Source organism: Pseudomonas sp. o96-267, assembly GCF_003935465.1.
Taxonomy (GTDB): Bacteria; Pseudomonadota; Gammaproteobacteria; order Pseudomonadales; family Pseudomonadaceae; genus Aquipseudomonas; species Aquipseudomonas sediminis.
Genome location: NZ_RHQP01000002.1, coordinates 100,554 through 157,750, shown reverse-complemented (window position 1 = coordinate 157,750; position 57,197 = coordinate 100,554). Strand labels below are relative to the sequence as shown.

The window sequence follows — 57,197 nt, the reverse complement described above, 5'->3', positions numbered from 1 at the left end:
GGCCGCTTCGACGAGCCGCGTATGGCCGCTGCAGGTGTGGCGACAGCCAGTCGTTCGGCCAGCGAATGGACTGCCTACGGCGGCTCGTCGCGTGGCGAGCGCTATGCCAGTGCCGAGCAGATCACCACGGCCAACGTCGGGCGGCTGAAGAAAGCCTGGGAGTTCCACACGGGGGATCTGCCCGGTGAGGGTGACCCCGGCGAGATTACCAATCAGGTGACGCCGCTCAAGGTCGGTGACAACCTGTTCATCTGCACGCCGCACAGCATCGCCATCGCGGTGGATGCCGACACCGGCGAGGAGCGCTGGCGCTTCGACCCGGCGATCAACCGCCAGGCCGAGTATTACCAGCACATGACCTGCCGTGGTCTGGCTTACCACGATGCGGCAGCCTATCGCGGCCCACTGATTGCCGCCCGAGATGGCGCGGCGCCGGAGCCTTCGCCAGCGGCAACGGCGCGCTGCACCCAGCGACTGTTCCTGCCGACCAACGATGCCACGCTGTACGCGCTAGATGTGCATGACGGCAAGCCGTGCGAGGACTTTGGCGAGGCCGGCATGGTCGACCTCAAGGTGGGCCTGGGCGACGATGCGCTGGGCATCTACCTGCCCACCTCGCCGCCGGTAGTCACCGAGAAACTGGTGATAGTCGGTGGTTCGGTGACCGACAACGGCTCAGTGGATTCGCCGGGTGGGGTGATCCGTGCCTACGACGTACGCACCGGTGCGCTGGTGTGGAACTTCGATCCTGGCCGCCCCGATGCCACCGAGCCGCTACCAGCCAGCGAGACCTACGTGCGCAGCACGCCAAACTCCTGGACCATCGGCACGGCGGACGAGGCACTGGGCCTGGTGTACATACCCATGGGCAACCAGACGCCGGATCAGTGGGGTGTGCAGCGCAGTGCGGAGGCCGAACGTTTCACCGCAGCGCTGGTGGCGCTGGACCTGGAAACCGGCAAGGTGCGTTGGGAATTCCGCACCGTGCATCATGACCTCTGGGATCGTGACCTGCCGTCTCAGCCCACGCTGATAGATATCGAAGGCGCTGATGGGCCGGTGCCGGCGATCATCCAGCCGACCAAGCGCGGCGATCTCTATGTGCTTGACCGGCGCAGCGGTGAGCCCATCGTGCCGGTCAGCGAGCATCCAGTGCCGCAGGGTACGGTGGAGGGCGACTTCACCGCGCCGACTCAGCCGGCATCAAAACTCAGCTATGCCCCTGACGAGCCGTTGCGCGAACGCGACATGTGGGGCGGTACGCCCTTCGATCAGTTGATGTGCCGCATCCAGTTCCATCGCCTGCGTTACGAGGGCGACTTCACGCCGCCATCGGAGCAGGGATCGTTGATCTACCCGGGCAACGTCGGCGTGTTCAACTGGCCATCGGTGGCGGTCGACCCGCAGCGGCAGATTCTGTTTGGCGCGCCCAACTATCTGGCGTTCGTGTCGCGTCTGGTCAAGCGCGAGGAGGCGCAGGATGTTCGTTATGGCAGTGGCGAAACCGGTCTGCAACCCAATCGTGGCGCGCCTTACATGGTCAGCCTGAAGCCGTTTCTTTCGGTCCTCGGCCTGCCTTGCCAGGCGCCGCCATGGGGCACTGTCACGGCGGTGGACCTGCGCAGCATGGACAAGGTCTGGCAGCGCAAGAATGGCACCAGCCGCGACAGTGCCCCGCTGGGCATTCCCCTGACCGTCGGCGTGCCGAACCTCGGCGGCCCGTTGGTCACTGCTGGTGGTCTGGGCTTTCTCAGCGGCACGCTGGATTACTACCTGCGCGCCTACGACATGCGCACCGGCGAGGAGTTATGGAAGGACAGGCTGCCGGCCGGCGGCCAGGCCACTCCTATCAGCTACGTGTCGGAGAAGACCGGCAAGCAATATGTGGTGGTAATGGCCGGCGGGCACGGCTCGTTCGGTACGCGCCTGGGCGACTCGCTGGTGGCCTGGACGCTGGAAGAGGATGAGTAGATAGCACAAGGCCCGCAGAGCGGGCCTTGTTCGATGGATCAGTGATGCTCGCGCGTCGCGCGGAATTTCACCTCCGGCCAACGCTCTTCCATCAGGCTGAGGTTGACGCGGGTCGGGGCCAGGTAGGTGAGGTGACCGCCGCCGTCGACGGCGAGGTTCTCAAAGGCCTTGTCCTTGAATTCCTTGAGCTTCTTCTCGTCGCTGCATTCGATCCAGCGCGCCGACCAGACGTTGATCGCCTCGTAGGCGCACTCCACCTTGTATTCCTCCTTCAGGCGGCTGGCGACCACGTCGAACTGCAGCACACCGACCGCGCCGAGGATGATGTCGTTGTTGCGCTCGGGGAAGAACACCTGGGTGGCGCCTTCCTCGGCCAGTTCCTGCAGGCCCTGACGCAACTGCTTGGATTTCAGCGGGTCTTTCAGGCGCACGCGGCGGAACAGTTCCGGGGCGAAGTGCGGGATACCGGTGAAGCCCAGGTTCTCGCCTTCGGTGAAGGTGTCGCCGATCTGGATGGTGCCGTGGTTGTGCAGACCGATGATGTCGCCGGCATAGGCTTCTTCCAGGTGCTCACGCTCGCTGGAGAAGAAGGTCAGCGCGTCGCCGACGCGCACGTCCTTGCCCAGGCGCGCGTGGCGCATCTTCATGCCTTGGGTGTACTTGCCCGAGCAGATGCGCATGAAGGCGATGCGGTCCCTATGCTTCGGGTCCATGTTCGCCTGGATCTTGAACACGAAGCCGGAGAACTTCTCCTCGGTCGGCTCCACGTTGCGCTCGTTGGCGGCGCGCGGCAGCGGGCGCGGCGCCCAGTCGACCACGGCATCGAGTACGTGATCGACGCCAAAGTTGCCCAGTGCGGTGCCGAAGAATACCGGGGTCATCGCGCCCTTGAGGAAGGCGTCGGGCTCGAACGCGTGGCAGGCACCCTGCACCAGCTCCAGCTCTTCGACGAAACGCTCGTACATGTCGCCGAGGTGGTTGCGGGCTTCGTCGGAATCCAGCTTCTGGATGATCTTGGCTTCGGTGCGCTCGTGGCCGTGACCGGGGGTGTAGACGATGATGTAGTCGCCGGTCAGGTGGTAGACGCCCTTGAAGTCCTTGTAGCAGCCGATCGGCCAGGTGATCGGCGCGGCCTTGATGTTGAGCACCGCCTCGATCTCGTCGAGCAGCTCGATGGGGTCGCGGATGTCGCGGTCGAGCTTGTTGATGAAGCTGACGATGGGCGTGTCGCGCAGGCGGCAGACGTCCATCAGGGCGATGGTGCGTGGCTCGACGCCCTTACCGCCGTCGAGCACCATCAGCGCACTGTCCACCGCGGTCAGGGTGCGGTAGGTGTCTTCGGAGAAGTCTTCGTGGCCGGGGGTGTCGAGCAGGTTGATCATGTGCTCGCGGTAGGGGAACTGCATCACCGAGGTGGTGATGGAGATGCCGCGCTGCTTCTCCATCTCCATCCAGTCGGAAGTAGCGTGACGGTCGGACTTACGCGACTTCACGGTGCCGGCCACTTCGATGGCCTTGCCCATCAGCAGCAGCTTTTCGGTGATGGTGGTCTTACCGGCGTCCGGGTGGGAAATGATGGCGAAAGTGCGGCGCTTGGCGACTTCGGCGGCCTGGGTGGTCATGAATATGTGCCTGGATGGAGTCGTTGAGGGTGCCTAGGCACCCGTAAAACGCGGGATTATACCGATAACTGTGCGCTCTGGCGGAGAGCGGCCATCGGTTTTCAGGTGGGCCGGTAGGTGATGCTGACGGGCCGTGGAGTAGATGCGTAAATATCGCGTAAATGAATGGTTATGAAAATTATTCCCATATAGAGTAGCCGCCCGTCGCAGTGGGTCAGGGTAAGGGTGGCTCCGTCGTGTTCAAGAAAATCATCTTCCAGCTGCACTGGTTCTTCGGTATCAGTGCCGGCTTGGTGCTGGCCATCATGGGTATCACCGGCGCCCTTTATAGCTTCGAGGGCGAGATAACCCGGGCGCTGAATGCCGAGCGCTGGCAGATCCAGCCCAGCGCACAGGGGCATCTCACGCCAGGCGAGTTGGCTGCGAAGATCGAGGCCGCTACCGCTGATCGTGTTACTGCGTTGTGGGTCGACGGTCGCCATGACGGGCCTGGCACCGCTTTTCTTATGCCACCGCCGGGCGAGCGCCGTGGGCCGCGCATCCCTTTCGACCCCTACACCGGGGAGGTGCTGGCCGAGCCCATTGGTCAGGATTTCTTCCACCTGATGTTGATGCTGCACCGTTTTCTATCGATGGGCGAGGTAGGCAAGCAGATCACCGCTGCCAGCACTCTGGCGCTGCTGTTCTTCTGTTTCTCTGGACTGTACCTGCGTTGGCCGCGCAAGGCTTTGAGCTGGCGTACCTGGCTGGCCCTGGACTGGAAGAAAAAGGGCCGCAGCTTCAACTGGGACCTGCACGCAATCGCCGGCACCTGGGCGCTGTTGTTCTATCTTTGTGCCGGCCTCACCGGTCTGTACTGGTCCTATGACTGGTATCGCGACGGACTGACACGCATGCTTTCCGATACTCCGCCCGAGCAGCGCGGTGAGCGTGGTCGTGGCGGCCGTCAGGTGCCCAGCGGTCCTGCGCCGGAAGTTGACTACGACGCTGTGTGGCAGAGCATCCAACAAACTGCCGGCTCCGGGCTGGTTGCCTGGAACCTGCGCCTGCCGCCGGTGGCCGGTCAGCCGGCGACGGTCTTCTATGTACTCGATGGCGCCGAGCATGTGCGCGCCTTGAACCAGTTCCAGATCGATCCGAAAAGTGGCGAAGTCAGCCGCCATGAACGCTACGCCGACAAGAGCTTCAAGGCGCAGCTGCTGGCCAGCATTTATGCGCTGCACGTCGGCGAGTACTTCGGTATGCCTGGACGCATCCTGATGATGCTGGCCACCGGGGCCATGCCGCTGTTCTTCGTTACCGGCTGGCTGCTGTATCTGGACCGTCGGCGCAAAAAGCGCGCGGCGCTGGCTGCGCGTGGTGCCTTGAAAGGTGGCGATTCTGGCGAGGGTTGGCTGGTTGGTTTCGCCAGCCAGAGTGGCTTCGCCGAGCAACTGGCCTGGCAGAGTGCCGGGCAGTTGCAGGCTGCGGGTATCCCGGTGCGGGTCGAGCCGCTCTCGCGCCTCGACGCTGACAGCCTGAGCCGCACGCAGAAGGCGCTGTTTGTGGTCAGCACCTTCGGTGATGGCGAGGCGCCGGACGCCGCGCAGGGTTTCGAGCGCAAGGTGCTCGGCGGCTCTCTGCCGCTCGAGCAACTGAGCTATGCCGTGCTGGCCCTGGGCGACCGGCAGTACCAGCACTTCTGCGGCTTCGCCCGGCGCATCAATGACTGGCTGGGTTTGCAGGGGGCGCAGCGCCTGTTCGACAGCGTTGAGGTCGATGGCGCCGATCAGGCTGCGCTGCAGCGCTGGCAACAGCAGTTGAGCGAGCTGACCGGCGCGGCGCCGATACGCTTCGAAGACGCGCCCTGGCAGAGCTGGACGCTGGCCGAACGGCGTCTGCTCAACCCCGGCAGCCAGGGTGCGCCGGTGTACTTCATCGGCCTGACGCCGCCGGCGCAGAGCACCTGGCAGGCCGGTGACATTCTGGAAATACGTCCACGCCATGCCTCTGCGCGCGTGTTGGCCTGGCTACAGCACTCCGGTTTCGACGGCTCTGAACCGGTGATGCTCGAGGGCCAGGCGCTGAGCCTGAGTGAAGCCCTGGTCGAGCGCCAGTTGCCGGCAAGCCTCGCGCATCTGGTCGGCCTGCATGCCCAGGCGCTGGTCGATGCCCTGGCGCCGCTGGGTTCGCGTGAATACTCCATCGCCTCGGTGGCGGCCGATGGTGTGCTGCAGCTGATCGTGCGCCAGGCCGTGCAGGCCGACGGCAGCCTCGGCATCGGTTCCGGCTGGCTGACCGAACATCTGCCCGTAGGCGGGCAACTGCTGGCGCGGGTGCGGCGCAACAGCGGCTTCCACCTGCCGGACGATGATCGCCCGCTGATCCTGATCGGCAACGGCACCGGCTTGGCCGGACTGCGCTCGCTACTGCGCGCACGGGCACTGGCCGGGCAGGGGCGCAACTGGCTGCTGTTCGGCGAGCGCAACCGCGTCCAGGATTTCTTCTGTGGCGAGGAGATGGAAGCGGCACTGAGCAGGGGCGAGCTGCAGCACCTGGATCTGGCGTTCTCCCGCGATCAGGCCGAGAAACGCTATGTGCAGGACCTGCTGCGCGAGCAGCACGAGCGCCTGCGTGCCTGGCTGGCCGAGGGCGCAGCGATCTATGTCTGCGGTAGCCTGCAGGGCATGGCCGGTGGCGTCGATGCGGCATTGCGCGAGCTGCTCGGCGACGAGGTGGTGGACGATCTGATCGAGGAAGGGCGTTACCGCCGCGACGTGTATTGAGGGTGATAGGCCGGGCTGCGCGGGCAGAAGTTGCCGAAGTGATTTTTATACATGAGAATCATTCGCCTTAATTGTCTGGGTAACCCACATGACCGCCAGCCTGGCTCGCATCCTGATCGTCGAGGACGATCGCACCCTGGCCGCCCAGCTCGGCGAGCTGCTGCGTGGTCAAGGTTATGCCACCAGCGCCTGTCATCTGGGCGAAGCCGGGCTGGAGACGGCGCTGCGCGAGTCGCCGGATCTGCTGTTGCTTGATGTGATGCTGCCGGACGTCAACGGCTTTTCCGTGCTGCGCCGCCTGCGCGAGCAACAGCAGACGCCGGTGATCATGCTCACTGCCTGTGGCGCCGAGGAGGAACGCATTCGCGGCCTGCGCCATGGTGCTGACGATTACCTGCCCAAGCCCTTCAACATCACCGAGCTGCAGCTTCGCATAGATGCCGTGCTGCGCCGCACGCGCGCGCAGGAGAGTGCGCGCGGCGGCCAGACGCAGCAGTTGCAGGTCGACGAACTGCATCTGGATCGCCACGCCCAGCAGGCGCGGGTCGGCGACTGCGACCTGGCGCTGACGCCGCTGCAGTTCCGTTTGCTCTGGTTGCTGGTCAGCCACCGCGGCGAGGCGCTGAGCAAACCCTACCTCTACCGCATGGCGCTGGAGCGCGAGTACAGCCAATACGACCGCAGCCTGGACATGCACGTCAGCCGCATCCGTCGCCGTCTGGGCGAAGCCGGCCTCGGCGCCGACCGCCTGCAGACCCTGCACGGTCGCGGTTACGCCTTCACATGAACCGGCGCCTGTTCTGGAAGCTGTGCCTGGTCATCGGCCTGGGCAGCGTGCTGCTGTTCTGGATCATCGCCCGCGTCGCCTGGCAGACCGAGGAGCGCATGAGCTTCATCGACGCCGAACACCAGCGCACCCTGCGCCACTACGGCGAGCAGGCTGAGGCGATGTACCGCGCTGGCGATCATGAAGCCCTGGCGCGCTGGCTGACCACCCTGCAGCAGCAGGAGCAGACCTGGGCGGCGGTGGTCGAGGCCGAGGTGCGGCCGCTGGCTGGCAGCGTGCTCAACGAGCGCTTCTACGAGGGCTTCGGCCTGGGCCGCGATGTGAGCTGGAAGATCCACCTGTACTTCCAGGAGAACCCCATCATGGATTTGCCGTTCGCCGACGGCCGGACCCATTTTCTGATCATCCTGCCGCAGCGCATGCGCCCCGGTCTCAATTGGCACTACGCCAAGCTGCTGCTGCAACTGGTGGTGCCGCTGGTGCTGATGCTGATCGTCTGCCTGATGCTCTATCGCCACCTGATGCAGCCGCTCGGCCGTCTGGAGCAGGCCACCCGGCAGTTCAGCGATGGTCGCCTGGACGTGCGCGTGCGCTCGCTGCTGGGCTCGCGCAACGACGAGCTGGCGCGTCTGGCCGAGACCTTCGACGCCATGGCCGCGCGCACCGGGCAACTGATCATCGACCAGCGCCAGCGCCTGGCGGACATGTCCCACGAGCTACGCACACCGCTGACGCGCATCGAGATGGCGGTGAGCCTGGCCGAGCAGGACGGCGGCCAGCGCCAGCTGCTCGAACGCATCCGCGACGACTGTGCCGGCATGCGCCGTCTGGTCGAGAATGCCCTGCCCCTGAGCTGGCTGGAGAACGAGCGCCCCGAGCTGCGCGACGAGAACCTGGACCTGTCCGAACTGCTCGACAGCATCCTCGACGATGCGCGTTTCGAGTACCCGGACCGGCAGATTCTCTGTCAGGTGCCTGACAGCGCGCCGTTGCATGGCAGCAGCAGCCGGGCGCTGGGCCAGGCCATCGAGAACGTGGTGCGCAATGCGCTGGACCACACCCCGCCGGGTGGCCAGATCGAGGTCAGCCTGAGCGAGGAGGGCGATGCCTGGCTGCTGCAGGTTGCCGACCAGGGCCCGGGCGTGGCCGAGCAATGGCTGGAGCGCATCTTCCAGCCGTTCTTCCGTGGCGGCAGCGAGCGTGCCGGTTTCGGCCTCGGCCTGGCGCTGGCGCAACGGCAGGTCAGTGCCACTGGCGGCAGCATCCGCGCGAGCAATCGCGCCGGCGGTGGCTTGCTCATGTACATCCGCCTACCACGCGCGGCCATGTAACAGTTGTAAAAGTGATTCCCTGCTCAGGTGCTTGTGATGAGAATTCGCAAATGCGAAATATTCACATCTTTCCTGGGGAGGATCGATCATGCCGCACTGCCCTTATCGCCTGAGCCTGCTTGGCGCCATTACCTTCGGCGGCCTGCTGGCCGCCACGCAGGCGCATAGCGCCCAGGACTTGCTGGAGTTGGCCGCACAGGAAATCACTGCCGCCGCGCTGGATCGCAGCGAGAGCGTCGAGGCCGAGCAACTGCAGCGCTACCAGGCCAGCGACTTGCAGGAAGTGTTCGAGTCCAATCCCGAGGTGTCGGTGGCTGGCGGTTCCAGTGCCGCACAAAAGCTCTACCTGCGCGGCCTGGAAGACACCCTGCTGAACATCAGCATCGATGGTGCTAGCCAGCCGGGGCAGACCTTTCACCACACCGGCCGCATCAGCATCGAGCCAGAGTTGCTCAAGCGTGCGGAAGTCCAGGCCGGCACTGGTGACGCGACCGCCGGGCCAGGTGCGCTGGGCGGCGCGATCCGCTTCGTCACCAAGGACCCGGACGACTTGCTGCGCGAAGGCGAGCAACTCGGCGCGCTGCTCAAGACCGGTTACTTCAGCAATGGCGAGGGCTACAAGACCAGCGCCAGCGTGTTCGGGCGCTTCAATGAAAACTGGTCGGCGCTGGCCATGACCACCTACCAGGATCAGAACGACTACGAGGACGGCAACAACGACGACGTGCTCGGCACGGCCGCGCGGCAGAAGCTCGGCTTCGCCAAGCTGATGGGCAAGCTGACGGATGAGCAGACCCTGCGCCTGAGCTACGAGCGCCGTCTCGATGAAGGCGAACGCCCGCAGCGTCCACAGTGGGTTGTCTCGGCGCCGCGTAATGCTGCGTATCCATTGCAGACCGAGCGGGAAACCTGGACGCTCAATTACGCCCTGCAACCGCAGAACAACGACCTGCTCGACCTCGAACTGACCACTTACCACACCACCAACGAGCTGCAGCAGGATGGTCGTTTCGGTCTGTATTTCGGTGAAACCCGCAGCAGCGGCTTCGACCTGCGCAATACCAGCCGCTTCGCCTCGCACAAGCTGACCTACGGCGTGGACTACCGCGACGATCGCACCACCCTGGGCCCGGAAGGCGACCGTGAGGCGGACAGTGAGAACGGTGAGGTGCTGGGCTTCTATGTGCAGGATGCCTACCAGATTACGTCGCGCCTGCTGCTCAACGCAGGGCTGCGCTATGACCGCTACGAGCTGGACGACCGCGACAAGCAGACGTTCAAGGAAGAGGGTTTCAGCCCCAACCTGAGCCTGCGCTATCAGCTCACCCCCGAGCTGGCGGTGTTCGCCGGGCATTCCCAGGCGCTGCGCGGCCCGCAGGTTCGCGATGCGTTCAAACTCGACGTGGCCGGCAACGACCCCAGCCTGAAAGCGGAGAAGGCGCGTACCGAAGAGGTCGGTTTCGACTATCGCCTGGGCGGCCTGGAGTTCATGGGCAAGGCCTACGTCACCCACATCCGCGATGCCATTTCCTATACCCCGGACCGGGCCAACCTGTACCGCAACCTCGGCGACCTGGAAACCAAGGGTGTGCTGCTGCAAGGCGCCTATCACTGGCAACAGGTCAGCCTGGGGCTGAGCTTCCATCGCAACATCGCTCGCCTGGATGATCGCCGTCTCAACGCATACGAGCACAACGGCCTGGGCACCAGCCTGGGCAATACCTGGACGACCTTCGCCGATTATCGTGCCAGCGATAGCCTGACCGTCGGCTGGCAGGGCCGCTTCGTGCGCGGTATCGACACGCTGCATACGATCGATGGCGATGTCTCCAAGCCGGGCTACGGTGTGCATGACCTGTATGCCGAATGGCAGGCCGTGCCGGAAAGCCTGACGGTGACCCTGACGCTGAAGAACCTGCTGGACAAGCAATACCTGGATCACGCCAGCAACGAGGACTTCACCCATATTCCCGGCTACGGCATCGTGCGCGGCTCCTACGAGCCGGGACGTGAACTGCGTCTGGGCCTGGCATGGCGAATCTGATGGGGCGAGCAATCGTAGCTGTATTGCTGGGGCTGGCGCTGCTGGCCCCGGTGCAGGCGCAGGTGCTGACCGATCTGGCCGGGCGTGAGGTGCGGGTGCCCGAGCGTGTCGAGCGCATCGTGCTGGGCGAAGGCCGTCTGCTGCCGGTGCTGGCCATTCTCGAAGGCGAGCAGTTGCTGCAGCGCCTGGTGGGCATGCCGGCCGACCTGGCGCTGGTCGATCCCGGCAGCGCGCGGCAATACCAGCAGGCCTTTGCCGAACTGGCCAAGGTGCCACGTATCGGCCAGGGTGCGGCCGATAGCTTCAGCCTGGAGCAAGTGCTGACGTTGCGCCCGGATCTGGCCATCTTCAGCCTGTCCGGGCATGGCCCGGACAGTACCCAGGGGCGGCTGATCGAGCAGTTGCAGCGCGCCGGAGTGGCAGTGCTGTTCGTCGATTTCCGCGAGCAGCCATTGGTCAACACGCCGCGCAGCATGACCCTGCTTGGCCAGGCCCTGGGCCGCGAGGCGCGTGCCGAAGCCTTTAACGCAGCGCACGCCGAGGCACTGGCCGCGGTGCGTGAGCGCTTGCCGCAAGGAACAGCGCCCAAGGTGTTTTTGCACAGCCGCGCCGGCCTCGGTGAGGGTTGCTGCGAGAGCATGGCGCGCGGCATGTTCGCCGATCTGCTGGCCGAGGCCGGTGGCGACAATATCGCCCGCGAGCGTCTGCCCGGTCATGCCGGCGCCCTCAGCCTGGAGCTGCTGCTCAGCCAGCCGCCCGAACTGTATATCGCCAGCGCTGTGGGATCGGCCGACAGCCTGGCCGAAGGCGCCTCCTATATTGCCCTGGGGCCAGGCGTGGCGGCGGATGCAGCGCTGGCCTCGCTCAGGCGCCTGCTTGGGCGTGGCGGTCTGCAGCATCTGAGCGCCGTGCGCGAGGGCAGGGCGCATGCCATCTGGCACGGCTTCTACAACAGCCCGTTCAACGTGGTGGCGGTGCAGGTATTCGCCAAGTGGTTGCACCCCGAAGCCTTTGCCGATCTCGATCCGCAGCGCACGCTGCAGCGTTTCTACCGTGAGTTCCAGCCGGTGGCGCTGGACGGCCAGTACTGGATCAGCCTGTGAGTGCGCAGCAGATGTTACGCCTCGGTTATCGACGTACCTTGCTGCGACGCTGGGCCTGCCTGGGCGCTTTGACGGCGTTGCTGCTGGCCAGTTTCATCGCCGATCTGGCTACCGGCCCGGCTGGCCTGAGCTGGTGGGACGTGGCGCGCGGCCTGTTGCAGCCGCAGCATCTGGACGCCGCGCAGGCGGTCATCATCCTGGAAATCCGCGTGCCCTACGCGTTGATGGCATTGGTGGTGGGCGCCAGCCTGGGCCTGGCCGGCGCGGAGATGCAAACGGCGCTGAACAACCCCCTGGCCAGCCCCTTCACTCTGGGCGTCGGTGCGGCGGCGACTCTTGGCGCGGCGCTGGTGATCCTGCTGCGGCCCAACCTGGCCGGGCTCGGCGCCGACTTGCTGCTGCCGCTGGCGGCCTTCGTCTGCGCCTTCATCTCCTGCCTGCTGCTGCTTCTGGTGGCGCGGGTGCTGGGGGAGGCGCTGCATACCCTGGTGCTGTTCGGTATCGCCCTGTTGTTCGGGCTCAATGCGCTGGTCGGGCTGCTGCAGTTTCTCGCCGATGCCGATGCGCTGCAGCAGATCGTGTTCTGGACCATGGGCAGCCTGGCGCGTGCCGATCTGCAGCGGGTGGCGCTGGTGACTATCGTGCTTGCCCTGTGCCTGACCCTGGCGCTGCGCCAGGCCTGGGCTATGACCAGCCTGCGCGGCGGCGAGGAGCAGGCGCGCAGCCTGGGCATTCGCGTTGGCCGTCTGCGCACCTTCGTGCTGCTGCGGGTCAGCCTGCTTACCGGGGTGGCCACGGCCTTCGTCGGCGAGGTCGGCTTTATCGGCTTGGTCGGCCCGCACGTGGCGCGTCTGCTGCTGGGCGAGGATCACCGCTTCTATTTGCCCGGCAGTGCGCTGGCTGGCGCCTTGCTGTTGTCGCTGGCGTCCCTGGCCAGCCGTGCGCTGCTGCCCGGGGTGATCCTGCCGGTGGGGCTGGTCACTGCCGTAGTCGGGGTGCCGCTGTTTATCGGTCTGATCCTGGCGAGGGGGCGTAGCCTATGAGCCTGCTGATCGAGGGGCTGGGGCTGAGCTATGGCGCGCGCAGCATCGTGCAGGATCTGACCCTGCCGGCCGTGGAGGCTGGCAGCCTGGTTGGCGTGCTTGGGCCGAACGGCGTCGGAAAATCCTCGCTGCTGCGCGCCATCGCCGGTTTGCAGGTGTGTCAGGGCATGGCGCGGTTGGGTGATGCGACGCTGAGCGGCGTGCCGCCCTGGCGCCAGAGGGCGCAGGTGGCCTATCTGCCACAGCAGCTGCCGCAGGCGGTGTCGTTGCTGGCTTATGAGAGTTTGCTGGCGGCGGCGCGGGCGCGTTGTCCACAACTTGCTTCGTACGACCTGACGGCGCGGGTCGAAGCCATCCTGCAGCGCCTGGGCATCGAGCATCTGGCCTTGCAGCGCATGGATCGCCTCTCCGGCGGGCAGCGGCAACTGCTCGGCCTGGCGCAGGCGCTGGTGGGCGAGCCGCAACTGTTGCTGCTCGACGAGCCCACCAGTGCGCTCGACCTGCACTGGCAACTGCGCGTGCTCGATTGCGTTGCCGAGCGTTGCCGCACGCAGCGCGCCATCGCCCTGGTGGCCTGTCATGACCTCAACCTGGCGCTGCGTTTCTGCACTCACCTGCTGTTGCTGGCGCCTGGTGGCGCTTACCGTTTTGGCGTACCCGCCGAGGTGCTGGACGCCGAATGGCTGCGCCGCGCCTACGCCATCGAGGCACGTATCGAACATTGTTCCCTCGGCCAGCCGCTGGTGCTGGCCGATAGTCCTCTGCTCAAGGAAGCCTCAAACCATGCCGAACAGCCATAGCCGTTTTCCCAGCAGCCAGGCGCCACGCCTGCTTGGGCGCCTGTGCAAGCACTTCTCGCACAAAATCGAGGCGCGCTGGAGCGAGCACGAAGGACTGCTGCGTTTCTCCATCGGCGAGTGCGTGCTGCAGGCCGATGACCAGGCGTTGCACCTGGTCTGCACGGCGCCGAGCGCAGCCGAGCTGGACGAGTTGCAGGAGGTGATCAGGCGCCATCTGCAGGGCTTCGCCCAGGTGGACGAACTGGTGCTGCAATGGCACTGAAACACGGCTGCGGCAAACTGGCTGAAAGCCCCGCCTGTTCAGCATTTCAGGACGTTTTGTGTGATATCCGGAACGAGATGAAATTAGACAGAATTTCCGGTTGATCTGCGTGGCGCATGGTCTTAAAGTCCGCGCCCGAACGTCCATGCTGGAAACGATCCATCCGGCTCAAGTACTGACGACGAGAGGTTGCCGGCCGGCGAATGGTCGGTACCGGTGATGCTCGGCGACATGCCTTGGGAAGTAGGCGAACCAAAGTGGGGAAACTGTCAGACGTTCAGGCTCGCGCATGGCGCGGCCAGCCCCGACACGTAGCGGAACCTGCAAGCGGTTCTGCTGCCCGAATCAATGTGTTCCCGGTTTTGCCATTGGAGTCCCAGCATGTCGATCAAGGTCGAAGACTACTACGCACCCGCCACTTTCCAGCGCATGAAGGCATTCGCTGATCAGCACGAAACCCCGTTCGTGGTGATCGACCGGCAGATCATTGCCGATGCTTACGACCAGCTGGGCAACTGCTTCCCGTTCGCCAAGGTCTATTACGCGGTCAAGGCCAACCCGGCCATCGAGATCATCGAGTTGCTGCGTGACAAGGGCTCGAGCTTCGACATCGCCTCGATCTACGAGCTGGACAAGGTGATGAGCGCTGGCGTGGGCCCCGAGCGCATCAGCTACGGCAATACCATCAAGAAGGCGCGCGATATTCGCTACTTCTTCGACAAGGGGGTGCGCCTGTTCGCCACCGACTCCGAAGCCGACCTGCGCAATATCGCCAAGGCCGCACCGGGCGCCAAGATCTATGTACGCATCCTCACCGAGGGCTCGACCAGCGCCGACTGGCCGCTGTCGCGCAAGTTCGGCTGCAACCCGGACATGGCCCTGGATCTGCTGATCCTGGCCAAGCAACTGGGTCTGGTGCCCTACGGCATTTCCTTCCACGTCGGCAGCCAGCAGCGCGATATCGACGTGTGGGACGCCGCCATCGCCAAGGTCAAGGTGATCTTCGAGCGCCTGCGCGAGGAAGACGGCATCACCCTGCAGATGATCAACATGGGTGGCGGCTTCCCGGCCAACTACATCCAGCGCACCAACGACCTGGAAACCTATGCCGAGGAAATCACCCGCTTCCTCAAGGAAGACTTCGGTGACGATCTGCCGGAGATCATCCTCGAGCCGGGCCGCTCGCTGATCGCCAACGCCGGCGTGCTGGTCTCGGAAGTGGTGCTGGTGGCGCGCAAGTCGCGCACCGCGGTGGAGCGCTGGGTGTATGCCGACGTCGGCAAGTTCAGCGGCCTGATCGAAACCATGGACGAGTCGATCAAATTCCCCATCTGGACCGAGAAAAAGGGCGAGATGGAAGAAGTGGTGATCGCCGGTCCGACCTGCGACAGCGCCGACATCATGTACGAGCACTACAAGTACGGCCTGCCGCTCAACCTGGCCAGCGGTGACCGCCTGTACTGGCTGTCCACCGGTGCCTACACCACCAGCTACAGCGCGGTGGAATTCAACGGCTTCCCGCCGCTGAAGTCTTACTACCTGTAAGCGCCACTGCAGGTCATGAACGCCCACCTTGTGTGGGCGTTTGCATTTCTGGCGTCATATTTTCGCAAGTTCCCATATTTAAACGGGAAATGCCGGGTTAGAGCGCTTCGCTGGTTACCTGCAGATCGGCTGACATTTTTGTTACAAAGAAGTTCATGTAAATCATTCGTAAAGATTGATTAAGATTGAATCTCAAATACTATCGCGCGCAGTTTTCATCTGGAGTGACTCTCGTGAGCGATAAACACAACAAGCGTGCACCTTTCCCCCAGCGTCGTCTGCTGGCCTCGGCCGTCAGCCTGGCCCTGCTATCGGGTTTCGCCGTAGCCCAGGAGTCGGCAGTCGAACTGGACGACGTAACCGTTCAGGGGCAGCAGGACAAGGGCTTCAAGGTCGACAAGGCATCTTCGCCGAAACAGACCGCTGCACTGCTCGATACACCGCAGACGGTCAACGTCATTCCGGAAACCCTGTTCCGTCAGCAGAACGCCCGCACTCTGACCGATGTGCTGCGCAATACTCCCGGGATCAGCTTCGAGGCTGGCGAAAACGGTTTCGCCACCGGTACCAACAACTTCAGCCTGCGTGGTTTCAACACCAGCGGCAGCCTGTTCATCGACGGTGCGCGTGACAACGGCAGCTACACCCGCGACGTGTTCAACGTCGAGCAGGTCGAAGTGTTCAAGGGGCCGGCAGCCGACAATGGCCGCGGTGGCGCCGGTGGTTACGTCAATCAGGTGACCAAGACGCCTACCCTGGACAGCTTCATCGCCGGCGGTGCCAGCTTTGGTTTCGACCAGTACGACTCCGAGCCGCGCCGCCGTGCCACGCTCGACACCAACCAGATCATCAACGACAGCAGTGCTTTCCGTCTCAACCTGCTGGTCGAGGACAGCGGCGTCGCAGGCCGTGAGCACGCCGAGAAGAACAGCTGGGGTATCGCTCCGTCTGTGGCCTTCGGTCTGGGCACCGACACTCGCGCCATCGTCGCTTACGAGCACGTCGAGATGAACGACCGCCCGGATCTGGGGGGGGCCGGCGTGACCCTGCGTGACAAGCTCAAAGGAGCCAACACTCCGCTCGACTCCTCGGTTTGGTCGGCTGATCGTGACAAGTACTTCGGCCTCAAGTCCGACTTCGACGACACCACCAGCGATGCGCTGATGTTTCGCCTCGAACATGATCTGTCCGCTGGCGTCACCATCAGCAATCAGACGCGTCTGGCTCGTGTTGACCGCCAGGCGCGTTACACCCACGTGCTGGACGACGACAACAACGCCAATGCCGCACTGGTCAACGTACAGCGCCAGCAGTATGACCGCGTCAACACCTCGCTGAGCAACCTCACCAACCTGTCCACACAGTTCTATACCGCTGGTTTGCATCACAACCTGTCGGCGGGGCTCGAACTGAGCCGCGAGAAGTCCGAATCATTGGGCTTCGCGTCGCAGACGCTGCCGGATCTGGTCAGCGTCTTCGACCCGGACTGGGAACGCAGCGTACCGGCTGCTCTGGCCCCGCGTGATCGCACCAAGGTCGACGTCGATACCGCCGCGCTCTATGTCTACGACACTATCGAGATCAACCCACAATGGCAGGTGACCGGTGGTCTGCGCCTGGAGCAGTACGAGGCGAGCATCAGCAACAAGCGCCTGGATGGTAGTGCCGCACCGGGTGATGACTTCGACGATACCGAGCTGAGCCTGGGCGGCAAGCTGGGCGTGGTGTACAAGCCGCTGCCCAACGGCAGCGTCTACGCGGCCTACGGTGTATCCACCCAACCGCCGGGTTCGTACCTGTCCAACTCGGATATCTCGCGTACCGACCAGGGTCTGCCGGCGCTGATCAAGGGCGCCGATCCGGTGCGTGCGCACAGCTACGAGATTGGCACCAAGTGGGACTTCTTCGACCGCCGTCTGTCGACCACCGCTGCGCTGTTCTATACCGAGAAAAAGAAGGTCGCGATTACCGGTCTTGATGTCGGGCAAACAGGCGCCGCTACGCTCAAGGGCTATGGCGAGCAGGTGGTCAAAGGCCTGGAGCTGGGCGCCAGTGGCAAGATCACCGATAACTGGGATGTCTTCGCTGGCATCGTGTTCATGGACAGCGAGCGCAAGCACAGCGCCTATCTGGATGACGTGCGCCGTCGTGCCAATAGTGGCGACTACGGCAGTGAGCTGCGCACCGATGGTGACGAGCTGGCCTTCACGCCCAAGGTCTCCGGCAACCTGTGGACGACCTACCGCCTGCCTGTTGGCCTGACCCTGGGCCTGGGTGCCCAGCATGTCGGCTCGTCCTATCTGGGGCGTCCGGATGACGTCGAGCGTATTGTCGCCAATGGTCGCTACGGGCGTGTGCCGAGTTACACCACCTTCGCCGCGATGGCCAGCTATGAGGTCAATGCCAATGTGGACGTGCGCCTGAACATCGATAACCTCACCAATGAGGAATACGTCAGCTCGGCCAACTGGCAGGGACGCCGTGCATTGCTGGGTGATCCGCGTACCTTCACTCTGAGCACCAACTTCCACTTCTAAGCTCGCTTGAGTGGTACAACGCCCTGATTGTCACGCAGTCGGGGTGTTTTCATTCTTGTGGTAGCAGCATATCGGGCTTCTTTCCTGGCGCTGCAGCCCTTTAGAATCATTCGCAACGCGATTGGCCTGGAGAACCCCGAACATGATGCTGCGCATTCCCGACGTGCTGAATGCCGAACAGCTGCAGCAATGCCGCACCGCGCTCGCGGGCGGTAGTTGGCAGGATGGCCGGCTGACGGCTGGGCATCAGGCGGTGAACGTCAAGGCCAACCAGCAGCTTGCTCAGGATGATCCGCTGACGCAGCAGCTGGGCGATTTCATCCTGGCCTGCCTGGCCCAGCATCCGCGTTTCATAGCTGCCGCGTTGCCGCTGAAAGTGGTGCCGCCGCGTTTCAATCGTTACGCCGAGGGCGGCACCTACGGTGACCATATCGACAATGCGGTTTTTAGCGTGCCGGGCACGTCGCATCGGATTCGCGCCGACCTGTCGGCGACCCTGTTCTTCAGCGAGCCGGATGAGTACGAAGGCGGTGAGCTGGTAGTGCAGGACCAGCGCATCAAGCTGCCGGCCGGCCATCTGATCCTATACTCCAGCGGCAGCCTGCATCGGGTCGAACCGGTGACCCGCGGTGCGCGTCTGGCCTCGTTCTTCTGGGTGCAGAGCTTGGTGCGCCAGGACGAGCAGCGCAACGTGCTGCTGGAACTCGATGACAGCATCCAGGCGCTGCGCCAGCAGGTGCCAGACAGCCCAGAGCTAGTGCGCTTGACCGGGATTTACCACAACCTGCTGCGGCAATGGACGCAGACCTGAGCGCTCGATCCATCACCCTGATCCCACGCACCGACCCGCCGAGTAACAGCATGCCATTGCCCACGCTGCAGCAGATTCCCCAGACCATCGCCGCTGTCGTCGACTACGAGCCCTACGCCCGCGAACGCATGAGCGAACAGGCTTGGGCCTACCTGGCTGGCGGCGCTGCGGATGAGTTGACCCTGGCGGATAACCGGGCGGCGTTCGAGCGTCTGCGCCTGCGTAGCCGGGTGCTGCAAGACCTTAGCGGCGGCAATACGCGACTGCGCCTGTTCGGCCAGGATTTTGCCCACCCGATATTTCTCGCGCCGGTGGCTTACCAGAAGCTCGCCCATCCCGATGGCGAGTTGGCCAGCGTACTTGCGGCGGCTGCACTTGGCACGGGCATGGTGGTCAGCACTCAGGCCAGTGTCGAGCTGGAAATCATCGCGTCGCAGGCGCAGGCGCCGCTGTGGTTCCAGCTGTATATCCAGCCTGATCGCGAGTTCACTGCGTCCTTGATCCGCCGCGCTGAAAGCGCCGGCTACCAGGCGCTGGTGCTGACGGTGGATGCCCCGGTCAACGGCGTGCGTAATCGCGAGCAGCGCGCCGGCTTCGCTTTGCCGGCGGGTGTCGAAGCGGTCAATTTGCATGGGATGCGTTCCTTGCAGGCGCAAGTCGACTCGCAGAACAGCAGCCTGCTCCTGGGCGGGCCGTTGCTGGCGGCGGCACCGACTTGGGCCGACCTTACCTGGCTGCGTGAGCAAACGCGTTTACCGATTCTGCTCAAGGGCATCATGAGCGGCATCGATGCCGAACAGGCGTTGGCGGCGGGGGTGGATGGGCTGATCGTCTCCAACCATGGCGGGCGTACGCTGGACGGTCTGCCGGCTACCATCGATGTACTGCCCGAAATCGCCGCTGCTGTGCAGGGCAGGGTGCCGCTATTGCTCGACGGAGGCATTCGTCGTGGCAGCGATATCCTCAAGGCGCTAGCCCTTGGCGCGAACGCTGTACTCGTGGGCAGGCCCTACGTCTTTGGCCTGGCCGCGGCCGGTGCGATAGGTGTAGCGCACGTGCTGCAACTGCTGCGCGCTGAGCTGGAGGTGGCCATGGCCCTGACCGGTTGCGCTGATCTGGCCAGCATCGGCCCGGATGTGATCTGGCGCGCTGTGGTTCGCTAGAGGGCCATTATCTCGCACGGCCAATGTCCGCGTTTCCATGGCTGACGATGCGATGATCCGTCGCTTATGCGTGCAGTGATGCAGCGTCCCACCTACAGGCCGACAGTCGCTAAAAAAGCAAAACGCCAGCCCTAGGGCTGGCGTTTTGCTTTACGCGGTTGTGGTCAGAACTCGATGACCGTCGACAACCACAGGCGTCGGCCTTCCTCGAGGGTGCCGCTGGTGGACTGCGCGATCTGCGTATAGTCGGACGCCCAGCCGGTGGTGCCGGTGTTGGTGGTGTAGTAGCTGCCGTTGGTGAAGTCCTTGTCGAACAGGTTGTAGATCGTGGCGCTGAAGGTCACGTTCTCCGATGCCTTGAACGAGCCACCGAGGTGGAAGACTTCATAGGCCTTCAGGTCGCCGGCGGCGTCGTACAGGGCTTTGTTTGCAGCCGTCAGATTTTCGTAGCGGTCGGTAAAGCGAGCACGTTCGCCGCGGTATTCACCCTTGAACCACAGTGTCAGGCGATCATTGGCTGCCCAGCTCAGGCGTGCGTGAGCCATATGGTCCGGTGTATTGGTCAGTGGCGCGCCCTTGTTGATGCCACTCTTCTGCTCGCTGTCGGTGTAGGTGTAGTTGACTGCCAGTGCCCAGGCCGGGGCGAACGCCCATCGACCTGCAACCTCGATACCCTTGGTGACGGCTTCGCCGATGTTCACGCTCTGGGCGAAGTTCTCCTGAGTGAAGCCCGCGCCATAGCTGACGCAGCCTGGCTGGTTCGGATTCGCAGTGTAGAAGCAGTTGGCCAACGGCGTGCCGTCGTCGATCTTGTCCTTGAACTTGTTATGGAACAGGGTGACGTTGGCGTTGAAGTCAGAGAGGTTGTCGTAGTACGCGCCGATCTCGGTGTTGGTGGTGATTTCCGGATCCAGGTCGGGGCTACCAATGGTGATGGTCGAGCCCTGGCCGGTCACGCCATTGATGCCGCTGTGCAGTTGGTTGAGTGTCGGGGTCTTGTAGCCACGGCTTATGCCGCCTTTCAGGGTCCAGGTGTCCGTGGTGTTCCACACCAGATAGGCACGTGGGCTGACATGGCCACCAAAGGCTTCATGATCCTCGTAGCGCGCGCCCAGGGTCAGTGCCAGGTCGTCACGAAGGCGCCACTCATCTTCGGCGAACAGCGCCCAGGACGTCTGCTGGAAGTCCTCATCGGCAATGCCGTCGGTGACCTTGGCGTCCCACCACTGTGCACCAACCGTTGCGATGTGGGATTCGCCCACGGGAGCGACCAACTTGGTATCTACGACCAGATCGGTCGACTTCAGCTTGCGGTCGTCGCCGATGACGATCGAAGGGAAACCTGTGTACGAGTTGCCAATCGGGTTGCCTGGAATAGTACGGCCGAAAGTTTCCGTGGTGTTGTGGTTGATGCTGCTTTCCAGCGTACCGAAGCTCAAACGCCCGGTATGGCTGAGGGCGATCTGATCACGCTCGAAGCGCAGTTCATCCTTGTAGCCATTGGCGCGCAACGGGGCGTTGGTGGTGCAGCCATCGGTGGCGCTGCCGCCATTCTTGCCGTCGAGATTGCCCAGCTGGCAGTCATCATTGTTGTAGACCTGGCGGCCTCGCTCGAAATCGAGGGCGAAGTCGTGGGCATCGTTCGGGGTCAGCGTCAGGCGGGTGCCGAAGGTGGTGTTGCGCCCCTCGACGGGGGAAGCTCCACGCTTGCTGACGGTGCTGTCGTTGTCGAACTGCAGGTCCGATTCGCCGCGGTCATACAGGCTGCCACGTACGGCGAGGCCCAACAGGCCCTCGATCAGTGGGCCGCTGGCGTAGAGGCTGGTATTGCTGGTTTCACCGTAATCGCGGTTTTCCTGGAAGGTATGGTCAAGGCTCAAGCTGGCCCCCCATTCCTTGGCCACCTTGCGGGTGATGATGTTGACTACGCCCCCCATGGCGTCGGAGCCATAGAGCGTGGACATCGGCCCGCGGATTACTTCGATACGCTCGATCGCGGACATCGGCGGCATGAAGCTGGTGGACGTTTCGTTGAAACCGTTGGGAGTGACGTTGCCTGCCGTGTTCTGGCGTCGGCCGTCGATCAGGATCAGGGTGTAGTCGCTGGGCATGCCGCGAATGCTGATATTCAGGCCGCCGGTCTTGCCGGTGCCCTGACGCACATCGATGCCTTCCACGTCTTCCAGTGCCTGGGCCAGGTTGCTGTAGCGTTTCTGCTGCAGTTCTTCGCGGCTGATCACGCTGATGCTGGCGGGGGCTTCGGTGATCTTCTGCTCGAAGCCGGAGGCGCTGACGACCACGTCGCCCAGGGCGATGGGCTCGTTGGCCTGGGCGCCGAAGCTGGCGGCCAAGGCAATGGCGCTGGCCAAGGCGGTAAGGGAATTGAGGGCGGACATCGATCTACTCCTGGCGGTAAGATAGTGCAGTCGTAACGGTTGCAGACGGCCGGGATGATAGTGATTTGCATATAAGGTTCAATTGCAGATGATGTTGGTGTCCATGTCGCCGGGCTGGAGAGGCCGTGGCGACTGGGCTGCAAGCAGATGTAAATTTTGTAAATGCGATTAATTCTCGAGTGTTGAGCGGGCTTTACGCATGCTTTCCGGGCGTTCTAAGCTGCCGCAATGAACCGTATTCTCCTGAACTGCGACATGGGCGAGGGCTTCGGCGCATGGCGTATGGGCGACGATGAACTGGCCATGCCGCTGATCGATCAGGCCAACCTGGCGTGTGGCTTCCATGCAGGCGATCCGCTGATCATGGCGCGTTGCGTCGAGCTGGCCGTGGCGCATGACGTGAGTATTGGTGCGCATCCTTCCTATCCGGACCTGCAAGGCTTTGGTCGGCGTCATCTGCAGTGCTCGCCGGAGGAGGTCCGCGCACTGGTGCTGTATCAGGTCGGGGCGCTGGATGCTTTTTGCCGAGCGCGCGGTTGCCAGCTGGCCTACGTCAAACCGCATGGCGCGCTGTACAACGATCTGGTGCGTGACGATGCGTTGCTGATGGCGGTGCTGGATGCCTGTGCCAGCTACCGCAAGGGCCTGCCGCTGATGGTGTTGGCGCTGGCTGACAATGACCGGGAGCTGCGTCTGGCTGACGAGGCTGATGTGCCGCTGATGTTCGAGGCGTTCGCCGACCGCGCCTACCTGTCAGATGGGCAACTGGCGCCACGCCGGCTCAGCGGCGCGGTGCATCAGGAGCCCGAGCGTATCCTTGGCCAGGCGCTGGCCATTGCCAGCGGCGAGCCGTTTTCCGATATCGATGGCAAGCCGCTGCGGCTGCGGGCCGACAGCCTCTGCGTGCATGGCGACAATCCCGAGTCCCTGGCGGTGCTACGCCGCTTGCGTGCGCGGCTGGATGCGCTCTGAGCAATCAGTCGGGCTGCCAGTCCAGGGTCAATTCTTCCTGCCAGGCAAAGCGCTCGAAGTGACTGCCGACGACGCCTTCCAGGCGATGCAGGTCCTCGCTGTTGGTGCTTTCAACCAGCAGGCGCAGGCCCTGGTTTTCCGCTTTCAGGATCGCCAGGCCAGCGCCGAACTCGATGCGCCCCTGTTGTTCATCGAAGCTGACCGGGATCTTGTGTGCGAAGTGCTTGCACAGCCGGCTGATATAGCGCGCCGGAGTCTCGGTTGCGACGAAGGCACTGCTGCTGAATGGAGTCATGGACATTCCTCTGGTTTATTGGCGTTCGGAGCGGCCGCCCGCGTCAGCGCTCGGTTCAGTACGCCAAGGTAAAACGCTGGCGGATATGCTGCGGTCGCTCGGTTTCATCGATCAGCGCCACGGCCAGGTCGGCAACCGAAATGCTGCCCGGCTCATCGCCATTCATCAGCAGTTCGTCGTGGCCCAGACGAAATTTGCCTGTGCGTGGCCCCGGAACTAGCAGGGCGGCGGGCGAGAGAAAGGTCCACTCCAGCTGAGCCTCCTCGTGCAGCATGTTCAGCGCCTGGCGTGCGCCCTCGGCGCCTTCCTTGTACTCGGCAGGGAAGTCCGGGGTGTCGATCAATTGCACGCCAGGGGCGACATAAAGGCTGCCCGCACCGCCGACAACCAGCAGGCGTTTGATGCCAGCCTGCTTGCTCGCCGCGATGATCGAGCGGCTGCCGGCGATGAACTGTTCACGAATCTCTGCCACGCCCCAGCCCGGGTTGAAGGCGCTGATCACCGCGTCATGTCCACGCAACTGCTCGGCCAGCGCTGTGCTGTCGTGAACGTCCGCCTCAATGGCGTTCAGCTGCGGATGCGCGCTCAGCTTTTGCGGGTGGCGTACTAATGCGGTGACCTGATGGCCGCGGTTCAATGCTTCTTGCAGCAGCGGTGCGCCCACATAACCAGTGGCGCCGATCAGAGAGATCTTCATGAAGTAATCCTTGGTAGGTGATGGTCGATACATGATCACCGCTGGATAAAGTGTGGAAAAAGTGGTCTGATGCACTTGGATAATTAAGCAGGGCTTCATAATGGAGCAGCTCAAACGCATGGCGTTGTTCGCTACCGTGGTGCAGAAGGGCTCGATGGTGGCAACTGCCGAAGCCATGGGCATGACGGCTTCTGCGGTCAGTCAGCAGATGCGCCGACTGGAGGAGGCCACTGGCGTCACGTTGCTGCACCGCACCACACGCAAACTGACCCTGACCGAGGCCGGCGCGCAGTTCTATGAAAGCTGCCGACAGATAGTCGAACTGGCCGAGCGAGCCGAGCAGCGCCTGGCCGAGCAGCGTGATGCGCCGGTGGGCGAGTTGCGTGTCGCCGCCCCGGTCGGGTTTTCCGGACCGTTGCTGAGCGAAGCGCTGGCGCCGTTGCTCGGTGCCCATCCGGGGTTGAGCCTGAGCCTGTTCTTTCACGATGAGCAGATCGACCTGATCGAATCACGTATCGACCTGGCCATCCGTGTCGGCCGCCAGGAGGACTCCAGTCTGGTAGCTCGTTACGTAACCGACTGGCGCATGATCCTGTGCGCAGCTCCAGCCTACCTGGCCCGCGTTGGCTTACCCGTCGAACCGTCGCAGTTGCTCAAGCTCGACTGGATCGGCCTGCATCTGGAGCGTAGCCAGCACCTGACCTTGCATGGCCCTGGTGGAGCACAGCAGCGCCTGCGGCTGGAGACGCGCATCAGCTGCAACAACATCCTGGCCGCGCGCCAGTTCACCCTGTCGGGTATGGGCGTGTCGTTGCAGCCTGAGCCGGAAATCCGTGAACTGCTGGCTCGCGGCGAGCTGTTGTCGCTGCTGCCGGATTGGCAACTGGAACCCATCGGCCTGCATATCGTCACCCCTCTGCGCGACGCTCAGCCGGCCAAAGTGCGCTATGCCATCGAGGCGCTCAGGCGTCATCTGGTCAGTGCCTGAACAGAGGGAGTCGGCATCTGCCCCGCGCTGTGAGAGGATGGCCCCTGAAAGTCCGCCTCTGGCCAAAAAGGACCCGTGATCCACACCGATGAAGACGCCCAAACGTATTGAACCCCTGGTCGAAGACGGCCTGGTGGACGAGGTGCTGCGACCGCTCATGAGCGGCAAGGAAGCAGCGGTTTATGTGGTGCGCTGCGGCGACGAGCTGCGCTGCGCCAAGGTCTACAAGGAAGCCAACAAACGTAGTTTTCGCCAGGCTTCCGAGTATCAGGAAGGCCGCAAGGTGCGTGGCAGCCGTCAGGCACGGGCCATGGCCAAGGGCAGCAAATATGGTCGCAAGGAGCAGGAAAGCGCGTGGCAGAACGCCGAAGTCGCCGCGTTGTTCCGTTTGGCCAATGCCGGCGTGCGAGTCCCCAAACCCTACGACTTTCTCGACGGCGTACTGCTGATGGAACTGGTGGACGATGGCGAGGGCGATGTCGCACCACGGCTCAATGACGTCGACCTGCACCCGGATGACGCGCGTGAATTCCACGCCTTCATGATTCAGGAAATCGTCAAGATGCTCTGCGCCGGCCTGGTGCACGGCGACTTGTCGGAATTCAACGTGCTGCTCGGCCCCGAAGGCCCGGTGATCATCGACCTGCCACAGGCCGTGGACGCCGCCGCCAACAACCACGCCTTCAGCATGCTCGAGCGCGATGTGCGCAACATGGCCGAGTACTTTGGCCAGTTCGCTCCCGAGCTCAAGTACACCAAGTACGCCAAGGAAATGTGGGCGCTCTACGAGGCCGGCAAACTGCTGCCCGATACGCAGCTGACCGGCGAATTCGCCGAGCCCGAGGACGCCGCCGACATCGACGCGGTAATGCGCGAGATCAAGGCCGCCCTGGCCGAGGAAGCGAAGAAGCAGGCCCTGCTCAACGCCGAAGACGAACCCAAGGACGCCGAACCGATACCGCCCTGGATGCGCTGAACGGCGCAACTGCGTAGGGTGCGCCGTGCGCACCTGGCTTTATAGGCCTAACCACTCCTGGAGATGGCGCTCAAATGCCCCGGATTGCATCCGGGCTACGTAGCGCCTTCGCTCCGATGCGCGCATCCCGCTGCGCTACAGCTCACGCCCTGTTCGATACCCTTGAGGATCGGGCAGTCCGGCCGGCTATCGCCCTGGCAACTGTTCGCCAGATCCACCAGCGTATCGCGCAAGGCACTCATCTCGGCAATCTTGCGCGACAGCGTGGCGATATGTTCCTCGGCCAGCGCCTTTACATCGGCACTGGCGCGCTGCTTGTCTTGCCACAGCGCCAGCAGCTTGCCCACCTCCTCCAGGGAAAACCCCAGATCCCGCGCCCGCTTGATAAAGGTCAGGCGGTGCAGATCGCTGCTACTGTACTGCCGATAGCCACTCTCCGAGCGCCCGGCATGGGGCAGCAGGTCGATGGACTCGTAATAGCGAATCATCTTGGCGCTGAGGCCGGTGTGCTTGGCGGCTTGGCCGATGTTCATGCTCGCGGGCTCCAGCGATTGAGCAGCAACGCGTTGCTCACCACGCTGACGCTGGACAGCGCCATGGCGGCGCCAGCGAACATCGGGTTGAGCAGGCCTGCGGCGGCCAGCGGGATGCCGATCAGGTTGTAGATGAAGGCCCAGAACAGGTTCTGGCGGATCTTGGCGTAGGTGCGCCGGCTGATTTCCAGCGCGGCCGGCACCAGACGCGGGTCGCCGCGCATCAGGGTGATGCCGGCGGCATGCATGGCCGCATCGGTGCCGCCACCCATGGCTATGCCAACGTCGGCTGCGGCCAGTGCTGGGGCGTCATTGATGCCGTCGCCGACCATCGCCACGGTGCCGTGCTGGCGCAGTTCGCCGATCAGCCTCGCCTTGTCCGCTGGCAGCACCTGCGCATGAGGTTCGTCGATGCCCAGCACGCGGGCGACTGCCGCCACGCTGCCCGGGTTGTCGCCACTGATCAGGTGGCTGGTGATGCCCTGTTCGCGCAGTTCGGCGATGGCGTCGCTGGCACCATCCTTGAGTTGATCACCGAAGGCCAGCAGGCCGAGCAGGCGAGGGATGTTGCCGGTTTCGATCAGCCAGGACAGCGTGCGGCCCTCGGCCTCCCAGGTGCGGGCGGATTCGGCCAGCGCACCCGCCTGCAATTGGTTTTCCTCCAGCAGGCGGCTGCTGCCCAGTTGCAGGGCGTGTCCTTCGACGCTACCCGCGATGCCGCGCCCGGCCAGGGCATGGCTGTCACTCAGCGTTGGCAGGGGAATGTGCTGTTCGGCGCAGCGCTGCAGCACGGCCTTGGCCAGTGGATGTTCGCTACCCTGTTGCAGGCCGCCGGCTAGTCTCAGCAGTTCCGCTTCGCTGGCGTCGGCCAGGCCGATATGGACGATGCGCGGCTTGCCTTCGGTGAGGGTGCCTGTCTTGTCGAAGGCGATGTGCTGCACGGCATGCGCCACTTCCAGCGCTTCGGCGTCCTTGATCAGGATGCCGTGGCGCGCGGCGACGCCGGTGCCGGCCATGATCGCGGTCGGCGTGGCCAGACCCAGCGCGCAGGGACAGGCGATCACCAGCACGGCGACGGCATTGAGCAGGGCGCTTTCCAGTGGTGCGCCGAATGCCAGCCAGCCGAGCAGCGTGGCCAGGGCGATCAGCAGCACGGCTGGGACGAAGACCTGGCTGACCTTGTCCACCAGCTTCTGGATCGGTGCCTTCGCCGCCTGGGCATCTTCGACCAGGCGGATGATGCGCGACAGCACGGTCTCCGCACCCAGGGCGGTGGTTTCCACCAGCAAACGTCCCTCGCTGTTGATGGCGCCAGCCGTGACCTTGTCACCGGGTTGCTTGGCCACCGGCAGGCTTTCACCGCTGATCAGCGCCTCGTCCGCATGGCTGTGGCCCTCCAGGACCTGGCCGTCGACCGGGAAGCGCTCGCCCGGCTTGACCAGGATATGGTCGCCCAGCGCCAGCTCGTCGATACCGACGCGTTCCTCGTGGCCATCCACAAGGCGCACCGCGTGCTCCGGGCGCAGTGCCTGCAACGCGCGAATGGCGCTGGCGGTCTGGCGCTTGGCACGGCTCTCAAGGTACTTGCCGAGCAGGATCAGGCTGATGATCACCGCCGAGGCTTCGAAGTAAAGGTGCGGCATTTGCCCGGCCGGCGTCACGGCCCACTGATACAGGCTCAGGCCGTAGCCGGCGCTGGTGCCGATCGCCACGAGTTGGTCCATGTTGCCGGCGCGAGCCTTCAGCGCCTGCCAGGCCGCGCGATAGAAGCGCGCGCCGAAGATGAACTGCACCGGCGTGGCCAGCAGGAACTGCACCCAGGCTGGCAGCATCCAGTGCAGGCCGAACGGCTCGACGAGCATCGGCAGCACCAGCGGCAGGGTCAGGACGATGGCTGCCAGCAAGGTCAGACGTTCACGGCGTAGTCGGTGCTGGGCATCATCCGTGGTGGGGTGATCATCGAGCAGGCTGGCTTTGTAACCGGCGGCAGCTACCGCCTTCAGCGCCTGTTGCGGGTCGAAACCAGCGAGCACCTGCAGGCGTGCCTTCTCATCGGCAAGATTGACGGCGACCTGGCTGATACCCGGCAGCTTGTTCAGGGCGCGCTCGATACGACCGACGCAACTGGCGCAGGTCATGCCCTCGATGTCCAACTCCAGTGGCTGGCTGGGCACGCTGTAACCGGCGCCCTCGATGGCGGTGATCAGTTGCGGCAGGCTGCCGGCAGGTGCTTCGATACGCGCCTGCTCATTGGCCAGGTTGACGCTGGCGCTGCTCACCTCCGGCAATTTGCGTAACGCGCGCTCGACACGGCCGGCGCAACTGGCGCAGGTCATGCCTCGGATCGGCAGGTCGAAAGTGGTCATGGTTCGGCTCCCTGTAGCTTGATGGCTACAGGATCAACCTTGACCCCATGGCAAGGTCAAGTCTTCAGTTCAGAGTTGGCGCGGCATGCAGTCGCAGGCCATCGCTGCCCATGGCGATGCGGTAGCGGCGCACCTCGCCGGCCTGTAGTTCCAGTGCCTGACCGGCGAGCTGGTTGATACCGTCCTGACAGGGACCTGTGCCAGTCAGGCCGAGGCGCAGCGAGACCTTGCCCGGCGGCAGGTTGAAGGACACCGACTGGCCCTGGTGCAAGCGTGCGGCCATCTGGTCATGCAGGTACAGCGCAACCTCGCAGGTAGTGGCCACTTCCAGGCGTTCGCGCGAGACGATCAGCACCGCATAACCTTCGCCCTGGCTGGTCGACGGCAGCGGGGCCAGCGGTTCGGCCTGGGCCAGAGGCGCCAGCAGCAGGGCAAGGGCGGAGCAGAGCAGACGCATGGTGATGACCCTCGTACGGGAACGCGGCAAATGACATGACGCAAGGACTTGACCTTGCCATTGTGGCAAGGTCGAGACTACTCCCATCGACCACTGATTCAAGGAGCCAGTCATGCAACAGTTCAAGGTTCGCGGAATGTCCTGCGGTCATTGCGTGCGCGCCGTCACCCAGGCGATCCAGGCGCTGGACCAGACGGCCAGCGTCGAAGTCGATCTGGCCGCGGGGCTGGTACGAGTGCAGGGCAATCTGGACGCTGCGCAGATCCAGGCCGCCATCCGTGAAGAAGGTTACGAGGTTGCGCCCGCCTAGAACTCGGATCGGCTATGGCCACTGCCGCAGCAGGCCGCGAAAGCAGCTGTCGATCATCGCTGGAGTGTCGGTCTGGGCGTCGAACAGATTGGGATCGCGCAGCCAATCGCTGAACAGACCGACGATCAGCGCGTGCAGCGTACGCGAGGCCAGGCGCGGGGTGATGCCGGGGTGCAGGTGCGGTTGCACCTCTGGCAGGGCGAACTGTTGTTCGCACAGGTCGATGAACTGATTGACGAAGGTTTCGTGACGCTCTTCGGCTTCGCGTAAATCCTCGGTGAACTCGCAACGGCGCAGCAGCACGGTGAGGATGCGCCGGCGTTGCTCATCCAGCACCAGATTGGCCATGGCTTCTATGCACAGGTCGCGCAGCAACTGCAGCGATGCCAGGCCGTCGACTGCGGCCAACTGTTCGGCCAGCGGCTCCAGTGGCAGGCGTACCTGGTTGAGCATTTCGTGGAACAGGTGGGCCTTGTTCTGGAAATGCCAATAGACCGCACCGCGCGTGACCCCAGCATGCCGGGCGATATGCTCCAGGCTGGTATGGGCGACCCCGCGCTCGAGGAACAACTGTTCCGCAGCAGCGAGGATGGCGCAGCGGGTTTTCTCCGCATCTTCTTTGGTTCTACGCATGGCGATCCGGTTAATTGGAACTAGGCTCAGATTGTGCCGAGTTTACCGATTTTGCCCCGCCTGCTGGTGGCGGGCTTGGTTGTCCTGCTTCTGCCCCGTGTCTAGCCAAGGAGAGGAATGTCTCATGCCCTTCGTTCGTCTGGTCGGTGTCTGCCTGCCCTTCAGCCTGGTCTTGGTGGCCGCGAGCGTCGAGGCCGCCGAGGCGCCACCGACGGCGGTGACGGTCGAGCAGATCAAGGCCGGCGAACTGCCTATCGTGCTGGAGTATCCGGCGCGAACCGCTGGTTACCGCGAAGTGCAGGTTCGAGCCCAGGTCGGCGGCATTCTGCAGGAACGCACCTACCAGGAGGGTAGTCGGGTACAGAAGGATCAGGTGCTGTTTCGCATCGATTCGCGCCCCTACGAGGCGGCTCTGGCCCGTGCCAAGGGCGCGCTGGCGCAGGAGCAGGCGCGTTTTCGCCAGACCGACCGTGACCTCAAACGCATCCGTGAATTGCAGAAGAAGGGCTTCGCCAGCGAGAGCGAACTGGACAATGCCATCTCCAACTTCGAACAGAGCAAGGCCAATATCGAGGCGGCCCAGGCCGAGGTGCAGTCGCGCCAGATCGACCTCGACTACACCACGGTCAAGGCGCCAATCACCGGCATCACCAGCAAGGAAAGCGTTTCCGAAGGCAGCCTGATCGTCGCTGGCGACCCCAGTGCCAGCCTGCTGACGCAGATCACCCAGCTCGACCCGATCTTCGTCAACTTCGCCTACCCGGACGCCGAGGCCGAGCGTCTGCGCCGCGAAGTGTCCGAAGGCAGCCTGGCTCTACCGGCCAGCGGCAAACTCAGTGTGGAAGTGCATTTTGGTGATGGCTCGGCCTATCCGATAGCGGGTGAAGTGGACTTCACCGACAGCCTGATCGACCGTGGTACCGGCACCGTCAGCGCCCGTGGCGTGGTGCCGAACCCCGATCAGAAACTGTTGCCCGGGCAGTTCGTGCGCGTGCAGGTCAAGGGGCTGACCCGTCCCAACGCCATCACCGTACCGGAGCGCGCCGTCGCTCAGGGCCCGCGCGGGACCTTCGTCTACGTAGTGGACGAGCAAGGCCTCGCGCGCATGCGCCAGGTCACCACCGGTGATACGGCCAGCGGCCGCTGGGTGATTCTGGCTGGCGTCAGCGATGGTGAACGGGTGATCGTCGACGGCTTGGCCAAGGTGCGACCGGATAGCCCGGTCAAGGTCGAGGAGGCGAAGGCAGCCACGCCAGCCAATCCGGCGCAGGAGTAACGGCCATGATCTCGCGCTTCTTCATCGACCGCCCGGTATTCGCCACCGTCATTTCCATCGTCATCGTGCTCGCCGGCTTGGCGGCGATGCGCGCGCTGCCCATCGCTCAGTACCCGGAAATCCTGCCGCCGCAGGTATCGGTCAGCGCCGCATACCCCGGTGCCAGCTCGCAGGTCATCGCCGAAACCGTGGCGGCGCCGCTGGAGCAGGAGATCAACGGCGTCGAGAACATGATCTACCAGCTGTCCAACTCCTCCAGCAGTGGGGCGATGAGCCTGACGGTGTACTTCGCGGTCGGCACCGACCCGGATCAGGCCACCATCAACGTCAACAACAAGGTGCAGGCAGCGTTGGCCAAGCTGCCGGAAGAAGTGCGCCGCCAGGGTGTGAAGGTGGAGAAGAAGTCTTCCGACATCCTCCAGGTGATCACCCTCTATTCGCCGGATGGTTCGCGCGACCCGATCTTCATCAGCAACTACGCGCTGATCAACGTCATCGACGAACTCAAGCGTCTCAAGGGCGTTGGCGATGCCAGCCAGTTCGGTTCCAAGGATTATTCCATGCGTATCTGGCTGCGCCCGGACAAGCTGGCGCAGTACAACCTGACGCCCACCGATGTGGTCAATGCGATTCGCGAGCAGAACTCGCAGTTTGCCGCCGGCAGCTTTGGCCAGCAGCCGTTGAAGGAGCCACAGGACTTCACCTACACCGTCACCACGCAAGGGCGTTTCACCGACCCGAAGGAGTTCGAGAGCGTCATCCTGCGTACCGACGATACCGGTGCCAGCCTGCTGCTCAAGGATGTGGCGCGGGTCGAGCTGGGCGCCCAGGATTACTCGCTGGTCACTACCCTCAACGGCCAGCAGAACGCTGCCTTCGGCATCTACCTGCAACCTGGTGCCAACGCCCTGGACACCGCCGAGGCGGTCGAGCGGACCATGCAGCGCCTGGCCAAGCGCTTCCCCGAAGGCATCGCCTACAAGATCCCCTACGACACCACCAAGTTCGTTCAGGTCTCGATCACTGAGGTGATCCACACTTTCTTCGAGGCGCTGGTGCTGGTGGTGTTGGTAGTGTTCATCTTCCTGCAGAACTGGCGCGCCACGCTGATTCCGGTGCTGGCAATTCCGGTATCGCTGGTCGGCACCTTTGCCGGCATGTACCTGCTGGGCTTCTCCATCAACCTGCTGACGTTGTTCGGTATGGTGCTGGCCATCGGCATCGTGGTGGACGATGCCATCGTGGTGATCGAGAACGTCGAACGGGTGATGCGCACGCAGGGGCTGAATGCGCGAGATGCCTCGATCAAGGCGATGGAGGAGGTGACCGGGCCGATCATTGCCATCGTTCTGGTGCTGTGCGCGGTGTTCGTGCCGGTGGGCTTTCTCGGTGGCCTGGCGGGGCAGATGTACAAGCAGTTCGCGATCACCATCGCGGTGTCGGTGGTGATTTCCGGCATCGTCGCGCTGACGCTTTCCCCTGCGCTCTGCGCGCTGCTGCTCAAGCCTGGCCACCATGAACCGGCGGCACCTTTTCGTGTATTCAACCGTTTCTTCGACAAGGCCACCGCAGGCTATGGCGCCGGGGTGCGTTTCTTCCTCAAGCGTTCGCTGGTCGGCCTGCTGCTGTTCGGCGGCATGATCGCGCTGATCATGCTGCTGTTCTCACGGGTGCCCGGCTCACTGGTGCCCGATGAGGATCAGGGTTACGTGATCAATGCCTACTACTTGCCGCCGGCCGCTTCGCTCAATCGCACCGAGGCGCTGAGCGGGGCGGTGAGCCAGCAATTGATGGAACATCCGGCAGTGGCGGATGTGGTGACCTTCGCCGGTTTCGATGTGCTCACCTTCGGCGTGCGCAGCAACGCCGGGGTGTCTTTCGTGCCGCTCAAGGACTGGAGTGAGCGCACCACTGCCGAGCTCGATGCACGCAATCTGACGCGCGAGTTCATGGGTATGGGCGCTGCGCAGAAGGATGGCCTGGTGTTGTCGTTCAATCCACCACCGATCACCGGCATGAGCACCACCGGTGGCTTCGAGTCCTTCATTCAGGACCGCTCCGGCGGCAGCGTCGAGCAGCTCGGCGAGAAGGTCCAGGCCTTCGTCGCGGCCGCCAGCAAGCGACCGGAGCTGGCCGGCATCCAGAGTACCTTCAGCGCCAACGTGCCGCAGTACTACATCGACCTGGATCGCACCAAGACGCGGGCGCTGGGCGTCAGCGTCAGCGATGTGTTCACCGCGATGCAGGCGACCTTCGGCAGTTATTACGTCAACGATTTCACCCTCTACGGGCGCACCTGGCAGGTCAGCCTGCAGTCCGAGTCGGAGTTCCGCCGCAAGCCGGAGGACCTTGGCCAGGTCTACGTGCGCTCCAGCGGTGGTGATCTGGTGCCGCTGTCGACCCTGCTGCGCGTGCGGCGCATCCTCGGGCCGGATTCCTACGACCGTTTCAACGTCTATCCCTCGGCCAAGGTGCTTGGCGGTCCAGCGCCCGGTTACAGCTCCGGGCAGGCACTGGCGGCGATGCAGGAGGTGGCCGATGAGGTATTGGGTGAGGACTACAGCCTCGGCTGGATCGGCTCGGCCTATCAGGAGTTGGCGACTCTGGGCTCAGGCACTCAGGCCTTCGTCTTCGGCCTGATTCTGGTGTTCCTGATTCTCGCCGCGCAGTACGAGCGCTGGACGCTGCCGTTGGCAGTGGTCACCGCCGTGCCGTTCGCAGTGTTCGGCGCGATTCTCGCGGTGTGGCTGCGCGGCATTCAGAACGACGTGTACTTCCAGGTCGGCCTGGTCACGCTGATCGGCCTGGCAGCGAAGAACGCCATCCTCATCGTCGAGTTCGCCGTGTTGCTGCGTGCCGAGGGCAAGAGCATCTTCGACTCGGCGCTGGAGGCGGCCAAGCTGCGTTTCCGTCCCATCGTGATGACTTCGCTGGCGTTCATTCTCGGCTGCGTACCGCTGGCCATCAGCTCCGGTGCCGGCTCGGCCAGTCGTCACTCCATCGGCACCGGGGTGATCGGCGGCATGCTCGCGGCGACCCTGCTGGCCACGTTCGTTATCCCGATGTTCTACCTGCTGGTGGAAACGGCTGCGCAACGGGTGAGCCGGCGCGGCAAGGCCAGGGAGGAAGAACAACCGCATTGAGTCATCCGGGCCGTAGTTCGGCGGCCCGCGCTTTCGCAAGCTGCCCGGTCGATGAGATGATTAGCCGGCTAATAATTCTCCGGATCATTCATGAACCTGCGAACCCTGCTGATCTTGGGCGCGCTCAGCGCTTTTGGCCCCCTGGCCATCGATTTCTACCTGCCAAGTTTCCCCACCCTGGCGCAGCAGTTCGGCACCGACGTCGAGCATATTCAGCTGTCGCTGGCGGCCTATTTCGTCGGCATCGCCATTGGACAACTGTTCTACGGGCCGCTGGCGGATCGTTTCGGGCGCCGCATGCCGCTATTGGTCGGGGTGACCCTGTTCACCCTGGCATCGCTGGCCTGCGCCCTGGCTCCCAGTCTGGAATGGTTGGTGGTCGCGCGTTTCGTGCAGGCCCTCGGTGGTTGCGCCGGCATGGTTATCACCCGCGCGGTGGTGCGCGATCTGTGCGACCCACTGGCCTCGGCCAAAGTGTTCTCTCAACTGGTGCTGGTGATGGGGCTGGCGCCGATTCTCGCGCCCCTGGGGGGCGGACTGCTGCTCAATACCCTGGGCTGGCCGTCGATTTTCCACAGCCTGGCAATCTTTGCCGGGTTGTGCCTGCTGGCCGTGCTGTTGTGGTTGCCGGAGACGCGTCCGCAGCACCTGCAGCCGGCGCCGCTGAGTGGCGCCTTCGGCCAGTACCGCGCGCTGTTGGGCAATGCACCGTTCATGGGTTACAGCCTGGCCGGCGGTGTGGCGATGGCAGGCATGTTCGCCTACATCGCCGGCTCGCCCTTCGTGTTCATCGAGATGTACGGTGTGCCGCCGGAGCACTATGGCTGGCTGTTCGGCAGCAACGCAGCGGGCTTCGTGATCATGGCGCAGGTCAATGCGCGTCTGGTGCGCAGTGGTGGCCCGGCGCTGTGGCTGCGGCGCATGGTGCTGGTGTACCTGGCCAGTGGCCTGTGTCTGCTGGTGCTGGCGTTGTGGCAACCGGCGCAGCTGTGGCCGCTGATGATTCCGCTGTTCATTTGCGTGGCCAGCCTCGGCTGCGTGTTGCCCAATGCCACGGCTTGCGCCATGGCTGGGCAGGGCCGTCATGCCGGCAGCGCATCCGGGTTGCTGGGCAGCATGCAGTTCAGTGTGGCGGCCAGCGCTTCGGCTTTGGTGGCCTTCCTGCATGATGGCTCGGCCATGCCCATGGCGCTGGTGATCGCCCTGTGCGGCGCTGCCGCCTGCGGCTTTGCCTGGTGGAGCAAGCGCTTCGTGGTGTGAGCCGGCGTGTTACAGGCGCGCCGCCTTGAAGGTGTCGCAACGCCCTGGCTGACCGCTTTCAAAACCGCTGCTGAACCAACGTACGCGCTGCTCTGAGGTGCCATGGGTGAAGGCGTCCGGCACCACTTGGCCGCGCGCCTGTTTTTGCAGGCGGTCATCGCCGATGGCGCTGGCGGCGTTCAGCGCTTCTTCAAGATCGCCAGCCTCCAGCCAGTCATGCCGGCGTTGCGCGTGATGCGCCCAGACCCCGGCCAGGCAGTCGGCCTGCAGTTCCTGGCGCACCAGCAGGCCGCCATCACCCTCGACGCGTTCGCCACGTTGGCGCGCCGCATTGACCTTGGCCGAGACGCCGAGCAGGGTCTGTACGTGATGACCGACCTCGTGGGCGATCACGTAGGCCTGGGCGAAGTCACCGGCAGCGGAGAAGCGCTGTTCCATCTCGCGGAAAAACGCCATGTCCAGATACACGCGCTGATCGCCAGGGCAGTAGAAGGGGCCGACCGCCGAGCTGGCAAAACCACAGGCGGAATTGACGCCACCGGAGAACAGCACCAGTTGCGGGTCGCGATACTGCTGGCCGGCCTGCTGGAACAGCTCGCGCCAGGTGTCTTCGGTGTCGCCGAGAATGGCGCGGACGAACTCGCTCTGCTGGTCGTTGGCCGGTGGTGCGCTCTGTGTCTGGGCGACCTGCGGCTGGGTAGCCTGGCCGGCGATCTGGCCAAGAATCTGCAGCGGGTCCTGGCCCATCAGCAAGCCGACGATGACGATCACTGCTACGCCACCGAGGCTCAGACCACCACCGAGGCGCCGGCCGGAGCGGCCGCGCGCATCCACCACGTTGTCACTGCGTCTACCGCGTTGCCAGCGCATGGCTGCACTCCCTGGTTGCTTATCGCAGCAGTGTAGCTGCGTCCGTGCCGGCTCAGTTGGCGGGATAGTCGCTCAGCAGTTGATCCTTGCGTTCGTTATCCAGGCCGATGACCTGATAGGCGTCGACACGACCGCCGTACTCCATGCCTGGCGAGCCCATGGGCATACCGGGTACCGCAGCGCCGATCAGATCGGGACGTTGACGCAGCTTGAGAATGTCGGCCGCCGGTACGTGGCCTTCGACGAATTTGCCGTCGATCACGCCGGTGTGGCAGGACGCCAGGCGCGGCGGAACGCCAAGGCGCTGTTTGACCGCACTCATGTCGGTCTCGACATGGTCGTTGACGGTGAAACCATTGTCCTGCAGATGGCTGATCCACGCCTTGCAGCAGCCACAATTGGCATCGCGGTGAACATCGATGGTCAGGGGTTCGCTGGCGTGAGCCAGACCGGAGACGAGGAAGAGGGCGAGCAGGGAACGACGCATGGCAAGGCTCCAGATAATCGAGCGCTCAGCATAGCGCCGGCATGACGACTGCCCAAGCCATTGCGACTATGCGTCGCGACCAGTGGCTGCCTATGCTAGTGGCAGCCACTCCTTGCCCGGAAATCTGCCGATGCTGTTTGCTCGAATCGTCCTGTCGATCCAGATCGCTGCCCTGCTCGTGTTGGGGCTGGCCTACTTCATTCGTCCCGAGGAAATGGCCAGCTTCAGTGGCGCATTGCTGATGGGAAGCGCCGCCGTGACTGAAGTGCGTGCCTATTACGGCGGCCTGCAACTGGGGCTGGCGGCTTACCTGGCGATGGCGCTGCTGCGTATGGATTTGCTGCGCCCGGCGCTGCTTCTGCTGGTACTGCTGTACAGCTCGCTGGCGTTGGCGCGCATTGCCGGGCTGTGGCTGGATGGCGGCGCACAGCAGACCTTCAACCTATACGCGCTGCTGCTTGAAGTGGCATCGGCCGCGCTGGTCTGGTGGGTGTTGCGCGGCTTGTCTCGCTGAGCCGGGCCAAGGGCGAAAAACGACTCAGCGCCGCTCCAGCAGCACACCCGCTTCCATGTGGTGGGTGTAGGGAAACTGGTCGAACAGTGCGCTGCGCGTCACTTTGTGAGTGTCGCTCAACTGGGCGATGTTGGCGGCCAGGGTCTCCGGGTTGCAGGAGATGTACAGGATGCGCTCGAAGCGGCGGGTCAGCTCGCAGGTGTCGGGGTCCATGCCGGCGCGCGGCGGGTCTACGAAGACACTGCCGAACTCATAGCTCTTGAGATCGATACCGGCCAGGCGGCGGAACGGGCGTACCTCGTTCAGCGCCTGGGTCAGCTCCTCGGCGGACAGGCGCACCAGCTCGACGTTGTTCACGCCGTTGTCAGCCAGGTTGGCCAGGGCGGCGTTCACCGAGGTCTTGCTGATCTCGGTGGCCAGGGCCTTGCGCACGCGGGTGGCCAGCGGCAGGGTGAAGTTGCCGTTGCCGCAGTAAAGTTCCAGCAGGTCGTCGTCGCGCTGGCCGAGGGCGTCATGGGCCCAAATCAGCATCTTCTCGCAGACCTTGCCGTTGGGCTGGGTGAAGGCGCCTTCCGGTTGGCGATAACGGAAGCTGCGCCCGGCTACGGTCAGTTCTTCTTCCACATAGTCGCGACCGATCACCAGGCGCTGACCGCGGGAGCGGCCGACCAGGCTGACGTTCAGCTCGGCGGCCAGCTTTTCCGCCTCGGCTTGCCAGGCCTCGTCGAGCGGGCGGTGGTAGGCCAGGGTGATCAGCGCATCACCGGCCAGGGTGGTGAGGAACTCGACCTGGAACAGCTTGAACGACAAGGCTTCACTAGCCTGCCAGGCAGCGCGCAGACGCGGCATCAACTCGTTGATGCGCAGGCTGGCAATGGGGAAGTCGTCGAGCAGGATCGGCGTGTGCTTGTCGCCCGGCGCGAACATCGCGTAGTGGCGCTGGCCGTCTTCACGCCACAGACGGAACTCGGCGCGCATGCGGTAGTGCTCGCGCGGCGAATCGAACACCGCAGGCTCCGGCGCGCCGAAGGGCGCCAGCAGTTCGACCAGGCGGGCCTTCTTCTCGGCGAGTTGGGCGTCGTACGTGGCAGGGTCGAATGCGGGGCGGCTCATCGGTCACTCATGGGGCAGGAAAACGGGGCGCCATTGTAGCGACTCCGTTGCCGATGTGCCGTTGTCGTCGATCATTGGTGGCGCTGGACGCGGAGCGTCCCGAGGAGGCGTTCCCACGTGGAGCGTGGGAACGATCATGACGAGGCCGATGGTAGGCTGAAGCGGAACGTCGTCCGGCCCACCCTACGCAGGTTGTCCGGGGGCGGCGTAGGGCGTACTCGCGAAGCAGTACGCCGTTATCGGCTGATCAGGCGAAGTAGGCCAGCTTGACCACGAACAGGGCCGAGAGCACCCACATCGCCGGGTTCAGTTCGCGCCAGCGGCCGGCCAGTACCTTGACCGCGGTCCAGGCGATGAAACCGAACGCGATGCCGTTGGCGATGGAGAAGGTCAGCGGCATGGCCAGGGCGGCGACCACCACCGGGGCGGCGACAGTCAGGTCGTCCCAGTCGATCTGCGCCAGGCTGCTCATCATCAGTACGGCGACGAACAGCAGCGCAGGCGCGGTGGCATAGGCCGGAACGGCGCCAGCCAGCGGGGCGAAGAACAGGGCCAGGAGAAACAGTGCGGCGACCACACAGGCAGTCAGGCCGGTGCGTCCACCTGCACTGATGCCAGCAGCGGATTCGATGTAGCTGGTGGTGGTGCTGGTGCCCAGCGCGGCGCCGGCCATGGTCGCGGTGCTGTCGGCCAGCAGGGCACGGCCGAGGCGTGGCATCTTGCCGTCCTTGTCCAGCAGGTCGGCTTTCTGCGCCACGCCGACCAGGGTGCCGGAGGTGTCGAACAGGTCGACGAAGAGGAAGGCGAAGATCACGCTGATCAGGCCGATATCCAGCGCGCCGGCTATGTCCAGCTGCAGCAGGGTCGGCATCAGCGAGGGTGGCATCGACACCACGCCCTGCAGCTCGGACAGGCCCAGAACAATCGACAGGCCGGTGACCAGCAGGATGCCTATCATCACTGCGCCGGTGACCTTGCGATAGGCCAGTGCGGCGATGACGAAGAAGCCCAGGCAGGCCAGCAGTGCGCCGCCGTTGCTCATATCGCCGAGGCCGACCAGGGTGGCCGGGTGATCGACCACGATGCCTGCGTTCTTCAGGGCGATGATCGCCAGGAACAGGCCGATACCGGCGGCGATACCGGCGCGCAGGGCCAGCGGGATGCTGTTGATGATCCACTCGCGGATCTTGAAGATCGACAGCAGGAAGAAGATTGCGCCGGAGAGGAACACCGCGCCCAGAGCGGTCTGCCAGCTGTAGCCCATGGTCATCACCACGGTGTAGGTGAAAAAGGCGTTGAGGCCCATGCCGGGCGCCAGGGCGATCGGGTAGTTGGCCAGCAGGCCCATGATCAGCGAGCCGATGGCGCCAGCCAGGCAGGTGGCGACGAATACCGCGCCGTGGTCCATGCCGGTCTTGGCGAGCATTTCCGGGTTGACGAAGAGAATGTAGGCCATGGTCAGGAAGGTGGTGATCCCGGCCAGTACCTCGGTGCGCACCGTGGTGTTGTGGGCTTTGAGTTGGAACAGTCTTTCCAGCATGGTGGCTCCCCGAGGCGCAAACGCGCCTGAATTGGTCTGCACAAAGCAAAGCACATCCGTCCGTGCAGGCCGGAAAATTGCTCGATTTCGCAAAAGCCGCGCATCATAACAGCAAGGTTTTGCCGGGTGAATTCAAGGTCTGTTGTGTCCTTTTATGACCAGGTGGACAGTTTCATTTTCTGTCTGAAGGAGTAGTGAGATGAGCAAGCGAGCACTGATTGCAGTTGCTGATGGTGTCGAAGATCTTGAATGCGTGACCCTGATTGATGTGCTGCGCCGCGCCGATGTCGAGGTGCTGGTGGCGAGTATCGAAGAGCGCAGGATGATCACCTGCGCCCGCGGTACCCGGCTGACCGCTGATGCCATGTTGGTGGACGTGCTGGCGCAGGATTTCGACCTGATCGTCCTGCCCGGCGGGATGCCTGGTGCGCAGCGCCTGGCCGAGTTCGAACCCTTGGCCGAACGTGTGCGCAAGCAGGCCAAGGCGGGCGAGCTGTTCGCCGCGATCTGCGCCGCGCCTGCATTGGCCCTGCAGCAGTACGGGGTGCTCAGGCAGCGACGGATGACCTGCTATCCGGCGTTCAGTGATCGGCTGAGTGGCTGCACCTTCGTCGACGAGGCGGTGGTGGTCGATGGCAACTGCATCACCAGCCAGGGCCCGGGAACGGCACTGGCCTTTGCCCTGACCCTGGTGGAGCAACTGGTCGGGCGCGGCACGCGCAGCGAGGTAGCCAAGGCGATGCTGGCCTAGAGGCCGGTGAGAGGGCTGGTGCGCTACGGGTGTCAGCGCGCAGCGCAGCAAAGCGTAGGGTGCGCCGCGCGCACCGACAGCGCTACGACTGCTCCTGCTCCAGCAACCGCCGTTTGCGCTGCAACCCCCAGCGATAGCCGCTGAGGCTGCCATCGCTGGCTACGACACGATGGCAGGGTAGCAACAGACCGATGGCGTTGCTGGCACAGGCGCGGGCAATCGCCCTTGGGTGACTGTGCAACTGTCCGGCCAGGTCGGCGTAGCTGCGGGTTTCGCCGCTGGGAATATGCTGCAGCGCCTGCCAGACGCGTTGCTGAAAGGCCGTGCCGCGAATATCCAAGGGCAGATGGGCGGCGCGCTCCGGCTCCTGTAATTGCGCCAACACTTGCTGCAGCCAGTTGCGCAGACCTTGTTCATCTTCTTCTAGCTGGGCGGCGGCGAAGCGTTGTTGCAACTCGTCACGCAGGGCAGTCGGCTCGTCGCCGAATAGCAATGCACAAACGCCCTTGTCACTGGTTGCCAGCAGCACCTGGCCGAGTGGGCTGGGGGCGATGCTGTAGCGCAGTCGTTCGCCTGCACCGCGTAGGCGGCGCTGCGCCGGGCTCATGGCCGGGGGCTTTTCATACAGCGCGCGGGTGCCGGAATAGCCAGCGGCCAGGGCCGCCTCGAGCACGTTATCTGCCTGTGGCAACTCGGCGTCCAGGCGCTGGCGGCGTTGCGCCGCCGCCCAGGCATTGGGCGTCATCCCGGTACGCGCCTTGAACGCACGGGCCAGGTGTGACGGTGACAAGCCGATGCGGGCTGCCAGTTGCGGCAGCGTCAGGCGCTGTTCACCGCGCAGAAGATCACAGGCGGCCGCAACCAGTGCGTCGAGCTGCTGCGCCGGGCTTTGCCCCTGTGGCGAGCAGCGCTTGCACGGGCGAAAGCCAGCTGCCTCGGCGCTGGCAGCATCGGCGTGGAAACTGACATTGTCGCGCCGTGGCCGCCGCGCAGGGCAGTTCGGCCGACAATAGATGCCGGTGCTGCGTACGGTGAAAACGAAGCGTCCGTCGAACGCCCCATCACGTTCGCAAACGGCCTGCCAACAGCGTTCCGGGTCGAGCATGGCGCAGCCCTTCTGGTCACGGTTTTGCTTACGATTGTCGGCTGGTCGCGTTGCGCTGCCAATCCGCATTGCACTTTCAAACCGCTGCCGAGGTCATTTGTATGTCGGCCTGAGCGCAAATACAGCCCAGCGCCTTTAATGATGACTAGGCAGGTGCCAGTGGAGGTCGCCATGCGCGGGATGCTCGATAGGCCGGAGCAGGAACTGATTCTGGTGGTGGATGATGCGGTGGACGCGCGTCAGCGCCTGGGCGCGCTATTGGTCGACCGCTACCAGGTGCGCCTGGTCGGCAGTGAGGAAGCGCTGCATGCTGCCAGGTCGCGACCGCAACCGGACCTGATTCTGCTCGACTGGCAGAACGACTATGCACTGTGTCGCGGGCTTAGCACCGACCCGCAGACCCGCCATATCCCGCTGATCCTCATCACTGGCCATAGCGATGCCGCCGACGAGCAACTGGGCTTCGACCTTGGCGCTGCCGACTACATCATCAAACCGGTCAGCGCGCCCATTGTGCTCGCGCGCGTTCGAGCGCAACTGCAGCTTAAGGCGGCCACCGATTATTTGCGTGACAAGAGCGAGTATCTGGAACTCGAGGTCAAGCGCCGCACGCGTGATATCCAGAACCTGCAGGACGTCACCATCGAGGCCATGGCCAGCGTTGCCGTCATGCGTGACAACCCGAGCAGCCGTCGCCTGGAACGTATCGAGCGCTACATGACCTGCCTGACCGCTGCATTGGCGCGGCAGCAGCCGGCCTTGTCCGAGTCTCTGAACGAGGAGCGCATCGCCCAGTTGGGCAAGTCGGCCATGCTGCATGTGATCGACCGGCTGACCCTGCCTGACCGCGTACTGCTCAGCCATGGCGAAGCGGATGAAAATGATCTGCGCCTGCTGAGCGAGGGCGTGATTGCCGGACGTGATGCGCTCGAACGCGCCGAGCGCAAGCTGGGCAGCATCACCGACTTTCTCTCCGATGCCAAAGACATCGTCTACGGCCAGCATGAACGCTGGGACGGCAAAGGCTATCCGCAAGGTCTGCATGGCGAGCAGATTCCGCTGTCGGCGCGGCTGATGGCGCTGGTGGGGCACTTCGAAGAACTGAGCTGTCGGCATCCTTATCTGCCGCCGATCAGCCCGGCGCAGGCAGTGGCGCAGATCAGCGCGGCCAGCGGCACACGCTTCGATCCCATGGTGGTATTGGCCTTCGTCGAAGCCACGACGGAGTTTCTGCATATCGCCGAAACCCTGGCCGACGACGCTGCTGCGGTCGGCGTCGAGTTGCAGCGGCTGGAGGACTCGCTGGCCGAAAGCATCGAGCTGACCCTGCCACCAACGGCATAGGCGCGTCGTCAGCCCAGGCGGCGCCGCGACGCTCTACAGAGCGCCGCGGTCTTTGCCGTGAGCTAGTCGACGATCCGCTCCACATGGTGACAGGCCACCTGCCGTGCATCGATCAGGCGCAGCTCCGGGCGCTCGCTACGGCAGCGCTCGTCGGCATGCGGGCAGCGCTTGTGGAAGGCGCAGCCGGAGGGTGGATTCAGCGGATTTGGCAGCTCACCGCTGATCTTCATTCGCGGTTTGTCCGGATCGGGATGAATCGCCGGCGTCGCCGACAGCAGGGCGCGGGTGTAGGGGTGCAGCGGGCGGGTGTAGAGCGCCTCGGCCGGGCCCATTTCCACCGGACGGCCTAGGTACATCACCAGCACGTCGTCGGCGACATGACGCACCACCGAGAGGTTGTGCGAGATGAACACGTAGCCGGTCTGGTACTGCTCCTGCAGGTCCATGAACAGGTTCAGCACCTGGGCCTGGATCGACACGTCCAGCGCCGAGGTCGGTTCGTCCGCTACCAGCACCTGCGGCTGCAGCATCATGGCGCGGGCCAGGGCGATGCGCTGGCGCTGGCCGCCGGAGAACATGTGCGGGTAGCGCTGGTAATGCTCGGGGCGCAGGCCGACCTGCTGCATCATCGCTTGCACTTTCTCGCGGCGTTCGGCGCGCGACAGGCGGGTGTTGATCAGCAGCGGTTCGGCCAACTGATCACCGATCTTCTGCCGCGGGTTGAGTGAGGCGTAGGGATTCTGGAACACCATCTGCACATCGCGGCGCAGTTGCTTGCGCTCGGCATGGCTGGCGCCGGCCACTTCGTGCCCGGCGATCTGCAGGCTACCGGAACTGGGTGTTTCGATCAGAGTCAGGGCGCGGGCCAGGGTGGACTTGCCGCAGCCGGACTCGCCGACCACGGCCAGGGTCCTGCCGGACTGCAGGCTGAAGGACACGCCATTGAGCGCCTGGACCGTGGCCGCTGGCTTGAACAGGCCGCGCGAGACACTGTAGTGACGGGTCAGCTCACGGGCTTCGAGTACGGTACTCATCAGGCCACCTCCAGCGGGAAGAAGCAGCGCGCGGCGCCACGGTCATGTGGTTCCAGGGCTGGGCGTTGCTGGTGGCAGCGCGCCTGCACGTAGGGGCAGCGGGGTGACAGCAGGCAGCCCAGCGGGCGGTCATAGCGGCCGGGCACGATGCCGGGCAGGGTGGCCAGGCGGCTGGCACCGGCGCTGTGCTCGGGGATGGCCTTGAGCAAGGCTTCGGTATAGGGATGGCTGGGCGCGTCGAACAGCGCCGGCACATGACCCAGCTCCACCGCTTGCCCGGCGTACATCACGCAGACGCGCGGGGCGGTTTCGGCGACCACGGCCAGGTCGTGAGTGATCAGCACCAGAGCCATGCCCTGATCGCGCTGCAGGTCGAGCAGCAATTCCATGATCTGCGCCTGAATGGTCACATCCAGCGCCGTGGTCGGTTCGTCGGCTATCAGCAGCTTGGGCTCGGCGGCAATCGCCATGGCGATCGCCACTCGCTGGCTCATGCCCCCGGACACCTGATGCGGATAGGCGTCGAGGCGACTGGCGGCACCAGGGATTTCCACCCGTTCCAGCAGTTCGAGGGCGCGGGCCCGCGCTGCCTTGCCTTTCAGACCGAGGTGCTGCTGCAGCACTTCCTCGATCTGGAAGCCCACGGTATAGCTGGGGTTGAGCGCGGTCATCGGGTCCTGGAACACCATGGCCAGGTCCTTGCCGACGATGTGCCGGCGTTGGCGGCCCTTGAGGCGCAGCATGTCGGTGCCGTCGAACTGCAGGCAGTCGGCCTGGACGATGCCGGGGGCGTCGATCAGGCCCATCAGCGCCATCATGGTCACGGACTTGCCGGAACCCGATTCGCCGACGATGGCCAGCACTTCGCCCTGCTCGACGCTGAGATCGAGGCCATCGACCACCGGCATGGCGGGGCCGAAGCGTACGGAGAGATTGCGGATATTCAGCAGGCTCATTCCTGGCTCCTCACTGCGCATTCTTCAATTTTGGGTCGAGCGCATCGCGCAGGCCGTCACCCATCAGGTTGATCGCCAGCACGCTGAGCAGAATCGCCAGGCCGGGCAGGCTCACCACCCACCAGGCGCGCTCGATGTAGTCGCGCGCCGAAGCCAGCATGGTGCCCCACTCGGGCGTCGGCGGTTGCACGCCGAGGCCGAGAAAGCCCAGTGCGGCCGCGTCGAGAATCGCCGAGGAAAAGCTCAGGGTGGCCTGTACGATCAACGGCGCCATGCAGTTAGGCAGCACGGTGACGAACATCAGCCGTGGCAGGTTGGCGCCGGCCAGCTGCGCAGCGGTGACGTAGTCTCGGTTCAGTTCACCCATCACGGCCGCGCGGGTCAGGCGCACATAGGAAGGCAGCGAGACGATGGCGATGGCGAAGATGGTGTTGATCAGCCCTGGGCCGAGGATAGCGACGATGGCCACCGCCAGCAGTAGCGAGGGCAGCGCCAGCATGATGTCCATCAGGCGCATGATGCCGGGGCCGAGCAGACGCGGGAAAAAGCCTGCGACCAGACCCAGCAGGATGCCGGGAATCAGCGACAACACCACCGATGCCAGGCCGATCAGCAGCGACAGGCGTGCACCGTGGATCAGGCGCGAGAGCAGGTCGCGGCCCAGTTCGTCGGTGCCGAGCAGGAACTGCCATTGGCCGCCTTCCAGCCACACCGGTGGGGTGAGCAGGAAGTCGCGGTACTGCTCGCTGGGATCGTGCGGTGCGACCCAGGGGGCGAATAGTGCGCAGAACACCAGCAGGATCATGAACGCCAGGCCGCCGAGGGCGCCGGTGTTGTGGGCGAAGGCTTGCCAGAACTCTTTCAGCGGCGAGGGGTAGAGCAGGCTCTGGTCGAGTGGGGTGGAGGTGGTCATGGGCGCACCTCTTGTAGGGTGGACGACGCTTCACCCGTCCACCGACGTGTTTTCACGGTGGATGAAAAGCGCGTCATCCACCCTACGCAAACGATGTGGCTATGCATGGCGCCTTCCTTACTTCTGATGGCGAATACGTGGATTGGCCAGGCCATAGAGGATGTCCACGGTGAAGTTGACCAGGATCACCAGGCAGGCGATCAGCAGAATGCCGTTTTGCACCACCGGGTAGTCGCGGGCACCGATGGCCTCGATCAACCACTTGCCGATGCCCGGCCAGGAGAAGATGGTTTCGGTCAGCACGGCACCGGCCAGCAGGGTGCCGACCTGCAGGCCGAACACGGTCAGCACCGGGATCAAGGCATTGCGCAGGCCATGCACGAAGACCACGCGCGTCGGCGACAGGCCTTTGGCCCGTGCGGTGCGGATGTAGTCCTCACGCAGCACTTCGAGCATGGCCGAGCGGGTCATCCGCGCGATCACCGCCAGCGGGATGGTGCCGAGCACGATCGCTGGCAGGATCAGGTGGCGCAGGGCGTCGACGAAGGCGCCTGGCTCGTCGGAAAGCAGTGTGTCGATCAGCATGAAGCCGGTGACCGGCGGGATGTCGTAGAGCAGATCGATACGTCCTGAAACCGGTGTCCAGCCCAGGCCCACCGAGAAGAACATGATCAGCAGCAGGCCCCACCAGAAGATCGGCATGGAATAGCCGGTCAGGGCAATGCTCATCACGCCGTGATCCAGCGGTGTGCCGCGCTTGAGTGCGGCGACCACCCCGGCGATCAGGCCCAGGGTGCCGGCAAATAGCAAAGCGGCCAGGGCCAGTTCGACGGTGGCGGGAAACAGGGTGAGAAACTCGTTCCACACGCTTTCACGCGAGCGCAGCGATTCGCCGAGGTTGCCGCTGGCGAGTTGCCCGATGTAGTCGAAGTACTGCTGGTACAACGGCTTGTTCAGCCCCAGACGCTCCATGGCCTGGGCGTGCATTTCCGGGTCGACGCGGCGTTCGCCCATCATCACTTCCACCGGGTCACCGGGGATCAGGCGGATCAGTGCGAAGGTCAGCAGGGTGACGCCGAAGAAGGTGGGGATCAGCAAGCCCAAGCGGCGTGCAATGAAGCTCAGCATGGCGGTGGGTAACTCCTAATCAGAACGGTATCGAGCAGCCCGGAATTCTGGCGATTCCTTCGCACATGTTGCAGGTTAGCTGTTCGACCACGACGTGCCCCGGGCATTTGCCTGGGGCGTCGTTCGAGGGCGGTCGCGTAACGGCAGTCGGCGCAGCGGCGATCGCAGGGCTATCAGTCGTTGCTGACACCGATGAAGCTGTTGCGGCCGAAGGGGCTGATCTGGAAGCCTTTGACGCTGCTGCGCATCGGTTGGTAGACCGTGGAATGAGCGATCGGCGTGATTGGCACTTCGCGCTTGAGTACGACCTGGGCCTGACGATACAGCTCGCTACGTTGTTCCTGATCGGTCACGCGCTTGGCGGCGACCACCAGCTTGTCGTATTCGCTGTCGCACCACTTGGAGAAGTTGTTGCCGTCTACCGAGGCGCAGCCGTACAGGGTGCCGAGCCAGTTGTCCGGGTCACCGTTGTCGCCGGTCCAGCCGATCAGCATGGCGTCGTGCTCGCCGGCATGGGCACGCTTGATGTATTCGCCCCACTCGTAGCTGACGATGCGCGCCTTGATGCCGACCTTGGCCCAGTCGTTTTGCAGCATCTCGGCCATCAGCCGCGCGTTGGGGTTGTAGGGGCGCTGCACGGGCATGGCCCACAGGGTGATCTCGGTGCCTTCCTTGACGCCGGCAGCCTTGAGCAGTTCCTTGGCTTTTTCGGGATCGTAGGCCGCATCCTTGATCGACTCGTCATAGGACCATTGAGTCGGCGGCATGCCGTTCATCGCCAACTGACCAGCGCCCTGGTACACCGCGTCGATGATCGCGGCCTTGTTCACCGCCATATCCAGCGCCTGACGTACTTCGCGCTGGTCGAACGGCGCGCGGGTAACGTTGTAGGCGATGTAGCCGACGTTGTAGCCAGGCTCGGTCGGTACATTGAGATTCTTGTCGGCCTGCAGGCTCTGCAGGTCGGCAGGGCGCGGGTTGAGGGTGACGTGGCATTCACCGGCGCGCAGCTTCTGCGCGCGTACCGAGGCGTCGGTATTGATGGAGAAGATCAGGTTGTCGATCTTCACTTGCTCGGGGGCCCAGTATTGCGTGTTGCCCTTGAAGCGGATCACCGCGTCCTTCTGATAGCGGCTGAACACGAACGGCCCGGTGCCGATGGGCTTCTGGTTGATCTCGGCGGCCTTGCCGGCCTTGAGCAACTGGTCGGCGTATTCGGCCGAGTGTATCGCGGCAAAGCTCATCGCCAGGTTCTGCACGAAGGCGGCGTCAACGGCGTTGAGGGTGAAGACCACGGTCATGTCGTCGGTCTTCTCGATCTTGGCGATGTTCTTGTCCAGGCCCATGTCCGTGAAGTAGGGAAACTCGCTGGGGTAGGCCTGGCGGAACGGGTGGTTGCGATCGAGCATGCGCTGGTAAGTGAACAGCACATCGTCGGCGTTGAAGTCGCGAGTCGGCTTGAAGTAGTCGGTGCTGTGGAACTTGACCCCTTCGCGCAAGTGGAAGGTGTAGGTCAGGCCGTCTTCGCTGATGTCCCAGGAGCTGGCCAGCGACGGTTGTGCCTTGGTGCCGCCGCGCTCGAATTCGGCTAGGCGGTTGAAGATGGTTTCCGAGGCTGCATCGAAGTCGGTGCCGGTGGTGTACTGGCCGGGGTCGAAACCACCCGGGCTGCCTTCGGAGCAATACACCAGGTTGTTGGCGTGGGCGAACGAAGCACTGGTGAGCAGGCCTGCGGTGAGCAGTGCCTTGCACAGGGGAGACATACGCATGCGAACCTCTTTTTCTTTTTGTTCGCGCCTGGGTATGGCGCGAGCTCGGAATGCGGTGAAGGCGGGTAGCCCACCGGGTCGGGCTCGAAATTAAGTCATGCTGAAATTGTGGTCAACAAAAATTAAGCAGCACTAACATTGCGCATATTCGCCCTGAATTGGGGCAAAAAATCACTCGCTGGCGGGGTGATCGCCGAAAAGCGCCATGGTGGTCATGGTCAGCACTTCGGCCGGTGCATCGGCATTATTGGCCAGGCGATGCAGCTTGCCGGCATCGAAATGCACCGAGTCGCCGGGGCCAAGGGGGTAGTCGCGACCCTCGATGGTGTAGACGATCTGCCCGCTGAGCACGTAGGAGAATTCCACGCCTTCATGCGCGATCAGTTCAGACTGATAGCCCACCGGAATGTTCATCTTCACCGCGTTGATCGAGTTGCCGGGAAATGAACTGGACAGGCGCTCGTAGGCCAGCAACTGGCCGCCTACGGTGTAGCGCACCCGCTCGTTGACGTGGGAATCCGGCTGCGCCTGAGTGGGTTGGTCGAACAACACGTTGAGCGGTACATCCAGTGACTTGGCGATGCTCGCCAGTGACGACAGCGATACGCCAGTCAGGTTGCGCTCTGCCTGGGACAGGAAGCTGGCGGTCAGACCAGCGTCTGCCGCTACCTGATTGAGGGTCTTGCCGGCGGCGCGCCGGTAGCGGCGCAAGCGTTCGCCAATGCGATCTGCGGTCATGGAGGTGGCTCGCTGTTCGGGTCCGTGCAGTATACCCATGAGGTGCAGGGACTTCAGCCCGGCGCCAGCGCGCTTTTTAAGTCCAACTGAAAAAAGTTTTGACCAAAATTTAAGTTGCACTTAAATTTTGCCGCAGCGAAATGCCCGGTGACGATGGTCGTCGTGGGCGCCAGACGAGGATGTGCAGATGACACTGGGAGTGGGCGGCAGCACGCCGGAGCAGGCCTTGGCGCGCCTGCAGAACATGATGGCCGGCGCGGAGCCGATCACTGAGGCGCAATACCAGGCGCGCATCACCCGTGCTCAGGCGCTGATGCGCGAGCAGGACATCGCCGCGCTGTTTCTCGCTGCCGGCAGCAACCTGCAGTACTTCACCGGCGTGCAGTGGCATCCCAGCGAACGCATGGTCGGGGCGATTCTGCCGGCCAGCGGTGCGCTGGAGTATCTGGCGCCGGCGTTCGAGGAGGGAACGGTGCGCGACTTTCAGGTCGTGCCTGGCGTGATCAATACCTGGCAAGAGCACGAAAGCCCCTATGCACTGTTTCTGAACTGCCTGAAGCGTCTGGCGGAATTGCCCAAAGATGGTGCGCAACCCAAGGTAGGTCTTTGTTCTTCTTTGCCTTTTTTCATGTTTGAAGGCATTCGCCAGCTGACCAGCGGTTATCGCTTCGTCGATGCCGGCAGCGTCACCACGGTCTGTCGCCAATCCAAATCGCCAGCCGAAATTGCTTTGATGCAGCGCGCCAAGGACATGACCCTGGAAGTGCACAAGGCGGCTGCGAGCATCCTCCATGAAGGTATCAGCACCACTGAAGTTGCCGAGTTCATCCACCAGGCGCACCGCCGCGTCGGAACGCCCGGCTCGACCTTCTGCATCGTGCTGTTCGGTGCCGCCAGTGCCTTTCCGCATGGGGTCAAGCACGCGCAGCGGCTCAAGGACGGCGACATGGTACTGATCGACACCGGCTGCAAGGTTCATGGTTATCTGTCGGACATCACCCGCAGCTACGTTTTCGGCACGCCCAGCGCGCGTCAGCGCGATTTCTGGGAGAAGGAGAAAGCCGCTCAGCAAGCTGCCTTCGAAGCCGCCGTGCTCGGCGCGCCCTGTTCGTCGGTGGACGCGGCGGCCCGGCATAGCCTGGAGGCGGCAGGGCTTGGGCCTGGCTACAACTTGCCAGGTTTGCCGCACCGTACGGGGCACGGCATCGGCCTGGACATTCACGAAGGGCCTTACCTGGTCGGCGGCGATGACACCCCGTTGGCAGAGGGCATGTGCTTCAGCAACGAGCCGATGATTTGCGTGCCGGGCGAGTTCGGCATCCGCCTCGAAGATCACTTCTACATGACCGCCGCTGGCCCGCGCTGGTTTACCCAGCCCAGTCATTCGGTGGACGACCCCTTCGGCTTGGGCGTTTAACCACGCCTACGTCGGGTTCGTAGACGCTTTGATCAGGCTCGGGCCATGGCTGCTCATGGCACGCTCACCTTGGAAAAGTTGTTCGAGCCCATTGGGCTGAGTACGAAGCCTTCGACGCCCTTGCGCAACGCTGCGAACTGTTTCGGGTGGGCCAGGGCGATCCACGGCGCCTGCTCATGGAAGATCGTCAGGGCCTGGCGATACAGCGCGGCGCGTTTGCTTTGCTCGGGTTCGCGGCGTGCCTGGGTGATCAGGGCATCGAAGGTCTTGTCGCACCACCCGGCCTGGTTCTCGCCGCTCTCGGCCGCGGCGCAGGACAGATTGGGGGTGAGGAAGTTGTCCGGGTCACCGTTGTCACCGGCCCAGCCCATGAATACCAGGTCGTGCTCACCGTTCTTGGCGCGCTTGATCAGCTCGCCCCACTCGAACACGCGAATATCACTGCGAATGCCGATGGCGGCGAGATCGGCCTGCAGCATCTGTGCGCCGATACCAGGGTTGGGGTTGGTTGGCCCGCCACCGGGGCGGGTCCAGATCGACAGGGCGAAGCCGTCAGCATGACCGGCCTCGGCCAGCAACTGGCGGGCGCGTTCGGGATCGTGCGGCCAGTCCTGCAGCGTGTCGTCATGGCCCCACAGGGTGGTCGGGTAGGGCGCCACGGCCGGAGTGGCATTGCCTTCGCCATACTGCGCGCGAATGTAGGCGGCCTTGTCGAAGGCCAGGTTCAGCGCCTGGCGCACGCGCACGTCGTCCAGCGGTGGATGACGGGTGTTGATGCCGATATAGGCGGTGAGCAGCGAATCCAGCTCCAGCACCTGCAGTTTCGGGTCGGCCTTCATGGCCGGGATGTCGACTGGGCGTGGGAACAGGGTGATCTGGCAGTCGCCGGCCTTGAGCCTTTGCTGGCGCACGTTGGGCTCGGGGGTGATGGCCAGTATCAGGCGCTCGACCTGCGGTGCGCCATTCCAGTAATCCGGGTTGCCGCGAAAGCGTACCTGGGCGTCCTTGGCATAGCGCTCGAACACGAAAGGCCCGGTGCCGATGGGGGCATTGTTCAGGCGTTCGGGGGTATTCGTTGCGAGCAGGTGCTCGGCATACTCGGCCGAATAGATCGAGGCGAAGCCCATGGCCAGATTGGCCAGGAAGGGCGCCTCCGGGTGTTTGAGGACGAAGCGCACGCGATGCTCGTCGAGCTTGACGATGCGCTCGATCAACTGCGTCAGGCCCATGGCCTCGGCATAGGGAAAACCACGCAGCGACAGCTTGTGCCAGGGATGTGCCGGGTCGAGCTGGCGCTGGAAACTCCATAGCACGTCATCGGCATTGAGCTCGCGAGTCGGGCTGAATCCCTGGTTAGCATGGAATTTCACTCCCTGGCGCAGGGTGAAGGTGTAGCTCAGACCGTCATCGGCTATTTCCCAGCTTTCTGCCAATGCCGGGACGATTTCGGTGCTGCCGGGGGCGAAGTCCACCAAGCGTTCGAACAGGGTTTCCGCCGTTGCATCGGCGGTGGTGGCTGCGGTGTATTGAACGATGTCGAACCCTTCCGGGCTGGCTTCGCTGCAGACCACCAGGTTGGCCGCCTGGGCCTGAGCAGCGAGTAGCGCGGCAAACAGTAGACTGCCGCGCAGAAGGGGAAAGGTAGGCATGCTGGCTCCTGGTTGAACGTCCTGCAATCGGCGCCCCTTCAAGGGCGCCGATGCAGATTGTTACTTGCCGATACCTACACCATAGAACGAGTTGATGCCGAACGGACTGATGCGGAAGTCCTGCACTTCCTTGCGCATCGGCTGGTACACGGTGGAGTGGGCCAGCGGAGTGATCGGTACCTCACGCTTGAGGATCACTTGCGCCTGTTTGTACAGCTCGGTGCGTTCGGCTACGTCGGTGGTGCGTTTGGCGGCCTTGACCAGCTTGTCGTAGTCGTCGAAGCACCATTTGGAAAAGTTGTTGCCGTCGACCGCGTCGCAGCCATAAAGGGTGCCGAGCCAGTTATCGGGATCACCGTTGTCGCCGCTCCAGCCGATCAGCATGGCGTCGTGCTCGCCGGCCTTGGCGCGCTTGAGGTATTCGCCCCACTCGTAGGTGACGATGCGTGCCTTGATGCCGATCTTGGCCCAGTCGGCCTGCAGGATCTCGGCGATCTGCTTGGCGTTGGGGTTGTACGGGCGCTGTACCGGCATGGCCCACAAAGTGATCTCGGTGCCTTCCTTGACGCCTGCAGCTGTGAGCAGCTCCTTGGCTTTTTTCGGGTCGAAGGCCGGGTCCTTGATGTCTTCGTTATACGACCACTGGGTTGGCGGCATGCCGTTGACGGCCAACTGCCCGGCGTTCTGGTAAACGGCGTCGAGAATTGCCTGCTTGTTCACCGCCATGTCCAGCGCCTGGCGCACTTCCAATTTGTCGAACGGTGGGTGGGTAACGTTGTAGGCGATGTAGCCGACGTTGAAACCAGCCTGCTCGGGCATCTTCAGCTTGGCGTCCTGCTGCAGCGAGGCGATGTCGGCCGGGCGCGGGAACAGGGTGACATGGCATTCGCCGGCACGCAGTTTCTGCATGCGCACGGACGAGTCGGTATTGATGGCGAAGATCAGGTTGTCGACCTTTACATCCTCGGGCTTCCAGTAGTCCTGATTACCCTTGTAACGGATCACCGCGTCCTTCTGGTAGCGGCTGAACACGAATGGGCCGGTGCCGATGGGTTTCTGGTTGATGTCAGCGGCCTTGCCAGCTTTGAGCAACTGGTCGGCGTACTCGGCAGACTGGATCGAGGCAAAGCTCATCGCCAGGTTCTGCACGAAGGCGGCGTCCACTTCGTTGAGAGTGACGCGCACGGTCATGTCATCGAGCTTCTCCAGCTTGGCGATGTTGCTGTCCATGCCCATGTCGGTGAAGTAGGGAAACTCGGTGGGGTACGCCTTACGGAATGGGTGGTCCTTGTCGAGCATGCGGCCAAAGGTGAATAGCACGTCGTCGGCATTGAACTCGCGGCTGGGTTTGAAGTACTCGGTGGTGTGGAATTTCACCCCAGGGCGCAGCTTGAAGGTGTAGGTCAGGCCGTCGTCGGACACTTCCCAGCTTTGCGCCAGGCCGGGCTCGACCTTGGTGCCGCCGCGCTCGAACTGGGTCAGGCGGTTGAAGATGGTTTCCGCTGCGGCGTCGAAATCGGTTCCGGTAGTGTACAGGCCTGGGTCGAAACCGGCCGGGCTGCCTTCGGAACAGAACACCAGGTTGGCGGCGCTGGCGAGGGGGGCGCTGGCGATCAGCCCAGCGGTAAGTAAAGCCTGGATAACGGCGTTCTTGCGCATCTTGACCTCATCGTTGTTGTGGTTGTGGTCCTTGAGGAGTCTCTTGTAGAAACCACCAATGAAACTATGCAGGCCTTGTGCCTGAGGCAAGAGGGGCGCCGTGCGGAAAATGGTTAGCGCTACAGCGCTGTAATTTGCTGTCGCATTTATGAAAAATTTGCAGAGAAAAGATGGCAAAACGCCGTTATCTGGCGATAACGGCGCTGCTTTGTTGCGGAGCGTGGTTCAGGGCATCTGCACTTCGATGACGCCATCGGCGCTGACCGTGACCTGGCTGGTGCCGGCTTCGATTTGCGGTGTGGGGGCTGAGTCCATCATCGCCATGCCCTTGGCTTCGAAGTTGCGCATGGCCATTGGCGGCTGGAAGCCACCGGTGTTGAGGTTCAGGCTGACCAGCTTGTAGCCCTTGCCGCCCAGCGCTTCGGTAGCCAGTTGCGCGCGCGCCTTGAAGGCATTCACGGCGTCCTTGAGCATGGCGTCTTCACGGGTTTTGCGGGTGTCGGTGGCGATGCTGAAATCCATGCCGGCCATCTTCATCGATTGCAGCAACTCACCGGTGAGGGTGGACAGGCGGGCGAAGTCAGCGCTTTCCAGGCGCACCTCGGCGCGTTCGCGCCAGGCGGTGATCTTCTGGCCCTTGTCGTCATACACCGGGTAGCTGTTGCGGCTGCCAAGTTTGACTGCCACGCCCTTGACCTGACGCACCTGCTCCAGCGTCTTGTTGAGGGTAGTGGTGATCTCGGCGGCCAGTTTGGCCGGGTCGCTGTGCTGCGCTTCGGTATAGAGGGTGACGTGCATCAGATCGTGCGCCACTTCCTGATTGACCTCGGCGCGCAGGGCGATCTGGTTGTACCGCGTCTCGGCGGCCAGCAGGCCGGTGCTGGCCAGACTGGCGGCGGTGAGGGCGAGGGCGGTGGCGATACGGGTCATGGTGCGCATGTGCGGTTCCTTTTTCGATGGCCTTGTGGCCGTTTCCCGAGGTTAGACGAAGGCGAGTCGCGATCCGGGTTAATGCCGTGCAATTTTTTTCATCCTGCCCACCGAGCGGGCTACGGCGAAGTGTGCGTCCGGTTGCCGCAGCGGCGGAAGGCCGCGTCGGGCTTGGTTATACTCGCTCCCAGTCAAGGGAGTCTTCATGCTCGAACCCGTGCAGTTATTGTCCGCCAGTCGCCAGAATCTCTGGCGTCTGACCCTTATCCGTATTCTGGTGCTGGCAGCTCAGGCGGGCTCGGTCGGTCTCGCCTACAAGTCGGGCATGCTACCGCTACCCTGGTTGCAATTGTCGGTCACCCTCGGCGTTTCTCTGCTGTTGTGCCTGGGCACGGCCTTGCGCTTGCGCGGCCCATGGCCGGTGACCGAGGTCGAGTACGCCGTGCAGCTGGGCTGCGACCTGATCATCCACAGCGTGCTGCTGTATTACTCGGGCGGTTCGACCAACCCCTTCGTGTCCTATTATCTGGTGCCACTGACCATTGCCGCCGCAACGCTGCCGTGGATGTTCACCATCGTCCTGGCCGGTATGGCGCTGGCCGGCTACACATTACTGCTGGTGTGGACGCATCCACTCGAGTTGCCGGCGGCGCGTGAGAGCCTGCTGGTCTATGGCATGTGGCTGAGCTTTGCCCTGTCTGCTGCGTTGATCACCTTCTTCGTTGCCAAGATGGCCGAGGAACTGCGCCGCCAGGACGAACTGCGCGCCGAACGCCGCGAGGAGAGCCTGCGTGACCAGCAACTGCTGGCCGTGGCCACTCAGGCCGCTGGCGCCGCGCATGAGCTGGGTACGCCGCTGGGCACCATGAGCGTGCTGCTCAAGGAGCTGCGCCAGGAATACCGTGACAAGCCGGCGCTGCAGGACGACCTGGCCTTGCTGCAAGAGCAGGTCAAGTTGTGCAAATACACCCTGCAGCAACTGGTGCGTGCTGCCGAGAATGATCGGCGTCAGGCAGTGGTCGAGCAGTCCTGCGTCGAATGGTTGGAAACCACCCTCAATCGCTGGCACCTGATGCGCCCGGAAGCCAGCTACCGCTATCAGTGCCTGGGCCGTGGTACGCCGCCGCGCATCATGCCACCGGCCGATCTCACCCAGGCGCTGCTCAACCTGCTCAACAACGCTGCCGATGCCTG

Annotated in this window: 47 protein-coding genes (2 of these 47 cut by a window edge); 25 read left to right on the top strand and 22 right to left on the bottom strand. The window is 63.8% G+C overall.

Annotated features, from left to right (window positions below):
- Positions 1 to 1,971, top strand: the 3' portion of a protein-coding gene (locus tag EGJ86_RS02150) for a membrane-bound PQQ-dependent dehydrogenase, glucose/quinate/shikimate family (protein ID WP_125833794.1). It extends 447 nt beyond the left edge of the window; only the last 1,971 of its 2,418 coding nucleotides appear in the window; its start codon lies beyond the left edge, outside the window; it ends in the stop codon at positions 1,969 to 1,971.
- A 38-nt stretch (positions 1,972 to 2,009) separates the two neighbouring features.
- Here the strand turns inward: EGJ86_RS02150 and EGJ86_RS02145 are convergent, their stop codons facing one another.
- On the bottom strand, positions 2,010 to 3,593 hold the full coding sequence (locus EGJ86_RS02145; RefSeq protein ID WP_125833792.1) for a peptide chain release factor 3: 1,584 nt from the start codon (positions 3,591 to 3,593) through the stop codon (positions 2,010 to 2,012).
- 236 nt (positions 3,594 to 3,829) lie between these two features.
- Between EGJ86_RS02145 and EGJ86_RS02140 the strand changes: the two genes are divergently transcribed.
- The 12 genes from EGJ86_RS02140 (at position 3,830) to EGJ86_RS02085 (ending at position 19,784) form a co-directional block, all read left to right on the top strand.
- Positions 3,830 to 6,358 carry a sulfite reductase flavoprotein subunit alpha gene (locus tag EGJ86_RS02140; RefSeq protein WP_125833791.1) on the top strand — a complete coding sequence of 843 codons (2,529 nt, stop codon included), beginning with the start codon at positions 3,830 to 3,832 and terminating at the stop codon, positions 6,356 to 6,358.
- 88 nt (positions 6,359 to 6,446) lie between these two features.
- Positions 6,447 to 7,145 (top strand): response regulator transcription factor, encoded by a 699-nt coding sequence (locus tag EGJ86_RS02135; RefSeq protein ID WP_125833790.1) that lies wholly within the window; start codon positions 6,447 to 6,449, stop codon positions 7,143 to 7,145.
- Positions 7,142 to 8,476 (top strand): sensor histidine kinase, encoded by a 1,335-nt coding sequence (locus tag EGJ86_RS02130; protein ID WP_125833789.1) that lies wholly within the window; start codon positions 7,142 to 7,144, stop codon positions 8,474 to 8,476. Before EGJ86_RS02135 ends, EGJ86_RS02130 begins: the two co-directional genes overlap by 4 nt.
- Positions 8,477 to 8,564: 88 nt before the next feature.
- Positions 8,565 to 10,520 (top strand): TonB-dependent receptor domain-containing protein, encoded by a 1,956-nt coding sequence (locus tag EGJ86_RS02125; RefSeq protein WP_125833788.1) that lies wholly within the window; start codon positions 8,565 to 8,567, stop codon positions 10,518 to 10,520.
- On the top strand, positions 10,520 to 11,623 hold the full coding sequence (locus EGJ86_RS02120; RefSeq protein ID WP_125833787.1) for an ABC transporter substrate-binding protein: 1,104 nt from the start codon (positions 10,520 to 10,522) through the stop codon (positions 11,621 to 11,623). The genes EGJ86_RS02125 and EGJ86_RS02120 overlap by 1 nt, the downstream gene beginning before the upstream one ends.
- Before the next feature lie 11 nt (positions 11,624 to 11,634).
- Entirely contained in the window at positions 11,635 to 12,666 is a 1,032-nt protein-coding gene (locus tag EGJ86_RS02115) for an iron ABC transporter permease (RefSeq protein ID WP_125833881.1), read from the top strand.
- Entirely contained in the window at positions 12,663 to 13,466 is an 804-nt protein-coding gene (locus tag EGJ86_RS02110; RefSeq protein ID WP_125833786.1) for an ABC transporter ATP-binding protein, read from the top strand. The genes EGJ86_RS02115 and EGJ86_RS02110 overlap by 4 nt, the downstream gene beginning before the upstream one ends.
- Positions 13,450 to 13,728, top strand: a complete 279-nt coding sequence (locus EGJ86_RS02105) for a DUF2218 domain-containing protein (protein WP_125833785.1) — start codon at positions 13,450 to 13,452, stop codon at positions 13,726 to 13,728. Before EGJ86_RS02110 ends, EGJ86_RS02105 begins: the two co-directional genes overlap by 17 nt.
- A 381-nt stretch (positions 13,729 to 14,109) precedes the next feature.
- Positions 14,110 to 15,273 carry a type III PLP-dependent enzyme gene (locus EGJ86_RS02100; RefSeq protein ID WP_024306929.1) on the top strand — a complete coding sequence of 388 codons (1,164 nt, stop codon included), beginning with the start codon at positions 14,110 to 14,112 and terminating at the stop codon, positions 15,271 to 15,273.
- 233 nt (positions 15,274 to 15,506) lie between these two features.
- Entirely contained in the window at positions 15,507 to 17,810 is a 2,304-nt protein-coding gene (locus tag EGJ86_RS02095) for a TonB-dependent siderophore receptor (protein WP_125833784.1), read from the top strand.
- 142 nt (positions 17,811 to 17,952) lie between these two features.
- Positions 17,953 to 18,621, top strand: coding sequence for a Fe2+-dependent dioxygenase (locus EGJ86_RS02090; protein ID WP_125833783.1), 669 nt, complete (start codon positions 17,953 to 17,955; stop codon positions 18,619 to 18,621).
- A 50-nt stretch (positions 18,622 to 18,671) separates the two neighbouring features.
- On the top strand, positions 18,672 to 19,784 hold the full coding sequence (locus EGJ86_RS02085; protein ID WP_125833880.1) for an alpha-hydroxy acid oxidase: 1,113 nt from the start codon (positions 18,672 to 18,674) through the stop codon (positions 19,782 to 19,784).
- 164 nt (positions 19,785 to 19,948) lie between these two features.
- On the opposite strand, the gene EGJ86_RS02080 is transcribed toward EGJ86_RS02085, so the two are convergent.
- Entirely contained in the window at positions 19,949 to 22,180 is a 2,232-nt protein-coding gene (locus tag EGJ86_RS02080; RefSeq protein ID WP_125833782.1) for a TonB-dependent receptor domain-containing protein, read from the bottom strand.
- Between the two features lie 228 nt (positions 22,181 to 22,408).
- Here EGJ86_RS02080 and EGJ86_RS02075 point away from each other — a divergent pair, with 228 nt between their 5' ends.
- Entirely contained in the window at positions 22,409 to 23,152 is a 744-nt protein-coding gene (locus EGJ86_RS02075) for a 5-oxoprolinase subunit PxpA (protein ID WP_125833781.1), read from the top strand.
- Between the two features lie 4 nt (positions 23,153 to 23,156).
- Here the strand turns inward: EGJ86_RS02075 and EGJ86_RS02070 are convergent, their stop codons facing one another.
- Positions 23,157 to 23,447 (bottom strand): DUF2218 domain-containing protein, encoded by a 291-nt coding sequence (locus tag EGJ86_RS02070; RefSeq protein WP_125833780.1) that lies wholly within the window; start codon positions 23,445 to 23,447, stop codon positions 23,157 to 23,159.
- A gap of 55 nt (positions 23,448 to 23,502) precedes the next feature.
- Entirely contained in the window at positions 23,503 to 24,144 is a 642-nt protein-coding gene (locus EGJ86_RS02065) for an NAD(P)-dependent oxidoreductase (protein WP_125833779.1), read from the bottom strand.
- 100 nt (positions 24,145 to 24,244) lie between these two features.
- Here EGJ86_RS02065 and EGJ86_RS02060 point away from each other — a divergent pair, with 100 nt between their 5' ends.
- Positions 24,245 to 25,132: a LysR family transcriptional regulator gene (locus EGJ86_RS02060; RefSeq protein ID WP_125833778.1), complete on the top strand. Its 888-nt coding sequence runs from the start codon at positions 24,245 to 24,247 to the stop codon at positions 25,130 to 25,132.
- Positions 25,133 to 25,220: 88 nt separating this feature from the next.
- A complete protein-coding gene (locus EGJ86_RS02055) occupies positions 25,221 to 26,108 on the top strand; it encodes a PA4780 family RIO1-like protein kinase (RefSeq protein WP_099522535.1) in 888 nt (295 codons plus the stop codon).
- 95 nt (positions 26,109 to 26,203) lie between these two features.
- Here the strand turns inward: EGJ86_RS02055 and cueR are convergent, their stop codons facing one another.
- The 3 genes from cueR to EGJ86_RS02040 form a co-directional block, all read right to left on the bottom strand.
- Positions 26,204 to 26,641: a Cu(I)-responsive transcriptional regulator gene (gene cueR, locus EGJ86_RS02050; protein WP_125833777.1), complete on the bottom strand. Its 438-nt coding sequence runs from the start codon at positions 26,639 to 26,641 to the stop codon at positions 26,204 to 26,206.
- The gene (locus EGJ86_RS02045; RefSeq protein ID WP_125833776.1) at positions 26,638 to 29,007 is read right to left on the bottom strand and encodes a heavy metal translocating P-type ATPase; all 2,370 of its coding nucleotides are present in this window, start codon (positions 29,005 to 29,007) and stop codon (positions 26,638 to 26,640) included. Before EGJ86_RS02045 ends, cueR begins: the two co-directional genes overlap by 4 nt.
- Before the next feature lie 64 nt (positions 29,008 to 29,071).
- Positions 29,072 to 29,464 (bottom strand): hypothetical protein, encoded by a 393-nt coding sequence (locus EGJ86_RS02040; RefSeq protein ID WP_106732667.1) that lies wholly within the window; start codon positions 29,462 to 29,464, stop codon positions 29,072 to 29,074.
- A gap of 112 nt (positions 29,465 to 29,576) precedes the next feature.
- Here EGJ86_RS02040 and EGJ86_RS02035 point away from each other — a divergent pair, with 112 nt between their 5' ends.
- Positions 29,577 to 29,774 carry a heavy-metal-associated domain-containing protein gene (locus tag EGJ86_RS02035; protein WP_125833775.1) on the top strand — a complete coding sequence of 66 codons (198 nt, stop codon included), beginning with the start codon at positions 29,577 to 29,579 and terminating at the stop codon, positions 29,772 to 29,774.
- Between the two features lie 12 nt (positions 29,775 to 29,786).
- Here EGJ86_RS02035 and EGJ86_RS02030 read toward each other — a convergent pair whose 3' ends face one another.
- Entirely contained in the window at positions 29,787 to 30,407 is a 621-nt protein-coding gene (locus EGJ86_RS02030) for a TetR family transcriptional regulator (RefSeq protein ID WP_125833774.1), read from the bottom strand.
- Between the two features lie 124 nt (positions 30,408 to 30,531).
- Between EGJ86_RS02030 and EGJ86_RS02025 the strand changes: the two genes are divergently transcribed.
- From EGJ86_RS02025 to EGJ86_RS02015, 3 genes are all read left to right on the top strand, one after another.
- Positions 30,532 to 31,683, top strand: coding sequence for an efflux RND transporter periplasmic adaptor subunit (locus EGJ86_RS02025; protein WP_125833773.1), 1,152 nt, complete (start codon positions 30,532 to 30,534; stop codon positions 31,681 to 31,683).
- Positions 31,684 to 31,688: 5 nt separating this feature from the next.
- On the top strand, positions 31,689 to 34,826 hold the full coding sequence (locus EGJ86_RS02020; protein WP_125833772.1) for an efflux RND transporter permease subunit: 3,138 nt from the start codon (positions 31,689 to 31,691) through the stop codon (positions 34,824 to 34,826).
- A 90-nt stretch (positions 34,827 to 34,916) separates the two neighbouring features.
- A complete protein-coding gene (locus EGJ86_RS02015) occupies positions 34,917 to 36,086 on the top strand; it encodes a Bcr/CflA family multidrug efflux MFS transporter (RefSeq protein ID WP_125833771.1) in 1,170 nt (389 codons plus the stop codon).
- Positions 36,087 to 36,095: 9 nt separating this feature from the next.
- Here the strand turns inward: EGJ86_RS02015 and EGJ86_RS02010 are convergent, their stop codons facing one another.
- Together EGJ86_RS02010 and EGJ86_RS02005 are read right to left on the bottom strand one after the other, a co-directional pair.
- Complete coding sequence (locus tag EGJ86_RS02010; protein ID WP_125833770.1) at positions 36,096 to 36,956, bottom strand: neutral zinc metallopeptidase; 861 nt, start codon at positions 36,954 to 36,956, stop codon at positions 36,096 to 36,098.
- A gap of 52 nt (positions 36,957 to 37,008) precedes the next feature.
- A complete protein-coding gene (locus EGJ86_RS02005) occupies positions 37,009 to 37,443 on the bottom strand; it encodes a DUF411 domain-containing protein (protein ID WP_125833769.1) in 435 nt (144 codons plus the stop codon).
- 130 nt (positions 37,444 to 37,573) lie between these two features.
- Between EGJ86_RS02005 and EGJ86_RS02000 the strand changes: the two genes are divergently transcribed.
- Positions 37,574 to 37,957, top strand: coding sequence for a DUF4345 family protein (locus tag EGJ86_RS02000; protein ID WP_125833768.1), 384 nt, complete (start codon positions 37,574 to 37,576; stop codon positions 37,955 to 37,957).
- Between the two features lie 24 nt (positions 37,958 to 37,981).
- Here the strand turns inward: EGJ86_RS02000 and trmA are convergent, their stop codons facing one another.
- Together trmA and EGJ86_RS01990 are read right to left on the bottom strand one after the other, a co-directional pair.
- Positions 37,982 to 39,070, bottom strand: coding sequence for a tRNA (uridine(54)-C5)-methyltransferase TrmA (trmA, locus tag EGJ86_RS01995; protein WP_125833767.1), 1,089 nt, complete (start codon positions 39,068 to 39,070; stop codon positions 37,982 to 37,984).
- A gap of 247 nt (positions 39,071 to 39,317) precedes the next feature.
- Positions 39,318 to 40,610, bottom strand: a complete 1,293-nt coding sequence (locus tag EGJ86_RS01990) for an NCS2 family permease (RefSeq protein ID WP_125833766.1) — start codon at positions 40,608 to 40,610, stop codon at positions 39,318 to 39,320.
- A gap of 199 nt (positions 40,611 to 40,809) precedes the next feature.
- On the opposite strand from EGJ86_RS01990, the gene EGJ86_RS01985 reads away from it, so the two are divergent.
- On the top strand, positions 40,810 to 41,361 hold the full coding sequence (locus tag EGJ86_RS01985; protein WP_106732685.1) for a DJ-1 family glyoxalase III: 552 nt from the start codon (positions 40,810 to 40,812) through the stop codon (positions 41,359 to 41,361).
- A gap of 82 nt (positions 41,362 to 41,443) precedes the next feature.
- On the opposite strand, the gene ada is transcribed toward EGJ86_RS01985, so the two are convergent.
- The gene (gene ada / locus EGJ86_RS01980; RefSeq protein ID WP_125833765.1) at positions 41,444 to 42,466 is read right to left on the bottom strand and encodes a bifunctional DNA-binding transcriptional regulator/O6-methylguanine-DNA methyltransferase Ada; all 1,023 of its coding nucleotides are present in this window, start codon (positions 42,464 to 42,466) and stop codon (positions 41,444 to 41,446) included.
- Between the two features lie 171 nt (positions 42,467 to 42,637).
- On the opposite strand from ada, the gene EGJ86_RS01975 reads away from it, so the two are divergent.
- Positions 42,638 to 43,810, top strand: a complete 1,173-nt coding sequence (locus EGJ86_RS01975) for an HD domain-containing phosphohydrolase (RefSeq protein WP_125833764.1) — start codon at positions 42,638 to 42,640, stop codon at positions 43,808 to 43,810.
- Between the two features lie 62 nt (positions 43,811 to 43,872).
- On the opposite strand, the gene EGJ86_RS01970 is transcribed toward EGJ86_RS01975, so the two are convergent.
- From EGJ86_RS01970 to EGJ86_RS01945, 6 genes are all read right to left on the bottom strand, one after another.
- Entirely contained in the window at positions 43,873 to 44,844 is a 972-nt protein-coding gene (locus EGJ86_RS01970; protein WP_125833763.1) for a peptide ABC transporter ATP-binding protein, read from the bottom strand.
- A complete protein-coding gene (locus EGJ86_RS01965) occupies positions 44,844 to 45,800 on the bottom strand; it encodes an ABC transporter ATP-binding protein (protein WP_125833762.1) in 957 nt (318 codons plus the stop codon). The genes EGJ86_RS01970 and EGJ86_RS01965 overlap by 1 nt, the downstream gene beginning before the upstream one ends.
- Positions 45,801 to 45,810: 10 nt before the next feature.
- Positions 45,811 to 46,713 carry an ABC transporter permease subunit gene (locus EGJ86_RS01960; protein ID WP_125833761.1) on the bottom strand — a complete coding sequence of 301 codons (903 nt, stop codon included), beginning with the start codon at positions 46,711 to 46,713 and terminating at the stop codon, positions 45,811 to 45,813.
- Positions 46,714 to 46,830: 117 nt separating this feature from the next.
- Complete coding sequence (locus EGJ86_RS01955; protein WP_099522513.1) at positions 46,831 to 47,841, bottom strand: ABC transporter permease subunit; 1,011 nt, start codon at positions 47,839 to 47,841, stop codon at positions 46,831 to 46,833.
- A 173-nt stretch (positions 47,842 to 48,014) separates the two neighbouring features.
- Positions 48,015 to 49,604: an ABC transporter substrate-binding protein gene (locus EGJ86_RS01950; protein ID WP_372237954.1), complete on the bottom strand. Its 1,590-nt coding sequence runs from the start codon at positions 49,602 to 49,604 to the stop codon at positions 48,015 to 48,017.
- A gap of 177 nt (positions 49,605 to 49,781) precedes the next feature.
- Positions 49,782 to 50,348, bottom strand: coding sequence for a cupin domain-containing protein (locus tag EGJ86_RS01945; protein ID WP_125833759.1), 567 nt, complete (start codon positions 50,346 to 50,348; stop codon positions 49,782 to 49,784).
- 187 nt (positions 50,349 to 50,535) lie between these two features.
- Here EGJ86_RS01945 and EGJ86_RS01940 point away from each other — a divergent pair, with 187 nt between their 5' ends.
- Complete coding sequence (locus tag EGJ86_RS01940; RefSeq protein ID WP_125833758.1) at positions 50,536 to 51,765, top strand: Xaa-Pro peptidase family protein; 1,230 nt, start codon at positions 50,536 to 50,538, stop codon at positions 51,763 to 51,765.
- A 53-nt stretch (positions 51,766 to 51,818) separates the two neighbouring features.
- On the opposite strand, the gene EGJ86_RS01935 is transcribed toward EGJ86_RS01940, so the two are convergent.
- From EGJ86_RS01935 to EGJ86_RS01925, 3 genes are all read right to left on the bottom strand, one after another.
- Positions 51,819 to 53,414, bottom strand: coding sequence for an ABC transporter substrate-binding protein (locus EGJ86_RS01935; protein ID WP_125833757.1), 1,596 nt, complete (start codon positions 53,412 to 53,414; stop codon positions 51,819 to 51,821).
- A 60-nt stretch (positions 53,415 to 53,474) separates the two neighbouring features.
- Complete coding sequence (locus EGJ86_RS01930; RefSeq protein ID WP_125833878.1) at positions 53,475 to 55,073, bottom strand: ABC transporter substrate-binding protein; 1,599 nt, start codon at positions 55,071 to 55,073, stop codon at positions 53,475 to 53,477.
- A 225-nt stretch (positions 55,074 to 55,298) separates the two neighbouring features.
- Entirely contained in the window at positions 55,299 to 56,012 is a 714-nt protein-coding gene (locus EGJ86_RS01925; protein ID WP_125833756.1) for an SIMPL domain-containing protein, read from the bottom strand.
- A gap of 196 nt (positions 56,013 to 56,208) precedes the next feature.
- On the opposite strand from EGJ86_RS01925, the gene EGJ86_RS01920 reads away from it, so the two are divergent.
- Positions 56,209 to 57,197, top strand: partial view of an ATP-binding protein gene (locus tag EGJ86_RS01920; protein WP_099522507.1) — the 5' portion only. 265 nt of this gene lie beyond the right edge of the window; the window shows 989 of its 1,254 coding nt (coding positions 1-989); the start codon lies at positions 56,209 to 56,211; its stop codon lies beyond the right edge, outside the window.

Bases quoted from the DNA above. Each gene is read 5' to 3' on its own strand.
- EGJ86_RS02085 (WP_125833880.1), top strand. From the start codon at position 18,672: ATGCCATTGCCCACGCTGCAGCAGATTCCCCAGACCATCGCCGCTGTC.
- EGJ86_RS02125 (WP_125833788.1), top strand. From the start codon at position 8,565: ATGCCGCACTGCCCTTATCGCCTGAGCCTGCTTGGCGCCATTACCTTC.
- EGJ86_RS01950 (WP_372237954.1), bottom strand. From the start codon at position 49,604: ATGTCTCCCCTGTGCAAGGCACTGCTCACCGCAGGCCTGCTCACCAGT.
- EGJ86_RS02025 (WP_125833773.1), top strand. From the start codon at position 30,532: ATGCCCTTCGTTCGTCTGGTCGGTGTCTGCCTGCCCTTCAGCCTGGTC.
- EGJ86_RS02045 (WP_125833776.1), bottom strand. From the start codon at position 29,007: ATGACCACTTTCGACCTGCCGATCCGAGGCATGACCTGCGCCAGTTGC.
- cueR (WP_125833777.1), bottom strand. From the start codon at position 26,641: ATGAACATCGGCCAAGCCGCCAAGCACACCGGCCTCAGCGCCAAGATG.
- EGJ86_RS01985 (WP_106732685.1), top strand. From the start codon at position 40,810: ATGAGCAAGCGAGCACTGATTGCAGTTGCTGATGGTGTCGAAGATCTT.
- EGJ86_RS02135 (WP_125833790.1), top strand. From the start codon at position 6,447: ATGACCGCCAGCCTGGCTCGCATCCTGATCGTCGAGGACGATCGCACC.
- EGJ86_RS02005 (WP_125833769.1), bottom strand. From the start codon at position 37,443: ATGCGTCGTTCCCTGCTCGCCCTCTTCCTCGTCTCCGGTCTGGCTCAC.
- EGJ86_RS02080 (WP_125833782.1), bottom strand. From the start codon at position 22,180: ATGTCCGCCCTCAATTCCCTTACCGCCTTGGCCAGCGCCATTGCCTTG.
- EGJ86_RS02015 (WP_125833771.1), top strand. From the start codon at position 34,917: ATGAACCTGCGAACCCTGCTGATCTTGGGCGCGCTCAGCGCTTTTGGC.
- EGJ86_RS02035 (WP_125833775.1), top strand. From the start codon at position 29,577: ATGCAACAGTTCAAGGTTCGCGGAATGTCCTGCGGTCATTGCGTGCGC.
- EGJ86_RS01940 (WP_125833758.1), top strand. From the start codon at position 50,536: ATGACACTGGGAGTGGGCGGCAGCACGCCGGAGCAGGCCTTGGCGCGC.
- EGJ86_RS02060 (WP_125833778.1), top strand. From the start codon at position 24,245: ATGGAGCAGCTCAAACGCATGGCGTTGTTCGCTACCGTGGTGCAGAAG.
- EGJ86_RS01935 (WP_125833757.1), bottom strand. From the start codon at position 53,414: ATGCCTACCTTTCCCCTTCTGCGCGGCAGTCTACTGTTTGCCGCGCTA.
- EGJ86_RS02105 (WP_125833785.1), top strand. From the start codon at position 13,450: ATGCCGAACAGCCATAGCCGTTTTCCCAGCAGCCAGGCGCCACGCCTG.
- EGJ86_RS01990 (WP_125833766.1), bottom strand. From the start codon at position 40,610: ATGCTGGAAAGACTGTTCCAACTCAAAGCCCACAACACCACGGTGCGC.
- EGJ86_RS02145 (WP_125833792.1), bottom strand. From the start codon at position 3,593: ATGACCACCCAGGCCGCCGAAGTCGCCAAGCGCCGCACTTTCGCCATC.
- EGJ86_RS01955 (WP_099522513.1), bottom strand. From the start codon at position 47,841: ATGCTGAGCTTCATTGCACGCCGCTTGGGCTTGCTGATCCCCACCTTC.
- EGJ86_RS01945 (WP_125833759.1), bottom strand. From the start codon at position 50,348: ATGACCGCAGATCGCATTGGCGAACGCTTGCGCCGCTACCGGCGCGCC.
- EGJ86_RS02020 (WP_125833772.1), top strand. From the start codon at position 31,689: ATGATCTCGCGCTTCTTCATCGACCGCCCGGTATTCGCCACCGTCATT.
- EGJ86_RS02115 (WP_125833881.1), top strand. From the start codon at position 11,635: ATGTTACGCCTCGGTTATCGACGTACCTTGCTGCGACGCTGGGCCTGC.
- EGJ86_RS02090 (WP_125833783.1), top strand. From the start codon at position 17,953: ATGATGCTGCGCATTCCCGACGTGCTGAATGCCGAACAGCTGCAGCAA.
- EGJ86_RS01960 (WP_125833761.1), bottom strand. From the start codon at position 46,713: ATGACCACCTCCACCCCACTCGACCAGAGCCTGCTCTACCCCTCGCCG.
- EGJ86_RS02120 (WP_125833787.1), top strand. From the start codon at position 10,520: ATGGGGCGAGCAATCGTAGCTGTATTGCTGGGGCTGGCGCTGCTGGCC.
- EGJ86_RS02110 (WP_125833786.1), top strand. From the start codon at position 12,663: ATGAGCCTGCTGATCGAGGGGCTGGGGCTGAGCTATGGCGCGCGCAGC.
- EGJ86_RS01925 (WP_125833756.1), bottom strand. From the start codon at position 56,012: ATGCGCACCATGACCCGTATCGCCACCGCCCTCGCCCTCACCGCCGCC.
- EGJ86_RS02100 (WP_024306929.1), top strand. From the start codon at position 14,110: ATGTCGATCAAGGTCGAAGACTACTACGCACCCGCCACTTTCCAGCGC.
- EGJ86_RS02055 (WP_099522535.1), top strand. From the start codon at position 25,221: ATGAAGACGCCCAAACGTATTGAACCCCTGGTCGAAGACGGCCTGGTG.
- EGJ86_RS02030 (WP_125833774.1), bottom strand. From the start codon at position 30,407: ATGCGTAGAACCAAAGAAGATGCGGAGAAAACCCGCTGCGCCATCCTC.
- EGJ86_RS02065 (WP_125833779.1), bottom strand. From the start codon at position 24,144: ATGAAGATCTCTCTGATCGGCGCCACTGGTTATGTGGGCGCACCGCTG.
- EGJ86_RS01965 (WP_125833762.1), bottom strand. From the start codon at position 45,800: ATGAGCCTGCTGAATATCCGCAATCTCTCCGTACGCTTCGGCCCCGCC.
- ada (WP_125833765.1), bottom strand. From the start codon at position 42,466: ATGCTCGACCCGGAACGCTGTTGGCAGGCCGTTTGCGAACGTGATGGG.
- EGJ86_RS02130 (WP_125833789.1), top strand. From the start codon at position 7,142: ATGAACCGGCGCCTGTTCTGGAAGCTGTGCCTGGTCATCGGCCTGGGC.
- EGJ86_RS01970 (WP_125833763.1), bottom strand. From the start codon at position 44,844: ATGAGTACCGTACTCGAAGCCCGTGAGCTGACCCGTCACTACAGTGTC.
- EGJ86_RS02000 (WP_125833768.1), top strand. From the start codon at position 37,574: ATGCTGTTTGCTCGAATCGTCCTGTCGATCCAGATCGCTGCCCTGCTC.
- EGJ86_RS02010 (WP_125833770.1), bottom strand. From the start codon at position 36,956: ATGCGCTGGCAACGCGGTAGACGCAGTGACAACGTGGTGGATGCGCGC.
- EGJ86_RS01930 (WP_125833878.1), bottom strand. From the start codon at position 55,073: ATGCGCAAGAACGCCGTTATCCAGGCTTTACTTACCGCTGGGCTGATC.
- EGJ86_RS01975 (WP_125833764.1), top strand. From the start codon at position 42,638: ATGCGCGGGATGCTCGATAGGCCGGAGCAGGAACTGATTCTGGTGGTG.
- EGJ86_RS02040 (WP_106732667.1), bottom strand. From the start codon at position 29,464: ATGCGTCTGCTCTGCTCCGCCCTTGCCCTGCTGCTGGCGCCTCTGGCC.
- trmA (WP_125833767.1), bottom strand. From the start codon at position 39,070: ATGAGCCGCCCCGCATTCGACCCTGCCACGTACGACGCCCAACTCGCC.
- EGJ86_RS02070 (WP_125833780.1), bottom strand. From the start codon at position 23,447: ATGACTCCATTCAGCAGCAGTGCCTTCGTCGCAACCGAGACTCCGGCG.
- EGJ86_RS02075 (WP_125833781.1), top strand. From the start codon at position 22,409: ATGAACCGTATTCTCCTGAACTGCGACATGGGCGAGGGCTTCGGCGCA.